This is a genomic window from Phyllobacterium sp. OV277 (assembly GCF_900104355.1).
In the GTDB taxonomy this organism is placed as follows: Bacteria; Pseudomonadota; Alphaproteobacteria; order Rhizobiales; family Rhizobiaceae; genus Phyllobacterium.
Genome location: NZ_FNIY01000002.1, coordinates 456,287 through 513,007 on the forward strand (window position 1 = coordinate 456,287; position 56,721 = coordinate 513,007).

The following is a 56,721-nucleotide window of genomic DNA, read 5'->3' on the forward strand; positions in this document are numbered from 1 at the left end:
CGCTCTATATCGTGCATGTTTCCTGCGAGCAGGCGCATGAAGCGATCCGCCGTGCGCGCCAGAAAGGCATGCGCGTTTATGGCGAGCCACTGGTGCAGCATCTGACGCTTGACGAAGGCGAATACAAGAACAAGGACTGGGACTATGCGGCGCGGCGCGTGATGTCGCCGCCCTTCCGCGACAAAAGCCATCAGGACGGTCTGTGGGCTGGCCTCGCCTCCGGCAGCCTACAGGTCGTGGCAACTGATCATTGCGCCTTCACAACAGAACAGAAGCGCTTTGGAGTTGGCGACTTCACCAAGATTCCGAACGGCACCGGCGGCCTTGAAGACCGCCTGCCTGTTCTGTGGACCAAAGGCGTTCGCACCGGCCGCCTGACGCCCAATGAGTTTGTGGCTGTAACATCCACAAACATTGCCCGCATTCTCAACATTTACCCGCGCAAGGGTGCAATCCTGCAAGGCTCGGACGCTGATATCGTCATTTGGGACCCTGAGGCATCAAAAGTCATTTCAGCCAAAACCCAGAAATCCGCCATCGACTACAATGTGTTCGAAGGTATCGAGGTAACCGGCCTGCCGCGCATCACCCTGTCACGCGGTCAGATTGCCTACAAAGATGGTGAAGTGCTGGCTCCCACGGGCAGCGGACGCTTTGTCGAACGCGAGGCCAATGCGCCAGCCAATCGCGCACTTTCCACTTGGAAGGAACTCACGGCACCGCGTAAGGTTGAGCGCGATCCGAAGAACATACCGGCGGGTGTCTGATGGGGTTGATATGAATGCAATGCCTCAAGTAACCCTCAAAAATGTGATCGATGTCAAAGACCTGTCGCTGGTCTTCCAGACCAATGACGGGCCTGTCAACGCACTGTCGAACATCAATCTTGCAGTGAATGGCGGCGAATTCGTTTCCTTCATCGGACCAAGCGGCTGTGGCAAGACCACCCTTCTGCGCGTCATTGCCGATCTGGAGCAGCCAACGTCCGGGGCGATCTCCGTCAATGGTATGACGCCTTCCGAAGCACGCCAGAAACGCGCCTATGGTTATGTATTTCAGGCTGCAGCGCTTTATCCATGGCGCACCATTGGCGGTAATGTTTCCCTGCCGCTGGAAGTGATGGGCATGTCGAAAGCCGAGCGGGCGGAGCGCATCGCCAAAAACCTTGAGCTGGTCAATCTCTCCGGTTTCGAAAAGAAGTTCCCATGGCAACTATCGGGCGGTATGCAGCAGCGCGCTTCTATCGCACGGGCGCTTTCGTTCGATCCTGATATGCTGCTGATGGATGAACCTTTCGGTGCACTCGACGAAATCGTCCGCGATCACCTCAACGAGCAGTTGTTGAAGCTCTGGGCGAAAACGCAGAAGACTGTGATTTTCGTTACACATTCCATTCCCGAAGCGGTGTTCCTCTCAACGAAAATCGTCGTAATGAGCCCGCGTCCGGGCCGAATTCACGAGATTATCGACTGTAATCTCGGCACTGAACGCACGCTCGATATTCGCGAGACACCGGCGTTTCTTGAGATTGCGCACCGGGTTCGCGAGGGCCTGCGCCATGGTCATTCCTATGATGGAGAATGACATGGGCAGTTGGCATTATCGTGGTGCGTGGTTCGACAAGCTCACCATGAGGGAGAGTTGTGATGAATGGGCGTCAAGGTCTGCAACGTTGGCGACTATCATTGCAGCCAACACGCGCCCTCATGGTGAGCTCGTCGAACCACGCATTATGGTAATGCCATGGTCTGGTGCATCATGATCAACCGGGGCAGATGATGACCACGATACGCGCTGCCAAATTGCGTGACATGTCTGACTGTGCGGCAATCGTCAATGCATGGATTGATACAACCGAATGGATGCCGCGGGTACATCCGGAAGAGGACGTCGCCGAATATTATCAGGACATTGTTTTTGCAAAGTACGAGGTCTTTGTCGCCGACGACGATGGTGCGATTGCCGGAATGGTAGCCCTCTCACCAGACAATATCGTCAACGCGCTCTATGTTCACCGGAACCATCGCGGCAATGGAATCGGCAAGGCGCTGCTGGACCACGCCAAACAGGAAGCAACCGGGCCGATAGAACTCTGGACCTTTGTGGAAAATCACGGCGCACAAGCTTTCTATCTCAGGGAAGGATTTAGCGAGGTTCGGCGCACCGATGGCGATAATGAGGAACATTTGCCGGATATTCTCTATCGATGGCAGCGCCCGGTTGGAGGGCCGCACCCATGAACTTTATCCGCAACAGCGTGATACCTGTCGGAACGGTGCTCATCGCCATTCTCGTGCTCTGGTATGGCTTCGCCGTCATTCTCAACGCGCCATTCGAGCGTGATCAGGCAGCGCGCGCCAATACCGAGATTTCAACCCGCCAGCTGATTGCCAATACCATGGCGCAGGAGCGCCCGGTCCTGCCTGCTCCGCATCAGGTCGCCGAGGAAATCCGCAAGACTGTGTTCGATATCAGTCCGACATCAAAGCGCAGCCTCGTCTACCACGTCGGCGTAACGTTCTCGTCGACCCTGCTGGGTTTTGGGCTTGGAACGCTGCTTGGCGTCCTGCTTGCCATTGCAATTGTGCATTCGCGCACGCTGGACAAGAGCCTGATGCCATGGATCATCACCTCGCAGACGGTGCCTATCCTTGCCATCGCGCCGATGATTATTGTGGTGCTGAATGCCGTCAATATCACCGGGCTTTTGCCCAAGGCGATGATCTCCACATACCTTTCGTTCTTTCCCGTGGCTGTCGGCATGGTCAAAGGCCTGCGTTCACCCGAGATTATGCATCTTGACCTGATGCGCACCTATAATGCCTCAAAGTCACAGGTGTTCTGGAAACTGCGCTGGCCCGCTTCCATGCCCTATCTCTTTACCTCGATGAAGATTGCTGTGGCCATCAGCCTTGTTGGCGCCATCGTCGGCGAACTGCCGACCGGAGCAGTCGCGGGGATCGGCGCGCGGCTGCTGGCAGGCTCCTATTACGGCCAGACGGTGCAGATCTGGGCCGCCTTGCTTGCGGCGGCACTGATGGCTGCCATTCTCGTCAGCCTGATTGGGCTGGTAGCCACGCTCGTCAACCGGCGCATGGGAGTACGCCCATGAGGATTTCCCGCTCGCCGCTGGCCATTTCAGCTTTCCTGCTTGCTATTGGCGGATTGCTAATATCGTCGGGTGGCGATGTTCAGGATACGCTTGCCTATTCGACACCGGTTATCCTGTTTGTCGCGGCGGCGGTGGCGCTTTTCACCAGCGTGTCGGCCTCATCGCTGATTGCGCTGCTTATACTCGTCCATATCGTTCCCTTCTGTCTTATCGGTCTGCTCCACTCTATGGGACCAGAAGGCCCTTCAATCGGCTATTGGTGCATGGTGGCGTCAGCCTGGCTGCTGGCATGGTTCAGCGTGCAGAATCTCGCCGGCCTGAAATTAGCCCGACCGGACGCGCAGCGCGTTGTCAATCTCGCCTTGCCTGTTCTCTTCGGCGCGTGGCTGCTGATCCTCTGGGAGATCATTGTCCGGGGTTTCGGCGTACCAAGCATCCTGTTGCCGCCGCCATCCATGATCGCCGGGCGCATCTCGAACTCTGTACCCACACTCTGGGCGGATTTCCAGCAGACTTATCTGAAAGCCGCCATCGCCGGTTATGCCATCGGATGCGGTAGCGGTTTCCTCGCGGCTATCCTCGTTGACCGGGTGCCATTCCTGCGCAAGGGCCTGCTGCCCATCGGCAATCTTGTCGCCGCTCTTCCTGTTGTTGGCATAGCACCCATCATGGTGATGTGGTTCGGGTCCTACTGGGAATCCAAGGCCGCAGTCGTCGTCATCATGACCTTTTTCCCGATGCTGGTGAACACGGTGGCAGGACTAGGCGCATCCGGCGCGATGGAACGCGACCTGATGCAGACCTATGGTTCAAGCTACGCACAGACCCTGTTCAAGCTGCGCCTGCCCGCCGCCATGCCATTCATCTTCAACGCGCTGAAGATCAATTCGACACTGGCATTGATTGGCGCCATCGTTGCGGAATTCTTTGGCTCTCCCATTGTCGGCATGGGCTTTCGCATCTCGGCAGAAGTCGGACGCATGAATGTCGATATGGTCTGGGCGGAAATTTTCGTGGCAGCGCTTGCGGGTTCCCTGTCTTACGGGCTTATTACCCTTATCGAGCGGGCCGTTACTTTCTGGCATCCTTCCTACAGAACTTAAAAACAAGAAAAGAGGAGAACTGAAACATGAAGAAAACGATTGCACTCTCAATGAGTCTGGCGACACTGCTGATGGCGGGCTCTGCGCTGGCAGCCGACAAGCTGACCTTACAGCTGAAATGGGTAACCCAAGGCCAGTTCGCTGGCTATTACGTCGCGAAGGACAAGGGTTTCTACAAGGAAGCTGATCTTGATGTCGAGATCAAGCCGGGTGGTCCTGATGTTGCCCCGCCGCAGGTGATCGCTGGTGGCGGCGCCGATGTGGTGGTTGACTGGATGCCCTCGGCGCTGGCAACCCGCGAGAAGGGCCTGCCCCTTGTCAATATCGCCCAGCCGTTCAAGCGTTCCGGCATGATGCTGACCTGCCGCAAGGAAACCGGCATCACCAAGCCTGAAGACTTCAAGGGCAAGACCCTCGGCGTCTGGTTCGGTGGCAATGAATATCCGTTCCTGTCGTGGATGAACCATCTCGGCCTCAAAACCGATGGCGGGCCAAATGGCGTGACTGTCCTCAAGCAGGGCTTCAACGTCGATCCGCTGATCCAGAAGCAGGCCGACTGCATCTCCACCATGACCTATAATGAATATTGGCAGGTAATCGATGCGGGCATTCCGGCTGATCAACTTGTCACCTTCAAATATGAGGACGAGAAGGTCGCCACACTGGAAGACGGACTTTACGTCTTACAGAAGAGCCTTGATGATCCGAAGATGGTCGAGAAGCTCGCCCGCTTCGTCAAAGCCTCGATGAAGGGTTGGGACTATGCCCGCCAGCATCCGGATGAAGCAGCTAATATCGTGCTTGAGAATGATGCGAGCGGTGCGCAGACCGAAAAGCACCAGAAGCGCATGGTGGCCGAGATCAACAAGCTGACGGAGGGCTCGACCGGCGTTCTCGATGTGGCGGCAGCCGAGCGCACTGTCGAGACATTGCTCGGTGGTGGTTCCGACCCTGTTATCACCAAGAAGCCGGAAGGCGCGTGGACAACAAAGGTCACCGACGCCGCAAAGTAAGGCAAAGGGCAGAAACGAAAAAGGCGGGGATTGCTCCCCGCCTTCTGTTTGTCCAAATGATCCGTTCTATTCGGCGGGCAATGGTGGTTGCGACACTACTTCCAGCAATTCCCGCTCCAGCCGCGCTTCCTCTTCTGCCTTGGGTTTGGAGAAACCGGCAAGCAGGAGATAGGCAACCGGCGTCAGGAACAGCGTTGAGGCCGTGGCAAGCCCCAGACCACCCACAATGACCCAGCCAAGGGCAATACGCGCCTCGGCCCCGGCGCCACTGGCAAGAACCAGAGGAACGCCGCCGAGAATGGCGCAGAGCATGGTCATGACAACCGGGCGCAGACGGATATTGGCTGCTTCCTCAATGGCCTGGCGCACATTCCGGCCCTGATCGCGCAGATGATTGGCAAATTCAACAATGAGAATGCCGTTCTTGGCCATAATACCGACAAGCAGCACCAGCCCGATCTGGCTATAAACGTTCATGCTGGTGCCGGTGAGGATCATGGCAAAGACTGCACAGGCGAGCCCGAGAGGAACCGTGGCCATGACGATAACGGCACTGATGAAACTTTCGAACTGGGCGGCCAGCACGAGCAGGATGATCAGGATAGCAAAACCGAAGGTGACGAACATGCTGGCGGAGTTTTCACCCAGTGTCGCAGCTTCAGCGAGAGGAATGATGCGGTAACCCGGCGGCAGCATCGGCGCGGCCACTTCCTGCACGACCTTGTAGGCATCACCCAGTGCGAAGTCGGGGCTGAGGGCCGCCGTGATGGCAACGGAGCGCATCTGCTGCTCACGCGTCAGCGCGGGCGGCACAGCCACCTCCGTCAGTTTGGCGATGGTCGACATCGGCACAAAACGCCCATCGCTGGTACGCATGAATACATTTTCGAGATCGGTCGGATCATTGATCGGATTGGTGGTGGAAACCAGCTTCACGTCGAAACTGCGATCCTCGATATAGACAGAACCAATCTTGTAACCATCCAGCACCGATTGCAGGGCCTCGGCGAGACCGGTGATATCAATGCCAAGGTCGGAAGCCCGTTCGCGATCAATGGAAACGGAAAGCTGCGGCTGTGTCGGCTCATTGGTCAGACGCGGTCGGTCAAAACGCCGGTCCTTTTCCAGTGCCGAGACGATCTTGGCTGCGGTCGAACCGAGGTCAGCATAGTTGGTGCCGACGATGGCAAACTGCAAGCCGTTACCCGCACCACGAATACCGAGCGAATTGGGCTGGGCGGCAAAGACCTGAATACCCGGAATGTTGCGCACGCGCTTGGAAACATCAGTCAGAATTTCCTGCTGGCTGCGGTGGCGCTCTTTCCATGTGGCAAGGCTGAGCACCATGAAGCCGCGATTGGTATTGCCGTTCTGTCCCGCGATGGAGAACGTATTCTGGATTTCGCCGGAATCACGCATCGGCTGGATCAAAGTCTCGATCTGGCGCATCTGATCGTTGAGATATTCGAGGCTGACGCCTTGGGGTGCCGTGATGCGCAGGAAAGCGGCGGCGCGGTCTTCGGTCGGCGTCAGTTCCTGCTTGAGCAGCGAAAACGCACCGAAGGCGGCACCGGCAAACAAAAGCGATGCCAGAACGACAAGCCACGGAGCGGCCAGACAGCCATGCAGCATGCGCCTGTAGGCTTCGAGGAAAAAACTGCCAACACGCCTGACAAGGCCCGGAGAATGATTGATATCCTCATGTTTCGCTTCACTTGCCGAGAGCAGGCGCGATGCCAGCATAGGACAAAGCGTAAGTGCAACAACGGCAGAAAGCAGCACGCAGATTGCCAGAACGAAACCAAACTCACGGAAGAGACCGCCCGTTTGACCCGGCAGGAAGGAGAGCGGTACAAACACGGCGGCAAGCGTCACGGTCGTTGCGATAACGGCGAAAAACACTTCCTGCGTTCCAAGCACAGCCGCCGCGCGCGGTCCCATACCCTGATTGCGGCGCCTGACGATGTTTTCGAGCACGACGATAGCATCATCAACCACGAGACCCGTCGCCAATACCAGCGCCAGCAGCGTTAGAATGTTGATGGAGAAGCCCGCCAGATACACGGCCGAGATGGTTCCGATGAGAGCCACCGGCATGGAGACGGCAGGAATCAGCGTCGCGCGGATGTCCCACAGGAAGAGATAGATGATCAGAATAATGATGAAGACAGAAGCGCCAAGCGCGATTTCCACTTCATGCACGGCGCCGTTGATGAACTCCGCATCATCACTGGTCACACGGATATCGACACCCTGCGGCAAAGTCTTTTGCAACTGGGCAACGGCTTCGCGAATGCCCTTGGATATATCGAGTGTATTGGACTGCGCCTGCCGGATAATGCCAAGACCAATGCCCGTCTTGCCGTTGGCGCGTAGTGTCGACGTACCAATATCAGGACCAAGCGTCACGGTCGCGATATCCCTGATCTTGGTGCGGTCCTTGATGATGATGTTTTCGAAATCCTCAGGCGTGACGATCGGGGCCGTGGCGCGGACAACAATGCTTTGCGCATTGCTGTTGATCTGGCCGGCTGGTGTATCAAAAGCCATGGTGTCGAGCGCAGTGCGGACGTTGGCGACGGTCAGACCGAGACTTGCGAGCTTGCCCTGATCAATATCAATGCGGAAAATCTTGCTGCGATTGCCATTGACCTGCACATCGGCAACGCCGGGAACCGAGGCGAGCACATCTTCGATCTGGTCTTCGACCAGCACCGTCATGTCCTCGACCGCCATAGTGTCCGATGTCACCGCAAGACGCATCACCGCATCGGCATTGGCATCGGCCTTGACGATCTGCGGCGGGTCCGCCTGCTCAGGCAACGTGTTGGTGATGCGGCTGATGGCATCGCGCATATCGGCGGCAGCAACGTTGAGATCAACACCATCATTGAACTCTACCGTCACACGACTGGTACCAAAGGATGAGCTTGAAGAAATGGATTTGACGCCTGATACACGCGACACGGCGCTCTCAATGGCCGCTGTCAGTTCACGATCAACGGTTTCGGCAGCCGCTGCCTCAAAGGTCGTCGTTACCGTTACAACAGGGCGATCAACATCCGGCAGTTCCCGGATATCAACACCGTAGAAGGCAGCAAGCCCGGCCACCACGATCAATACGTTCAGGACCAGCGCCAGTACCGGACGACGGATAAAAAGAGCGGTGAAATTGGAGTCGGATTGTCCGTGCGAATTACTCACGTCGCACCTCAGCCCTGTTCGCCGACAGAGGCCAGCGGTTTTGAGCCGGAATCCGTCTGACTGGCGGGCTGACCCTTGATCTGGACAGTACCGCCCTGACGGACCGCCTGCACGCCTTCGGCGACGATAAGGTCGCCTGGCTTGATCTCGGCATTCACAAGAACATAGGCTGTATTGCGCTGCATGATGCGCACGGAAACACGCTGCGCCTTATTATCCACGATCTTCCAGACATAGGCACCATCCGTGCCCCACTGGATCGCCAGCGGATCAACTGTCGGATAGGTTTCACCGGCAAAGCCCATGGTCACCTGAAAAGCCATGCCTTCGCGCAGCGCATCATTCGGATTGGTGATCTTGGCTTGTACCTGCAGGGTACGGCTATCAGGATCGACACGATTGTCGATGGAACTGATGGTTCCGTTGAACGTCTCACCCGGCCGGGCAACGGAGGTGGCCGTAACGGCAGCCCCAACCTTGACCGCAGGAGCAAAACGTTCCGGCACCCAGAAATCAACAAGCACATCGCTGCGATCGGCAATCGTGGCGATCTGCGTTGTTGTGGTGATGTAGTTACCGGCACTCACTGGCAGAATGCCGACGATGCCACCAATTGGCGCTTTGATGTCACGCCGGTCCAGCGCCAGTTCCGCTTCACGCACATCGAGCCCGGCATTATCGACGGCCAGACCAGCATCGGACACCTGCACGGCGGAGACCGTGTTGGTGGTGCTGAGGTTTTCGGCGCGCTTCAGCTTTGTCTGCGCGTCCTTCAACATGGTGCGTGCCTTGTCGGCGGCAATGGCTTCGGCCTCGGCGTCGAGCCGGGCAATCACATCCCCTGCCTCGACCTTGGTGCCTGATGTGACCAGAATTTCGTTCATGCGGCCAGCGGCAAATGGTGTGACGGAAACCGAGCTTTTTGCCTTGCCGGTGCCAATGGCCGACAGCTTGTCATTGATCTTGGCTTCGTCAGCGGCACGCACAACCACAATCGGCGCCACCTGTCCGCTCCGGCCCTGTCCACCTGACGTTGCGGGCTTGTCTGCGGTCAGAACCTTGTCAACGCCCGCTTTTTTGAAGAGATTGGATGCACCTGGAAAAAAGTATAGCCACCCAGCGCCAGCAATGGCGAGGACCACAACAACCAGTACAAGCTGTTTCCAGACTTTCATACATCACTCCAAAAAGACCGGTTCCGCATGAGGCAGAGCCAGCACCACCATATTTATGATTATATCCCAAAGCGCATCCCGGCGCGAAAGGTTGATTACAACGAAGAATAAAGCGCTTTGATGTCGCCGTTAATGACAAAAGTGTGAGGTTACAAAGATTTAATGCAAGGATCGCATATCATCTGACTGCGGAATTTAGCCGGATATGACCGGTTCCGCTTGATGACCGGTTTCTGCCGTGCAACATGGCGGGCGGAAATTCCGGAAGGAGAGCATTCAATGGCGACCAAGACCGACATTGCACGGCGCGTGTTCAACCACACATGGAAACTCGATCCCATTGTCCGCAGCCTGCTGGATACGGATTTCTACAAATTGCTGATGTTGCAGATGATCTGGGGCGTTTATCCGAAAGTCGATGCAACATTTACCCTGATCAACCGGACCACCCGTGTCCGGCTGGGAGATGAGATTGACGAGGAAGAGCTGCGCGAGCAGCTGGACCATGCGCGTACCATCCGTTTCTCCAAGAAGGAAATGATCTGGCTTGGCGGTAATACGTTCTATGGCAAGAAACAGATCTTTGAGCCCGATTTCCTTGAATGGCTGACAAATTTCCAACTGCCGGAATATGAGCTGACCAAGCGCGACGGTCAGTATGAACTGAATTTCTATGGCCCGTGGATGTACACGACCATGTGGGAAATCCCGGCGCTCACCATCATCAATGAGCTGCGCTCACGGGCGGCGATGAAGAAAATGGGCCGGTTTGAGCTTGATGTGCTCTATGCCCGTGCCAAGGCCAAGATGTGGACCAAGGTGGAGCGCCTGCGCTCCCTGCCCGACATCCGGATTTCCGATTTCGGCACACGGCGGCGCCATTCATTCCTGTGGCAGCGCTGGTGCGTCGAAGCGCTGAAGGAAGGGATCGGCGATGCCTTTACCGGCACCAGCAATGTGCTTTTGGCCATGGACAACGATCTGGAAGCACTTGGCACCAATGCGCATGAACTGCCGATGGTTCTGGCAGCCCTCAGCCGCAAGAAAGAGGAATTGCTGAAATCACCCTATAAGGTGCTGCAGGACTGGAACCGCTATTATGGCGGCAATCTGCTGATTGTGCTGCCCGATGCTTTTGGAACAGCAGCCTTCCTGCGCGATGCTCCAGACTGGGTTGCTGATTGGACCGGGTTCCGCCCTGACAGCGCTCCACCCATTGAGGGAGGCGAAAAAATCCTGTCCTGGTGGCGCTCAAAGGGTAAAGACCCACGCGGCAAGCTTCTGGTATTCTCTGACGGGCTCGATGTGGAGACGATCGAGGAGACCTATCATCACTTCAAGGGCAAGGTGCGCATGAGTTTTGGTTGGGGCACCAATTTGACCAATGATTTTGAGGACTGCGCCCCACGTTTCAATGATCAGCTCAATGCCATCTCGCTGGTCTGCAAGGTCAGCGAAGCCAATGGCCGCCCGGCGGTCAAGCTTTCCGACAATCCGAAAAAAGCTACCGGCGACAAGGCCGAGATCAAGCGCTATCTGGAATTGTTCGGGGCGGTGGATAGGGTTGAGCAGACGGTGAAGGTTTGAGCAGGGACGCTTGCATCAGCGTGGTTCGTGGTTCGACAAGCTCACCATGAGGGAGATGGTTGGATGCAACGATAATCACCAGCATTGCAGATCACAAGGATTGCAGAACTTGGTTCCCTTTCATCACCCCTCTCCCTCATGGTGAGCTTGTCGAACCACGAACCACGAACCACGAACCAAGCTAATGCAATCCCATTTCACCATTAAAAGAAAACCCCGCTGGCAAGCCAACGGGGTTTTTACTCAATCCATCAATCTGCATTTACTGCAGCATAACCGTGCGCAATTCATGCTCCTGTGCGCCAACAAGAATGTTGTCACGTTCATCGGAAAGCACGATCGGATCGCCGTTAGCAGCAAAAAGTGCCCAGAGTTCAACACCCGGCGTCATTGGTGGCAAAGCGGGGAAACTGGTGGCGAGATCGTCGGTCTTCACCTTGCGCATATAGGCGACCTGTCCGGCGCCAAGACGCGAAAATTCCAGTTCACTCAGGAAATTCTTCGAAACAGTGTTTTGCATATCAGCCTCCATATTCGGACAGTCCTTCCAAAGGCCCTGTCCCGTTAGAGCCACGATCAATCCTGTACCGCTATATTAATGCGTTTGACCAATCGTTCGGGTTCCGGACGGTCGAGATCGATCGACAGAAGCCCATTCTTCAAAGCAGCAGCGCTGACGCGCATTCCATCGGCAAGAACAAATATGCGCTGGAACTGGCGCGCTGCGATGCCACGATGCAAATATTCCCGTTCGCTTTCATCGGCTTGCCGCCCGCGAATGACCAACTGGTTGTCTTCGGTGGTCACTTCAAGATCATCATTGGAAAAGCCAGCGACTGCGAGGGTTATCCGAAGCTGTTCCCGGCCATTATCGGCCTGGATACGTTCGATATTGTAAGGCGGGTAGCCGTCACCGGATTTGGCGATACGCTCCAGCGTCTTTTCCATCGTGTCGAAACCAAGCAGCAAAGGGCTTGAAAACGGTGTCATTCGTGTCATCTGTGCAGTCCTCAGAAAAGCGACCTAAAAGAGAAACCCGGAGATGGCATTTCCCTTCTGTCCTTTGATATGGTTGATCCGGATGCAGACTTCAAGAGAATGAAAGCAAGAGATGACGCGGAAAATAATAATCGATACCGATCCGGGCCAGGATGATGCGCTGGCAATCCTTCTGGCGCTGGCAAGCCCGGAACTTGATGTTCTCGGCATTACCGCCGTTGCGGGCAATGTGCCGCTGAAACTCACGCAAACCAATGCCCGTAAAATCTGCGAACTGGCAGGACGCCCCGATGTAAAAGTCTTTGCCGGCGCAGACAGACCGCTGATGCGCGCGCTGGTCACCGCTGAAAATGTGCATGGGAAAACCGGCCTTGACGGCCCTGACCTGCCCGAACCGACCATGCCTCTGCAACAACAGCACGCGGTTGATTTCATCATCGAAACTTTGCTCAAGGAAGAAAGCGGCAGCGTGACCCTGTGCCCGCTCGGTCCCCTTACCAATATTGCGCAGGCGCTGATCCGTGCGCCCGAGATCGCCCCGCGTATCCGCGAGATCGTGCTGATGGGCGGCGGTTTCTTTGAGGGTGGCAACATCACCCCAACCGCTGAATTCAACATCTATGTGGACCCGCAGGCGGCACAGGTGGTGCTTGCGTCAGGTGTACCAGTTGTCATGCTGCCGCTCGACGTAACGCACAAGGCATTGACCACGGCCAAGCGTATTGACCGGTTTCGGGCCATGGGCACCAAATCAGGCACGGCCTGTGTTGCGCTACTGGAATTCTTCGAACGTTTTGATGAGGAAAAATATGGCAGCGATGGCGGCCCGTTGCATGACCCGAACGTGATTGCCTATCTCCTGAAACCGGAGCTTTACAAGGGAAGGCATTGCAACGTCACCGTTGAAACAGCTTCGGAGCTCACGCTCGGCATGACAGTCGCCGATTGGTGGGGTGTGACCAACAGGCCGAAAAACGCCTTTTACATACGAGATGTGAATGATGACGGTTTCTTCGATCTGCTGGTTGAACGCATAGCCCGTCTCCCCTGAACCAACAGGGTCCGGCGGCGCGTGCTTCCGGACCTATCTCCTTGTTTCATCACAAAAAGTTGAGTCCGTGTAAACCTTCGTTCAGCAATTGAGGCGCATAATCATTGCATGACAGAAGGCCCGAAACGAGGGGCTCAAGCGTATGGGATCGACATGCTGACACGGCGAACGTTCTTTTACGGATTTGCGGCGGCCCTTGCCGCACCACAGCTTGCATTGGCGCAATCCAAGAAGCGGCCCTTTGTTCTCAATCCTGAATATATGCCGCAGATCGTTGACTACCCGGGCTATGAAGAGATCGGGACAGTCGTGATCGACCCGCGCAACCGTTTTCTCTATCTGATCGAAGACGAATATTCAGCGGTGCGTTACGGCATCGGCGTTGGCCGCGCCGGGCGCGCCTTTTCAGGAACGGCCGAAGTCGGACGAAAAGCCAAATGGCCGCGCTGGCAGCCGACGGACAATATGATCAAACGACAGCCGGAAAAATATGCACGTTACGCTGATGGCGTGGCTGGTGGTGGAAGCAATCCGCTGGGGGCTCGCGCACTCTATCTTTATCGCAACGGCCGCGACACCTATTACCGCATCCATGGCACGACCGAGCCTTCGTCAATTGGCAAGGCCGTTTCGAACGGCTGTATCCGCATGATCAATGAACATGTGATGGATCTTTACGAACGGGTTCCCTTGGGAACTCCCGTTGTCGTGCTCTGATCAATCAGGCAGCGGATGTGCCTCGCTATTGCGTGTCGGGCACACGGCGCCAGCTATAGGTACCCGCTTTGGTGTGTGAGCCGCGGCCCGGCTGATAATAAACCGGCGTATCGTGCAAATTGTGATCCGCAAGCCGTGTCAATGTAACCGCATGGGTGACTTTCAGCGTATCGAAGCCGGTCCGTAGCATATAGGCGACCTGATCGATCAGCACATCGCCAACCGCACGCAACTCACCCTGAAACTGATGACGGTCCTTAAGCACTTCGGCCTTGGAATAGGAACGGCCATCGTTAAATGCGGGAAATTGCAGTGCAATCACCGGGATGGAACCGAGCAGCGGCAGGAGCGGATCAATGCTCTCCCCCGGTGCAATGGAAACACCGATACGCCGGTTGGTTGCGTTGCGCACGCCTTCATCGAGACCGAGCCAAACGGCCAGAGGCAGGATCACCGCCGGTGCGTCTCCAGCCTCTTCCAATGTCTCAACCGTGATGTAGGGGTCTTCGCGAAATCCTTCGCGGCCCCATAGCTGGCTCTCGGGCTTTTCGGAAATGTCAGTCATAGATTCGAATCCGTCAGGGAAATATTGCTCAACTGGTCGGTCAGGCCAGTCAGATGGATGCCGCATTCAGTTTTATCAGAGCCTGCCCAGCGGCCAGCACGATCATCCTCGCCATCCTTCACGGGGGAGGTGCAGGGCATGCAGCCAATAGACCGGTAGCCTTCTGCTATGAGCGGATGCGGCGGCAACTGGTTGGTAGTCATATAGGCCTTCAGATCAGCCGAAGTCCAGCGCGCCAGCGGATTGATGCGCACACGCGCACCAACAGATTCAAAGACCGGCAAAGCTGTGCGCGTCGAAGCCTGAAACTGCTTGCGGCCAGTCATCCAGGCGCGATACGGCGCAACGGCACGGGCCATCGGTTCGACCTTGCGGATATAGCAGCAGCGATCCTTGTTGGTCATGGACAGCGCGCCAAAGGGGTCTTCATCCTTCAGGCTCTGCTTCAGCGGGTGAATGTCCTGCACATCGGTCAGACCAAGATCATGCACCAATTGGTCCCGATAACGCAAAGTGGCCGGAAAATGCTTGCCCGTTTCAAGGAAGAGTACCGGTAAGGATGGATTCACCTGCGCAATCATGTGCAACAGCACCGATGACTCCGCACCGAACGAAGACACCACCGCGATCTCATCATGAAAAAGATGTTCGATGGCGAGTTCTATCACCGCTGAGGGTTCGAGATTGCCATAGCGTTCTTCAAGCGCACGCGCTTCATCCGCTACGGTGATCTCATTGGCTTCATGCAGCATTTGCAGCCTCGCTATAGAGCGCATCCTTGAAGGGAGCAGCACCCAGACGCCGGTAGGCAGCAAGGAAAGTTTCCTCCTTGTCCGTCCGCACTTCGAGGTAACGATCGACAATGGTCTCAATCGCATCGACGATTTCTTCCGAGGAGAAACCGCGCCCAGTAATGTCACCGATGGTGCAGACCTCATCGCCCGAACCGCCGAGCGAAATCTGGTAGAGTTCCTCGCCTTTCTTCTCGACGCCGAGAATGCCGATATGGCCAACGTGATGATGGCCGCAGGCATTGATGCAACCGGAAATTTTTAGCTTGAGTTCACCAATATCCGCCTGACGGGCCGGATCGGCAAAACGTTCCGATATGCGCTGGGCAACGGGGATCGACCGGGCCGTCGCCAGAGCGCAATAATCCAAACCGGGGCAGGCAATAATATCCGTGATCAGCCCTGCATTGGCCGTGGCAAGGCCATCGGTCAAAAGCAGATCATAGACAATGCGCAGATCGGCAATCGCCACATGCGGCAGGATAAGGTTCTGCTCATGGCTGACGCGGATTTCATCCTGCGAGAATTGTTCGGCAATATCGGCCACCAGATCCATCTGGGCATCAGTGGCATCACCCGGAATGCCGCCAATTGGCTTCAGGGAAATGGTCACGACACCATAATCCGGGTTCTTGTGCGGCGTCACGTTTTGGTCTACCCAGGCTGCAAAGGCATGGTCTGCCTTGCGAGCACCCGCCAGTGCAGACCAGCCTTCCGGACGCAGCGGCAGATGCGGCGGGCGGAAATAGCTGTCGATAGCATCGACATCCGTCTGCGGCAGCTTCAGATCACTGTTTTTGAGAGCCAGCCATTCGGTTTCAACCTGACGGGTCAGCTCTTCCGTGCCGGTTTCATGCACGAGGATCTTGATGCGCGCCTTGTACTTGTTGTCGCGGCGACCATTGAGATTGTAAACGCGCATGATCGCGGTGGTGTAGGTCAACAAATCTTCGACAGGCAGGAAGTCGCGAATCTTCTTAGCAACCATCGGCGTGCGGCCCTGACCACCGCCGACATAAACGGCAAAGCCAATCTCGCCCGCTTCGTTGCGCTTCAGATGCAGACCAATATCATGGACCTGAATGGCCGCGCGGTCGCGCTCGGCACCGGTGACGGCGATCTTGAACTTGCGCGGCAGATACGAAAACTCCGGATGCATTGACGACCACTGGCGCAGAATTTCCGCATAGGGACGCGGGTCCGCTACCTCGTCGGCAGCGGCACCGGCAAAGTGATCGGCTGTGACGTTGCGAATGCAATTACCTGAAGTCTGCAAGGCATGCATTTCAACTTCCGCAAGCTCATCCAGCACCTTTGGCATGTCTTTGAGCGCAGGCCAATTGTACTGGAGATTCTGGCGGGTGGTAAAATGGCCATAGCCGCGATCATAGGTGCGGGCGATATGGGCAAGCTTGCGCATCTGGCGCGCCGACAATGTGCCATAGGGAATGGCGACGCGCAGCATATAGGCATGCAATTGCAGATAGACGCCATTCATCAGCCGCAGCGGGCGGAACTGGTCCTCGGTCAGTTCGCCGGCAAGGCGGCGCTCTACCTGATCCTTGAACTGTTCAACGCGGGCTGAAACAAACGCGTGATCAAACTCATCGTAACGATACATTCTGCGGGCCTTCGATTACAGGTTAAGCGGCGTTAGCCGCAGGCTTATCAGCCTGTTTGCCAAGATCAAGACGGACGGTGGGGCCGAGCTGACGGATGCGCTCGCGCAGCCGCACCGGATAAAGATGTTCACCGCGCTCTTCCACATCGATAACATTGACGTCGATGACAAGGTTGGACTTGATCGCCGCCTTACCAGCTTCTTCAAGTGCTGCCGCCGCTTCCGCGTGACGTGCCACAAGGGCTCCATCAATCTGATCAAGCCAATCGCCATTGGCGCCAAGCCAAACGGCTTCGCCATCGGTCAGACGGTTTGCTGTGAGAACTTTTACACTCATGATCATCATCCTTCGCGGTTAAGCGGCATTGGTTTGAAGGTGGCGTTTGGCCACCGAAGAGTTTGAGTTTTGGACAGCCAGAGGCTCCGCCTTGTCGATTGCAGCACCGGCGACCGCATCACCGATGACCACCATCACGGGTCCATCAAGATCAAGACGCTGTTCCAGCGCCGGCAAATCATGCAGCGTACCGTGGAACATGCGGCGATCCGCACGACCGGCATTTTCGATGACAGCCACACCGGTATCGGCATGCAGTCCAGCGCTCATCAGCCGTTCAGCAACGGATGCAGCAACACTACGGCCCATATAGACGGCGATTGTTGCACCCGAAATGGCGAGGCGCGCCCAATCGGGCAGCACTTCACCAGCCATGTCATGCCCGGTGGTGAACACAAGGGAGGATGCGACACCACGCAGGGTCAGAGGCAATTGCATATCAGCGGCAGCAGCAAAAGCCGAAGTGATGCCGGGAACGATTTCGAACGGAATACCGGCGGAACGCAGCGCTGCCATTTCCTCACCGGCACGGCCATAAACCAGCGGATCACCGGATTTCAGGCGGACAACGCGCTTGCCTTCGCGGCCAAGGGAAACAAGGAGTTCATTGATCTCGCTCTGGCTCTTGGTATGGCAACCCTTGCGCTTGCCAACAGAAAGCCTGACCGCATCGCGGCGACCCATGGAGACAACTGCCTCGGGCACCAGCGCATCATAGACGATGACATCAGCTTCCATAAGAACACGGTGGGCGCGCAGGGTCAGCAAATCCTCAGCGCCGGGACCTGCACCAACAAGCCAGACATAACCTTTCGGCTCGTCCTGATTGTCGAGAAGCAAACCGGCGGCCTGACGGGCACCATCAACATCATTGTTATAGACTTTGCCTGCCACATCGCCGGAGAAGAACGAACGCCAGAACACGCGGCGCGCCAAGCCCTTCTTCACCAGCTTTTCCACCGCGGGGCGATAGGCATTGGCAAGGCGGGCCAGATCACCCAGACGCGGCGAGAAAGCTGCATCGATCCGGGCGCGAATAAGCTGGGTCAGGACTGGGCCTGTGCCTTCCGAACCAATGGCAATGGCGATGGGTGCGCGATTGACGATGGCCGGGGTGAAGAAATCGCAGAGTTCGGGACGGTCCACGACGTTAACAGGAACGCGCTGACGGCGGGCCTCCGCCGCAATTGCGCTATCCAGCTCTTCATCGCCAGTCGCCACAAAAACCAGCTTTGCTCCAGTAAGATGTTCGGGAGCAAAATTTTCCACGACGTGATCATAGCGCCCGGAGTGGATGAAATCGGCAAGCTCGCGTTCAGGATTGGCAGCAATAATGCGGATCGCGGCATTGGTCTGCACCAGAAGCCGGGCCTTGTTCAGCGCTTCCTCGCCATCGCCAATAACCACAACCACTTCATTCCGCACGCGGAAGAAGGCAGGAAAGACAGAAAGCTGGCTGGCATGAACAGACATGAGCAGATAATCCCAATGATTACCGGGATTATCGTTGATCCGACCACTCTTTATAAGGAACGAAAGTGCGCCGAATCGAACAGCGGAGCATGGAATTTCTGAAAATCCGGGAACAAGCGGATTTCCGTTCTACATTACACAGAAAAACGCACGTCCGGCTTTTGCACAATCTGCAAAACGGACATGCTGCAACCAAGGGTGTCAGCTCAAAACGCGCTGATCCAATACACGACTATTTTTATCGTGTTAGTGGGGAAATGCAAGCGTTTTTTCTACTCGCCGCTTAGGGGATCACCAAATGATCGGGATCAAGCGCAGCCATGAATCAATGCGCTAGACCATGAAAACAGCAGGAACATGCACCGGCCAGCGCCAAGGCAGGATGGCAACAAGATCAAACCGCAGCGAGAGTTTTGCATAATCGGGCTGGCGAGCAAGCCAAAGATCGGCTGTGGATTCGATGCGCCGCATGGTAGTGACGTTTACAGCGTCCATTGCTTGTTCGAGTGTTGTTCGCGCTTTCACTTCAACGATGAGAATGAGATTCCCACGCCGGGCAATAAGGTCGATTTCACCCAGCTTTGTCCGGTAGCGGCGCTCGACGATACGGAAGCCTTTCAGCATCAAAGCAAGGGCGGCGAAATATTCGGCTGAGTGGCCACGCCTATACGCTTTGTGCCGTTTGCCCGCTCCGTTCATTTCATTGCGAGCAGCCGTTGATAGAGTTCACCCTTGGGACGGCCCGTCATGCGCGAGGCCTCACCGGCTGCCTTTGAAGGCGACATTTCCAAGACGAGCGCACGCAGCAGTGCATCGATATCATCGTCAGAACGGGCAATATTCTGGTCGCCTTCCGGAGGCCCGACTACAAGGACCACCTCGCCGCGAATACGGTCCTCGCCGTCGAATTCCGCTGCAAGTTCGGCCAGCGGCAAGGTGACGATGGTTTCATAGGTTTTGGTGAGTTCGCGGCACAGCGATGCCTGCCGCTTTGGCCCGAACACCTCGACCATATCGGCCAGCGTTGTGGCGGCGCGATTGGGCGATTCAAAGAACACCAGTGCTGCATCCAGCGTCTTCAGGGATTCGAGCTTGGACCGGCGCTGACCCTGTTTTGATGACAGGAACCCGGCAAAATAGAAACTGTCCGTAAACAGCCCCGAGGCCGTCAACGCGGCCAAAACTGATGACGCGCCGGGAATGGGAACAACACGAATACCAGCCGCCTTGGCTTCCGGCACAAGTCGCCCGCCCGGATCAGAGACGAGCGGCGTTCCCGCGTCGGAAACGAGAGCAACACTTTTCCCTGCGAGCAAAGCCTCGATCAATTTGGGTCCAGCTTCAGCAGCATTGTGTTCGTGATAGGCATAGGGACGACGGGAAATACCATAGCGCTCCAGCAGCACACGGCTGACGCGTGTATCCTCGCAGGCGATCACATCCGCAGCCGCAAGAGTTTCAATGCCGCGCAGGGTCATGTCACCAAGATTGCCGATGGGTGTCGCGACAATATAAAGCGCGGGTTCGAGCGGGCGGGCGCGGAATGAACTGTTGCCGATCTGATAGTTTCGTTCGCTGGCTTCCCCGTCAGACACTTTATACCCCTACGCCGCCAGATCGGCGATAACCGCATTCAAAACGATAGCACCCTCGGGCGTCGTGCGGATGCGACTATTGCCGATATATTCGATAAGGCCCTGTTCGGCCAAGGAAATTACGCGTTTTTCCTTTACACTATGGCCGGTTAGCCGCTCGTAGCGGGCAAGATCGATACCCTCGACCAACCGCAGGCCCATCAGCAGGAATTCATCACCTTCCTGCTCGCCGGTCAGCAGCTCTTCTTCCACGATACCATGACCATCGGCCTCAACCTTGCTCATCCAGGTTTCCGGATGGCGCTCGGTGATCGTTACGGCGCGCTTGCCATTCTCGATGAAGCGGCCATGGGCACCGGGACCGACGCCGACATATTCGCCGTAACGCCAATAGACGAGGTTGTGCTGGGATTCGGCACCGGGTGCTGCGTGGTTGGATATCTCATAGGCGGGGAGACCACGCTGTGCGGTCACATCCTGCGTTTCCGCATAAAGCGCCGCCGCATGATCACCATCCGGCGTGATCAGTTTGCCGGCTTTCCATAGCTGGTAGAATGCCGTGCCTTCCTCAATCGTCAGCTGATAGAGCGACAGATGATCGGCGGCATAGGAAATGGCGCGGTTGAGTTCTTCCCGCCATGCCTCGATGGTCTGATCAGGCCGGGCATAGATGAGATCGAAGGACAGGCGCGGGAAAATATCGCGCGCAAGGCCGATTGCTACCAACGCCTCGTCAACATTGTGCATGCGGCCAAGCCGGCGCAGATCAGGATCATTCAGCGCCTGAACACCCAGCGAGACACGATTGACACCCGCCGCGCGATAGCCGCGAAACCGGTTGGCCTCGACGCTGGTCGGATTGGCTTCCAGCGTGATCTCGATATTATCGGGAACAGTCCAGTTCTTGGCGATCTCGTTGAGAACCGATCCCACTGTTTCCGGCTCCATCAGCGACGGCGTGCCGCCACCAAGGAAAATGCTGGAAATTGTGCGTGGACCGGTACGCTGGCGCATTGTCGCCATTTCACGGGCAAAGGCCGCCGTGAATCGCTGCTGATCCACTGGCTGGTGGCGTACATGCGAATTGAAGTCGCAATAGGGGCATTTGGCCATGCAGAAGGGCCAATGGACATAGACGCCAAAGCCCCCTTCATTTTCCTGGCCACGCACCGGATTTGTCATTACGCGCCCAGACAATCGCGGGCAAAATGCTGGAAGGCTCGGGCGCGGTGCGATAGCGCATCGGCTTCGCCGGGCTTCCAGCCATGTTTCTGCTCGGCAGTCATTTCGCCGAAAGTGGCATCATAGCCTTGTGGCTTGAACACCGGATCGAAACCGAAACCGGCTGTGCCGCGCGGCGGCCAGACAATCTCGCCCTCCACCTCGCCGCGATAGTAATTGGCTTCGCCATCAGGCCATGCAAGGCAGATGACCGAAACAAAGCGCCCGCCCCGATCCTGAGGGTTGGTGACGCCCTTTTCCTGCAAGGCGGATTCAACTTTCTGCATCCCATGGGCGAAATCGCGCTTACCATCTGGCAGCTCGGCCCAATTGGCGGTGTAGACGCCGGGGTCGCCGTTCAGCGCATCAACGCAAAGGCCAGAGTCATCGGAGAGAGCAACAAGGCCCGTCGCCTTGGCTGCCGCAAACGCTTTGATATAGGCGTTTTCCTCAAAGGTGGTACCGGTTTCATCCGGTTCCGGCAGGCCGAGATCACCCGCAGATACCACTTCGAAACCGAAGGGACCGAGCAGGTCGATCATTTCCTGAATCTTGCCCTTGTTATGACTGGCAACGAGCAGCTTGCCTTTTTCGAGTGTTCTCATTTCGGGTTCCATAAAGCCGGTTCGGCAAATTCTATCGAGTTTCCAGAAGGGTCGCGGAAATAAAGGGAGCGGGCGCCGTTTGGCCAGTCAAATTCACTTTCGATGGTAACGCCATTGGCCTCAAGATGGGATTTCCAGCTAGAAATTTCATCCCGCGTTGCGCGAAAACAGACATGACCCGGACCCTTGGCACCATGGGCGGGGATAGGCAGCCCGCCTTTGGGTCTTTCCAGCAGCTTGTTCGCATCAAACAGGATCAGAACACCCTCGCCACAACGAAAGAATACTGATTCATTGCCCGCGCGCAGAATGACTTCCAGTCCAAGCACGTCCGTATAAAACCGTGCAGCCAATTCGATATCGGTCACATAAAGTGCAGTTTCCAGAATACCCGATGGCTGCATGATGTTTTCCGTTTAGGCGACCGCCATTTTCTGCAGGGAAACCAGACGGGTAATGCCGTTGCGGGCAAGATCCATCAATGCCAGCAGTTCTTCCTGCGAGAATGGCTCGCCTTCCGCCGTTCCCTGCACTTCCACAATACCACCCTTGCCGGTCATGACGAAGTTGGCATCGGTCTGTGCCGTTGAATCCTCGGCATAATCGAGATCGATAACCGGCGTACCGTTGGAAATACCGCAGGAAATCGCCGCGACATGATCCTTCAGCACTTTTTCGACCTTGAGCATCTGGCGGGTTTCCATCCAGCGCAGGCATTCATGCAAGGCAACCCAACCGCCGGTGATAGCAGCGGTGCGCGTACCGCCATCCGCCTGAATGACATCACAATCGACGGTGATCTGCACTTCGCCCAACGCCTGCAGGTCCACTACAGCGCGCAACGAACGGGCGATCAGCCGCTGGATTTCCAAAGTACGACCACCCTGCTTGCCGGATGAGGCCTCGCGGCGCATGCGGTCGCCGGTGGAGCGTGGCAACATGCCATATTCCGCTGTTACCCAGCCCTTGCCGGTGTTGCGCATCCAGCCCGGGACCTTTTCCTCAAGGCTGGCGGTGCACAGAACGTGCGTATCGCCAAACTTGACCAGGCACGAGCCTTCAGCATGTTTGGAAACACCGCGCTCGAAGGAAATGGCGCGCATTTCGTCTGGGGCTCGTTTGGAAGGACGCATGGAATGACCTCTTGAAAATATGTTTGTCCGGCCTTTTAGAGCAATGGACGCTTAAATGGAACCATGCAGCAAAAGCTTTGATGATTGGACCGACAATGCCTATATTCCCTGACAGGAAACAAGGGCGTTACACAGAATGAACAGGGCAGTCACTCCCGAACCATTGCAATCGCTAGACCAGCGATCGCGAGATATCTTTCGGCGCATTGTCGAGAGCTATCTTGGCGATGGCGAACCGGTTGGGTCGCGCAATCTTTCGCGGATACTACCGGTTGCACTTTCGCCTGCGACAATCCGCAATGTGATGAGTGATCTGGAGCATCTCGGCCTTGTCTATGCGCCGCATATCTCGGCTGGACGTCTGCCGACGCAACTCGGCCTGCGATTCTTTGTCGATGCCTTCATGGAAGTCGGCGACCTTTCCTCGGACGAGCGCAATTCCATCGAGGCACAGGTTCGGGCGGGTGGTGATGCCCAATCAACCGAGAATGTTTTGACGCAAGCCAGCCAACTCCTTTCCGGCATGTCGCGCGGTGCGGGACTTGTTCTGGCAACGAAAGCGGAAGGCGCGCTCAAGCACATCGAATTCGTGCGGCTGGAGCCGACAAAGGCGCTGGCGGTGCTGGTTACACAGAGCGGCGATATCGAAAACCGGGTGATTGATTTGCCGCCCGGCGTCACGCCCTCCCAATTGATTGAGGCGTCGAATTTCCTCAATGCCCATATTCAAGGCCGCACCATCACCGAAGCGCGCGCCGAAATCGCACGCCTGAAGGACGAGACCCAGCAGGCGCTCGATGCACTATCACAGCATCTGGTCGAAGAAGGGCTGGCAGTCTGGGGTGGAGCAGGCGGCGGACAACCGCCACGGCTGATTGTGCGCGGACGCGGCAATCTGCTCGATTCGATCAATGCTGAGGCTGACCTTGACCGCCTGCGTCATCTCTTTGATGACCTTGAAACCAAGGAAGGCACGATACAACTGCTTGATCTGGCAGAAGCGGGCTCGGGAGTGCGTATTTTCATCGGCTCGGAGAACAAGCTGTTCTCGCTTTCGGGTTCATCGCTGGTTATCGCCCCCTATCGCGACTCGGAACAGCGGGTTATCGGCGCGCTCGGCGTTATCGGTCCAACGCGGCTTAACTATGCGCGGATTGTTCCCATGGTGGATTATACGGCACAACTGGTCTCAAGACTGTTGCGTTAGCTCCGGTTGTACCATTCTGCTGCGTGAACTTGCCCTACTAACTTGCCCTACTCAGGGCATTTGCACTTGATTTTCATGGCCTAAACCTCGATATCCAGCGCACATTGGATTTATGAACGGACAGGATAGATGACTGAAGAAAAGAAACATCATGACGCACCCGATCTCGATCAGCGCGATCTGAAGAATCCGCGCGACCGTGATGCGCTGAAGCGTGCCGCCGATGATTTTCTGAAATCACGCAAGGCGGAAGAATACGCCATGGCGCAGGAAGAGGAAGACGAGGCGCAAGCCATCAGCAGCGCCGAACTGGACGCATTGCGCGCCGAAAACGGCGATCTGAGGGACCAGTTGCTGCGGCTAGCCGCTGACATGGAAAACCTGCGCAAGCGTACAGCACGCGACGTGCATGACGCACGTTCCTATTCGGTTGCAAACTTTGCCCGCGACATGCTGTCGGTTTCCGACAATCTGAAGCGCACGCTCGAAGCCATTCCTGCCGACGCACTTGCCAATGGCGATGCGGGTTTCAAAACCCTCGCCGAGGGCGTGGAACTCACTGAGCGTTCGATGATGTCGGCGCTGGAACGCCATGGCGTAAAGAAGATCGAACCACAGGGCCAGCGTTTCGACCCGAATTTCCATCAGGCCATGTATGAGATCCCCAACACCGACGTGCCGCACAACACAGTGCTGCAGGTGGCGCAAAGCGGGTTTGTCATTGGCGACCGCATGTTGCGTCCGGCACTGGTCGGCGTTTCCAAGGGCGGCCCCAAGCAAGCTACGGGCGAAGGTCAGGCGGAGCCGGGCCCTATCAATCCACAGGCTGAAAAAGACGCATAATCAAAGCGCCTTCATGTGAAAAAGGGCCAGATACGGGTAACGGTGTCTGGCCTTTTTCATTTCGCTATTTACCGTCCGGATTGGCCGTGTTCTACCTCTGGTAAAAGGGGGAGCGGTCGATGACATTGATCCAGATATTCAATTATGCGGGCGTTTTTGTCTTTGCTGCTACGGGCGGTCTTGCCGCCTCACGCCGCCAGCTTGATATCATCGCCTTTGTGTTTCTGGCTGCGGTAACAGGCATTGGCGGTGGAACCTTGCGCGATCTCATTCTCGGGGTTCCGGTCTTTTGGGTGAGAGAGCCCGGCTATATCCTCGTCTGCGCCGCAGCCGCTGTCCTTGTCTATTTCTCCGCCAATCTGCTGGAATCGCGCTACCGGCTTTTGCTCTGGCTTGATGCGCTCGGACTTGCCGCCTACAGCGTCATGGGTGCAGCCAAGGGGTTGGCACTTGGATTTGATCCGGCGATTGCCGTTGTCACCGGTATTCTAACGGCCACATTTGGCGGCGTACTGCGCGATATTGTATCGGGGGAACCGTCTGTGCTGATGCGGCGCGAGATTTACGTAACGGCAGCGCTTGCCGGTTCGGCCGCCTATACGATCCTGCTTGGACTTTCGGCAGGGCCGGAGGTTTCGGCGCTGCTCGCCGCCCTCACCGCTTTCACGGTGCGTGGCGGCGCGCTGTATTTTGGCTGGACGCTACCCAACTATCATAAACCGGGCCGCACGCCTGAAGAACTCAAGCGTGACGGCATTGTGCGGTCAGAGTAATCCGGCCTGCTGCGCGGCAATCTTCAGGTTTTGTGCGGGACGCGGGCCAATCTGCTGGATGACAAGACCGGCTGTCAGCGAACCCAGTTTCGCGCAATCGGTCAATGACCGGCCATTGGTATAGCCGAACAGAAAACCCGACGCGTAGAGATCGCCAGCGCCTGTCGTATCAACCAGTTCGGCAATCTCGATAGCAGGAACCGCGACAGTTTCATCCTTCGAAACAACAACCGAGCCCTTTTCGGAACGCGTGATGGCGGCCAGTTTGCAATCCTTGCGGATCGCATTGAGACCCTTTTCGAAGTCGTCGGTCTGATACAATGATTTGAGTTCCGCCTCGTTGGCGAAGACGATATCAACCGTGCCGGAACGCATCAGATCGAGGAATTCCTCGCGATAACGATCGACACAGAACGGATCTGATAGCGTCATCGATACTTCACGCTTGTGCTCATGGGCAATTTTTGCCGAGAGGCGGATGGCTTCCTTGGCCCGGGGCGGGTCCCAGAGATAACCTTCGAAATAGGTCACCTTGGCTTCGGATACTTTTGAACTTTCCACATCTTCCGGTCCAAGCTCGACGCAGGCACCAAGATACGTGTTCATCGAACGCTCTCCATCGGGCGTTACGAAAATCATGGAGCGGGCCGTGGGCGGCGGTGCTTTCAGAACACGCGTATCGAAGGCGACGCCCTGGGCACGGATGTCATGGGTAAAGATATGGCCGAGCGGGTCATCGGCCACCTTGCCGAAATAGGCAGCGCGGCCACCAAGGCTGGCAACGCCCGCCGCTGTATTGCCCGCGCTTCCGCCTGACGCTTCGATCGCCGGGCCCATGCGTTCATACAGAAATTCCGCACGGTCGGCATCGATCAGATTCATCGCATTTTTGATGATACCGTTCTTGACGATAAAATCATCATCCGTGCGGGCTATGATATCGACAATGGCATTGCCGATGCAAAGCACGTCATAACTCGACATGAAAACTCCAGGATTGATTCAATTGCAGTTCTTGGCCTCTCACGGTCCGATTCTGACATTTGCATGGTTCGCGTGATGTCAAATTCGTTCCATTCATTTGCCAAGTCCTAGCGGGAACGATAGGCGTTGACTACCCCCAATAAGTGTCACCGCCTTGTCTGTGCCGAAGTCGTTCCCTATGTCGGAAGTTCCCGAGTGGCCAAAAAGGATGATGGCACAATGATCTTTGAAAGCGCACGCGCCGCCGCAAGCCATCTGTTTCGGCCGGAATTTCGATCCGTGCTGTGGAAATCACTCGGGATGACCATTCTGCTGCTCATCGGAGCGTGGTTTGGACTGCGGGAATTGTTTGAAGTGCTGGCTCTGCCGTTTTTCGATCAGTGGATGCCAGATCTGCCATCCTGGGCCGGTTGGTTTGGTTTTATTGCAGCAATTCTTGCCAGTATTGTCCTTGCACTGGGGCTGGCACTGCTGATTGCTCCGGTTTCAGCCATCGTTGCCGGGCTGTTTCTCGACGACGTGGCGGAAGTTGTGGAAAAGTCAGATTATCCGCTCGATCCAAGAGGCCGCCCGCTGCCGGTGCTGCGCTCCTTCGTGCTTTCGCTGAAATTTATGGGCGTCGTTATCATCGGGAATATCATCGCTCTGCTGATGCTGCTGATCCCCGGCGTCAACATCATCGCGTTCTTCGTGGTCAACGGTTATCTGCTCGGTCGCGAATTCTTCGAATTTGCCGCCATGCGGTTTCGCCCGGAAATGGAAGCCAAGGCGCTGCGGTCAAAACATTCAATAACGGTGTTTCTGGCTGGTCTTGTGATTGCAGCCTTTATGGCTATCCCCATCCTCAACCTGCTGACGCCGCTGTTTGCAGCCGCCATGATGGTGCATCTGCACAAGGCGGTCGCGCAGTCGGAACCCCCTGCCGCATTGCGCTAGAAGACTTGCGGCGGCAGAGGCACCAGCGGCGCTGGCATTTCCGATGTTTTCTCGGCTGATTTGCAGATATCGGCGATGACACAGGCGGTGCATTCCGGTTTACGGGCTTTGCAGACGTAGCGGCCATGCAGAATCAGCCAATGATGGGCGTGATAAAGATATTCCGCCGGGATGATTTTCATCAGCTTGGCTTCTACCTGATCCGGCGTCTTGCCGGGAGCGAGGCCAAGCCGGTTGCCGATGCGGAATATATGCGTGTCGACAGCCATCGTTGCCTGTCCGAACGCCATGCTGAGCACGACATTGGCCGTCTTGCGGCCCACACCGGGAAGCTTGACCAGTTCGTCGCGATCATCCGGCACCTGACTGCCATAATCGCGGATCAGAGCTTCCGAGAGGGCAATGACATTCTTCGCCTTGTTGCGCCAAAGGCCAATGGTACGGATATATTCTCCGACACTTTCCACGCCAAGATCGCGCATTTTCTCCGGCGTGTCGGCCACTTTGAACAGGGCGCGTGTTGCCTTGTTGACACCGATATCGGTTGCCTGAGCGGAAAGCGCAACCGCGACAAGCAGTGTGAAGGCGTTGACATGTTCCAACTCGCCCTTGGGTTCTGGGCGCTGGATGGAGAACCGGCGAAAAATCTCATGAATCTCATCAGCCGTATAGCGCGTACCCGCGACAAGACGTGGCTTCTTTGCCGTTTTTCCGGCAATTGCACTCACGTCAATCTGATCAACTTTGCTCTTGGGATTTTCCATGACCCTTCTATACTCAAGCGTCATGAGCCAAACAATGAACCCAATTGACGCTGCCGTGCGCAATGAAGAGGAAATCTTCCGCGCCCTTCTTGTGCCGCACCGCTCGCTTGGACAAAAAGGGTTTCTCATTGTCATGGCTGCTATTGGCGGCTCCAGTTTTCTGACCGGACTGTTCTTCCTTTCGCTCGGCGCATGGCCTGTTTTCGGCTTCTTCGGGCTTGATGTGCTTTTGGTCTACCTTGCCTTCCGCATGAATTATTCGGCAGCGAAAGCCCATGAAGAGGTCAGCGTTTCGCGCATAACATTGCAGATCAAACAGGTAGCGCCGTCAGGACGCACGAAACTACACGAGTTCAACCCCTTCTGGACGCGGTTCAGCGTGGCCCGTCATGAGGAAATTGGCATTACGTCCATGCGCGTCGAGGGACAGGGAAAGGCCGTTACAATCGGCTCATTTCTCAATCCCGATGACCGCGAAAGCTTTGCATCGGCCTTTACGCGTGCTTTGGCCACAGCCAAGGGCCGATAGTTTTCACAAGGTGCAAGAATCGGGTGGCAGATCAGGCACCTGCATGGTCATATGACACTCAACAGAGCCCTTTATGTCCATCCTATTTGCATGAAGTGCTTCAGATGAATTGAAAGCCTTGAACCGGCCTTGGCGATGTAACGCACCCGGCACAGGCCTGAATGAGGTAAAGATCATGAAACCCCATGCCATACTTCAAAATGACATCACGCCGACAGGCAATGACTATGCCATCGTCAGCCATATCATCGAGCGAATCAGCGAGGATTATCGCGATCAACCATCGCTTGAAACACTGGCCAAGGATGCGGGTCTATCGCCGACAGCATTGCAGAAGCTTTTCACCCGCTGGGCAGGTCTGTCACCGAAAGGCTTTTTGCAGGCAGTGACCATCGATCATGCACGGCGCCTGCTTGACGAAGGAATGCCTTTGCTTGAAACGGCCTATGAAACAGGCCTTTCCGGTCCGAGCCGCCTGCATGACTTGTTTGTCACCCATGAAGGCATGTCCCCCGGCGATTACAAGACGCGCGGCGCGGGGCTCATCGTCCGCTATGGTTTCCATATCTCGCCATTCGGCCGCGCACTGGTCATGGTGACAGATCGCGGCCTCGCCGGTCTGGCCTTTGCCGATCAGGGCCAGGAGCGTGAAGCTTTAGGCGATATGACATCGCGCTGGCCCAATGCCACCTATGTGGAGGATCTCAACGCAACATCACCCTATGCGGCGCGGGTATTTGATCCGGCTGAATGGCGCTCCGACCGGCCGCTGAAGGTTGTCATGATCGGAACGGACTTCCAGCTTCGCGTCTGGGAAGCCCTGTTGAAGGTCCCTATGGGCAGGGCTTGTGCCTATTCGGATATTGCTCAGGACATCGGTTCGCCCAAGGCTTCCCGCGCTGTTGGTGCTGCGGTTGGTGCCAATCCGCTCTCCTTTGTGGTTCCGTGTCATCGCGCCGTTGGAAAATCGGGCGCTTTGACCGGCTACCACTGGGGCCTGACCCGCAAACGCGCCATTCTGGGCTGGGAAGCCGGACAGATGGGCGACCCTGACCAGCTCGATATGGCGCGCTCCGGCTGATCGCCACATCCTCCCGCAGACAAAAAAGCCCGGCAGAAATGCCGGGCTTTTCATTTTTCCAAGAAACTTTCGAGCAGGCCTTGACCTTCCAGTTACTGGAAAGATTACCTTTGCATCACTATCTCATTACCCATGTCGAAAGTTCTATCATGAAACATGACCATTCCGCCCATCACAATCATGCCCATGACACCCACGGGCATAGCTGTTGCAGCACGCATAAGGATGAGACGGATGTCGTCCGTGATCCCGTGTGCGGCATGCTGGTGGACCCTGCTGCGGGCAAGCCCACGGCTGAGCACGCGGGCCGCGTGTTTCATTTCTGCTCGGCCGGTTGCCATAGCAAATTCGTTGCTCACCCCGAATCTTATCTGACTGCGGTTGATCCAGTCTGCGGCATGACTGTCGACCGGGCGACGGCCAGACATTTTCTGCGGCACGACAATGAAAAATATTATCTCTGCTCGGCAAGCTGCATGGCAAAGTTTGAAAAGGCACCTGAAGATTATCTCGGTGACCGGCCAGCGCCAAAGCCTGTGCCCGCAGGCACGCAATATACCTGCCCGATGCATCCGGAAATCATCAAAGATGGTCCCGGCGCGTGCCCGCTTTGCGGCATGGCTCTGGAGCCGATGGGTATACCGACAGGCGATGAAGGCCCCAACCCTGAACTCGTGGATTTCACCCGCCGGTTCTGGATCAGCGCGCTGTGTTCTGTACCACTGCTGTTGATCACGATGGGCCCGATGCTTGGCTTGCCGTTCCGTGAATGGATTGGCGAAAGCCGCGCAGGGTGGCTGGAATTTGTATTGGCAACCCCGGTTGTTCTGTGGGCAGCCATACCATTCTTTGAAAGGGCATGGGCTTCCTTCGTCAATCGCAGCCCGAATATGTGGACGCTGATCGCAATCGGTGTCGGCGCGGCCTATGCTTTCAGTGTCGTAGCGACACTGTTTCCCGACATTTTTCCGCATGCATTCCGCATGCATGGCGGCGCTGTGCCGGTTTATTTCGAAGCCGCTGCCGTTATCGTTACACTGGTATTCCTCGGGCAAATTCTCGAGCTGAAAGCGCGTGAACGTACAGGCTCGGCGATCCGCGCATTGCTTGATCTTGCACCAAAAACAGCGCGCCGCGTGGCTGCTGATGGCACGGAAAACGATATTCCGCTGGATGAGGTGGTGGCCGGAGACCGGTTGCGGGTGCGTCCAGGCGAAAGCGTTCCCGTGGATGGCATCGTCTTGGAAGGCCGTTCTTCCATAGACGAATCCATGCTCACGGGCGAACCGCTCCCCATCGAAAAGACCGAGAACGATATGGTGACGGGCGGCACGCTTAATCGCAACGGCACGCTGCTGATCAAGGCGGAAAAGGTGGGCGCCGATACGGTCCTGTCGCAGATCGTCGGCATGGTTGCGACCGCCCAGCGCTCACGCGCGCCCATTCAGGGACTGGCGGACCGGGTGGCCAGCTATTTTGTACCGGCGGTGGTCCTCGTTGCCATTGTTTCGTTTATTGCATGGGCATGGTTCGGGCCTGAACCCGGCATGATCTATGGCCTTGTGGCTGCTGTTTCGGTGCTGATCATCGCCTGCCCCTGTGCGCTGGGTCTTGCGACCCCCATGTCGATCATGACCGCCACGGGACGAGGTGCGCAGGCCGGTGTTTTAATCAAGGATGCGGAAGCGCTGGAGCGCTTTGCCAGCGTCGATACGCTGATCGTGGACAAAACAGGCACTCTGACCGAAGGCAAACCGAAACTCACCGATATCGTTTCGGCTGGTTCACTGCCTGACGACCAATTGCTCGTCCTTGCGGCGACACTCGAAACGGGTTCGGAACATCCGCTTGCCGAAGCCATTGTCGAGGGTGCGAAGACACGCAATCTCGCTTTGCTCAAGGCGGAGCAATTTGAGGCGATCACGGGCAAGGGCGTTTCCGGTACCGTTGAGAAATGGACTGTCGCCTTGGGCAACAGAGCGATGATGCAGGATATCGGTGCTGATATCGCTTCCTTGAGCGGCAAGGCGGATACATTGCGCGCAGGCGGCAAGAGCGTGCTTTTCATTGCCGTCGATGGCAAGGCTGCCGGTATCATTGCCGTGGCTGATCCCATCAAGTCCACAACGGCGGAAGCCATCCGCCTTCTGCATAAGGCTGGCCTCAGGATCATCATGGCCACCGGTGACAACCGTATAACAGCACAGTCGGTTGCTTCACAGCTCGGCATTGACGAGGTGCGCGCGGACATGCTGCCCGAAAGCAAGAAACAGCTGGTCGATGAGTTGCGGGCAAAGGGTGCAAAGATTGCCATGGCCGGTGACGGCGTCAACGATGCGCCTGCGCTTGCGGCAGCCGATGTCGGCATTGCCATGGGCACCGGTGCGGATGTAGCCATGGAAAGCGCCGGTATCACCCTGGTGAAGGGCGATCTTAACGGCATTGTTCGCGCTCGTTATCTGGCTGACGCAACGATCCGCAACATCAAGCAGAACCTGTTCTTCGCCTTCGTCTATAATGTGCTTGGTGTGCCGGTTGCAGCCGGTGTTCTCTACCCCGTCTTCGGGGCAATGCTTTCGCCCATGCTGGCAGCAGCGGCAATGAGCCTTTCTTCCGTATCGGTTATTGCCAATGCATTGCGGCTGCGGACGCTGAAACTGTGAGGTTCCCATGAATATCGGCAACGCATCGGAAAAATCAGGTCTGCCGCCCAAGACCATTCGCTATTATGAGGATATCGGGCTGCTCAAGCCCGATAGATCAAACAATGGCTATCGGGACTATTCGATGTCGGATGTGCACAAGCTGCGTTTTCTGCAACGCTCACGCGGCCTTGGATTTTCCGTGGAAGAATGCCGTCAGCTTCTGGCGCTTTACGAAGACAAGGAGCGCGCGAGTTCCGATGTCAAAACCATAGCGAAAACGAAACTCAAGGAGATCGACCGCAAGATCACCGAACTGCGCGAGCTGCAACATACGCTGCAACATCTGGTCGCCCATTGCCATGGCGACCAGCGGCCGGACTGTCCCATTCTGGAGAGTATTTCCGGTACCGGTGAGGCTTAAGCGATAGTGGAAACCACGTCCGCCGAGATGCGCAACTCGCGCAAGGGACGCACAACAGCTGTCGTTTCACTGTAGATCGGGTGTGCCTTATAGGCCGCCAAGGCTTCGGCGCTTTCGAATTCGCCATAGACAACGATGTCAATCTCGCCGGAGATTGGATCGGTTTTGGTGTTCTTCATGACCTCAAAAACGATGGAATGCGGAATTTCTCCAAGCCGTTTCAAACGGGTGTGGATTGTGTCGACATCTTCGGGATTGCGGGCACTGAAGAATACAATATGGCGGATCACGGTCGTTATTCCTGCTTGATCGAACTGGCGCGGACTTTTAATGCACCTGATCATAGCGTCAATAGATGTGCTGTCGCAGTTTGACCGGCAACCTTGCCAGCGGACGTAATTTCTGCGCTGGTAGCTGCAAACACGCGGCATCCTGCCCTTGGCATTTTCGGTGAGGTTGGGGTAAACGTTCTGGCGTTTAACATTTCATCCGACGATCTGAAAACACCAATCCGAGGCGTATATGGCCGACTACGGTCAACAGACACGACCCGATCCTGATAAGCTGCTTGAGCTTGCCACGCGTGAAACGCGCGGCAAGTTGACCGTTTTTCTGGGGGCTGCTCCCGGCGTGGGCAAAACCTATGCGATGCTCTTGCGCGCGCGCCGCCTGAAAGAGGATGGCGTTGATATCGTCATCGGCCTTGCTGAAACGCATGGCCGCACTGAAACAGCTGAGCTTCTTGACGGGTTGGAAGTATTACCACGCAAGCAGATCGGTTATCGCGGCCGCTCGCTGGAAGAGTTCGATCTGGATGCGGCACTGGTACGTAAGCCAAAAGTGCTGGTGCTTGACGAGTTGGCTCACACCAATGCACCGGGCAGCCGCCACCCCAAGCGCCATCAGGACATTGAAGAATTGATCTGGCAGGGGATCGATGTCTGGACGGCAATGAATGTCCAGCATCTGGAAAGTCTGTCTGATCTGGTAACCAAGATTACCGGCGTGATTGTGCGCGAGACCGTGCCTGACGTCGTGCTAAAGCGTGCCGATGAGGTGCTGCTCGTCGACCTGCCGCCAGCGGAACTCATTGCCCGCCTGAAAGAGGGCAAGGTGTACCTGCCCGGCAATGCCGAGCGCGCTGCCGTGGGCTTTTTCAAGCCAGCCAATCTGACAGCATTGCGCGAGCTTGCGCTGCGCCGCACTGCCGACCGTGTTGATGACCAGATGATCGATCTGTTGCGGCAGAACGCCATTGAAGGCCCATGGGCTACCGGAGAGCGGCTGCTGGTCTGTGTCGGTCCTGACAGCCTGTCCGACAAGGTTGTGCGCACTGCAAGTCGTCTCGCTTCCGGTCTCAATGCACGCTGGCTGGTGGTTTCGCTGACCAAGACCAGCGACGCCGGCATGGATATTGGTGCAAACCAGCGCCTCGATGAGTTGCTTGATCTGGCGGAAAGACTGGGTGCGGAAACACGGCGTGTGATCGCCGGGGATTTTGTTGATGAAATCTTCCGTATTGCGCGGCGTGAAAACGTCACACAAGTCGTACTGGGCCGCCCCAAGGGCAAGCGCTTTGCCAATCCGTTCCGCCGGTCGCTTCCCGATGAAATCGTGAAACGCTTCACCGATGTGGGCGTGCATATTGTAACCGGCGACGAACAGGACAAACCCTACGTCCCGCCTGCGCCGCAAAAACGCTCAAGACGCGAGCTTGCGGAATCCATCGCCATTCCTGTCGTGGCAACCGCTGCAACGACACTTCTGGGGCTTGGCGCCAGTGAAATTGTGCATCCGCAAAACCTTTCCATGCTCTATCTGGTGGCGGTCATCCTTTCAGCCATGTCGAGCGGACGTTTCGCCGCCATCATTGCGGCTGGCCTGTCATTCGTCCTCTACAACTACTTCTTTATTGACCCGATCCACAATCTCAGCATCGCCAAGCCGCATCAGCTGTTTTCGCTGATCATCTTCCTTGGTGTGGCGCTGATGATCGGCGATCTCGCCGGACGTTTGCGTGATCAGGTGGCCCGGTCGCGTAATCAGGCCAAGAATACGCAGGCGCTCTACGAATTTTCCCGCAAGCTTTCCGGCACCGCCCGGCTTGACGACGTGCTTGTGGCCGCCGCCATGCACCTGCATTCAACGTTTGGCACAGGCGTTGTTATCCTGCTGCCGGAAGAGGGTGATCTCTCGCTGCAAACGGCGTGGCCGCCGGACCTGACACTTGATAATACGGATATGACTGCCGTCCGCTGGGCATTCGAAAAGAATGAACGGTCCGGGCATGACACGGGCACGCTGCCGCAAATCCATTGGCAGTTCCTGCCCATCCTCACATCGCACGGTGTCGCGGGTGTTCTTGGCCTTTCCATGCTGGAGCATCCGGCATCGCTGACCGAAAACGAGGATCGCATGTTGACCGCGATTCTGGATCAGACGGCAATTGCCATTGATCGTGCATTGCTGGTTCGGGAAAACGCCAAGACGGCGGCGCTGCAGGAGAGCGAACAACTGCATGCTGCGCTGTTCTCTTCCCTTTCGCACGATCTGAAAACCCCGCTGGCTTCGATCACAGGCGCGGTCACGACGCTGCGCGAGCTTGGCGGCCGCATCAAACCGGAAGGCCGTGATGATCTTCTGCTTTCCATCGAAGAAGAAGCGGGGCGTTTGACACGCTTTGTTTCCAACCTCTTTGACATGACGCGCATCGAGGCTGGTACGCTCAAGGTCAAGAGCAGCCCCGTCGACGCAGCCGATGTCATCGTTTCCTCGGTGGAGCGCATGAAGAAGCTCAAACCCGGTGTTGCGATTGACATCAGCATTGCTCCTGACCTTGCAACGGCGAGTGGCGATTCTTCCCTGCTCGGGCAGGTGCTGTTCAATCTGCTCGACAATGCCGCCAAATATGGTGGCGAGGGCGCGATTTCGGTTTATGCAAAGCAAGATGCAACAGGTGTGGTGATCAATGTCACTGATCAGGGAAAAGGCATTCCGGCAAAGGATATTGATCGCATCTTCGAGAAGTTCTACCGGCGCGTAAAAGGCGATGGAAGAGCTGCAGGCACCGGGCTTGGCCTCTCCATTTGCCGAGGCTTTGTCGAGGCCATGGGTGGTACAATCAAAGCCGAAAGTCCTGCTATCCGTAAGCGTGGCACGCGGTTTATTATCCGGCTTCCTATTTTTGACGAGACCAAGAACGAGGATACGGCTGCATGAACGAGAACCGCATTCTTGTGGTCGATGATGAACCGCAAATTCAGCGTTTTCTGCATCCCGCACTGACGGCATCCGGTTACGATGTCATCACTGCCACGACAGGTGCAGAGGCAGAGCGCATGATTGCGACAAGCGCGCCCGATCTCGTCATTCTCGATCTTGGTCTTCCTGACAAGGACGGCAAGGAAGTCATCAAAACTGTACGGGCCTTTTCCGAAGTACCGATTATCGTTCTATCGGCGCGGGACCGCGAAGTGGAGAAGATTGCAGCGCTTGACCTCGGTGCCAATGATTACGTCGAAAAGCCCTTCGGCATTGGTGAATTGCTGGCGCGGGTGCGAACTGCCCTGCGTCAGAAAGTGGCCGGGACCAGCGTTCCCTCGCGCTTTGAGTGGAATGGCCTTGCTGTTGATATGGCGAAGCGGGTGGTCACGCTCAAGGGCGAGGAACTTCATCTGACCCGCAAGGAGTACCAGCTTCTTGTGCATCTTGTCCTGCACCCCGGTCTTGTTGTGACGCATCGCCAGCTTCTGGCGTCCGTGTGGGGCGCTGCGCATGTCGAAGACGTGCATTATCTCCGGGTTTTCGTCGGCCAGCTCAGGGCCAAGATTGAGGAAGATCCGAACCATCCGCAGTTTATCAGGACAGAGGCTGGCGTCGGCTACAGGTTCATCGCCGAGTAAGGCGTTTCACTGCTTCTCCAACTTCCTGTCGACAATTGCTGGCAGCTTTGACAAGCTTCCGTCAATCCATCAACAACAGATTCGGGAAACGCCTCCATGACCTCATTCAGCGCGACGGTTCTATGGAGCCGTGCTTCAGATGCCATTTTTACTGACAACAAGTATAGCCGCGCCCATGTCTGGCAATTTGACGGCGGGGCGGAAGTGCCCGCTTCATCATCGCCGCATATTGTGCGCCTGCCCTATTCGGCGGCGGAGAATGTCGATCCTGAAGAAGCCTTTGTTGCCTCCCTCTCCAGTTGCCACATGTTGTTCTTCCTGTCAGGTGCCGCAAAGGGCGGTTTCGTTGTCGATGAATATCGCGACGAAGCGTCAGGGGAACTTGGCAAGAATGAAAATGGCAAGCTCTTTGTCAGCAAGGTCGTGCTGAAACCACATGTGACCTATGCTGGTTCTGCACCGGATCGAGCCACGGAAGAGCATTTGCATCACGAAGCGCATGAGCAATGCTTTATCGCCAACTCCGTGCGAACCGATATCAGCATCGATCTGGGTTAAGGGAGGAAATATTATGTCAGAACTGAAAATCGGTGATGCCGTCAACACGGCCTGCCCATGGTCGGGCGATCCCATCAAGGAAGATAGTCTCACCCTCTACAAGGGTGCCGTAGTGGGTTTTGCAATACCGGCTGCCGCGATAAATTCGAGAAGGCGGTCAACCATTTTGAAGAAGCGCTTGTTCATAACAGGCACGAAAGCATTTAAATCAGCAGGCCCGGCAAATTCCGTTGACAAATTCAGGCGGCAGATATACTTAAGTGTATGCTTAACCAACAGACACCACTTGATCTCATGTTCCAGGCGCTGGCAGACCCATCCCGGCGCTTCATGGTCGAACGGCTGAGCCGTGGCCCGGCCTCCGTCAGTGAACTGGCCAAACCGTTGACCATGTCCCTGCCCGCCGTCGTGCAGCATTTGCAGGTGCTTGAGAACAGTGGCCTGATCCGTACGGAAAAGGTCGGCCGTGTGCGTACCTGCCATATTGAATGGACAGCCATGCGAACGGCAGAACAGTGGATGGACGAGCGGCGCAAATCTTGGGAGCGCCGGCTTGACCGGCTGGGCGATTTTCTCGCCAGCGATGACAATCAATAATCGGGAGCAGAAGTATGACCAACCGATCGGTAAAACACGATACATTTGTTATCGAGCGCAGCTATGCGGCGGCCCCGACGCGGGTGTTTTTTGCCCTTAGCGATAAGACAGCCAAGAGCAAATGGTTTGCCGGGCCGGATGAGAGTGCCGCGAGATTCGAGATGGATTTTCGGATTGGTGGTCATGAGATCAATCGCGGCGGACCAAAGGGCGGTCCTGTTTATACCTATGATGCGGTCTATCAGGACATCGTGCCTGACCAGCGCATCATCTATACCTATGATATGTATATCGACGACAAGCGCATTTCTGTCTCGGTTGCAACAATGGAACTGAAACCCGAGGGAACCGGCACAAAGCTTGTCCTTACCGAACAGGGTGCCTTTCTTGATGGGCTCGACGAGCCAGATATGCGCAGACGCGGAACGGAAGAGCTGCTCGATGCTCTTGGTGCCTCGCTGAAGGGCGCGCCAGTCAACGCCTGACGGCTGCCCTCAAAGCGGATCACCGGAGCCGGTGACAATTGTCTCCACCGGCTCTTCTTTTATCCGTCCCTGACGCTTCAGCTGCTGTTCGCGGAAGAAGATGAACAGACCCGATGCGACGATGAATCCTGATCCTATCAGCATGGGCAGCCGCGGTACATCGCCAAAGACCAGCCAGCCGAACACGATAGCCCAGAACAAAAGCGTATATTGCAGCGGCGCAACCGTGGCCGCATCAGCCATCTTGAGCGCGCGATTAACCAGCATATGGGCCAGCATAGCCACAACGCCGAGAATAGCCAACAAAACCAGATCACGCGGGCTGACCGGTTTCCAGTCGAAATAGAGCGATGCAGCGCCAGCAAGACCGGCGCCGACGATCTGCCAGAATACCAGCGTCGTGTCGGGCGTTCCTCGCAGCGACCGTCCCAGCAACAGCATCAGCGCAAAGGTCATGCTGCCCAAAATCGAGATAATGGCTTGCGGCGTCAGCGCCTGTGAAGAGGGTTCCAGTGCGATGACAACGCCGATAAAGCCAACGACAATCGCGCTCCACCGCCGCCAGCCGACCGGCTCTTTCAGCACAAGGGGTGAAATCGCCGCAACGTAAATCGGAGCCGCCAGCCAATACGTCATCACATCCGCCAGCGGCAGATAGACCACCGCAAAATAGAACGCAAAAATCTCGGCCGTTGACGCCGCAACACGCGCAAATTGCAGGAATGGCTTGTCGACCTGCATGATTTTCTTCGGCCCTGAGAACCAGAGGAAGGGCGCAAGAACGATCAACGCGGCAACGCTACGGACAAACACAACCTGCCCGACGGAATAAGTCGATACCAGCCATTTGCCCATCACATCATTCAGGGCAAACATCAGCATGCCGAGCAGCATCAAAAGCACGCCGGTGCGCGCCAGAGATGGTTCGGACGTTGCAGAAAAGGCACCGGAGCGGGCGGACATGGGAGTTTCCTCGATACTGGTCTTTTTCAGACTGCTTTGATCGATTTTATCAAGCTAATCCAGTCGAAAACAGCAATCGCGGCGCAAGGCTGCAAAATAGTTCTCCATTATGGCATCCAGGTCGCGCTTTGCCCGAAAGCTGCCCCTCTGGAATAAACCCGGATTCGGGAATATAAATCTGCGAGACTGATATTTTAGCTCAACGAAAGAATACGCTCATGCCCCGGGTTTCGCAGCTGTTCTTCAAGACCGCAACTGTCTTCTTTCTGATCGGTATTCTCCTAGGGCTTCAAATGGGCATATCGGGCGACCATGCGGCGTTCCCTGCTCACGCGCACCTCAACCTGCTTGGCTGGGTCACCAGCGCCATATTCGGCATTTATTACGCGCTCAATCCCGCCAAGGCCCAGGGTCGATTGCCGATGATCCAGTTCGCCGTCTTTACGATAGGCGTCATCATCATGATTCCGGCGCTGTATTTCCTCAATCTTGGCCATACGGCAATGGAGCCACTTGTTGGTATCGGCTCGTTTATCGTTCTTGCTGGCGTCGTTTTGTTCGCAGCCGTGGTTTTTTCCAACAAGGCTTAATCTGCTTCGCATTCTTTTACTGACTCATTCTTGAACCGAAGACATCCCCAATTGTTCGTGCGTAGGGAGCGATGTTTGGGTCTTTCACTGGCACGACCGTTAGAATTTGCAGCCCGTTTGCAATTGCATAACCGATTTCAAGAAGCGCAGCTGACCCTATATACCCATCAATATTGCAAACAGTGAGGAAGGAAGAAATACGAATCTTGGCGAAAATCGAATCTTGAAGAGTTCGCGGGTCATGTATGGGATCGGCATCAAGGAGCACAAACTCTTCGCCAACGTTGATCGCACCTGAGCCCACCGGAGAAAGAACCCTGATTCCAGCGGATTCCAGCCGCTGCTTTAAATCGTATAGCGCGCGAAGATGCTTGCGATATGAGCCGGAAATAACAGTCGTAAGTTCGGAAGACATGACCTTTCCTTCGTCAAATGCATAAGAGGACCACAAGGCCCAGATAAATGGTTAGCGAAAAGGTTTCTAAAAAACCCCTGAATAAAGGGGAATGAGCAATATCTCCGACAATCGGATCAGACCCTTTCGGTGTCAATGCCAGAAAACTAAAATTTAGTACTGAAGGATTTGGTGGAGCCAAGCGGGATCGAACCGCTGACCTCTTGCATGCCATGCAAGCGCTCTCCCAGCTGAGCTATGGCCCCATTCCATTAGCCGGTTTCGGCTAAGCCGGATAAATCCGGCTGGACAGTCGAACGGTCGGGAACCGTTCCGAGGCGGGTACATAAAGCCCGCCGCAGAGAAGATCAAGGTCTATTCGCCGGATATTTCCGTTATTTTCCGGAAGAGCGAAAGACCTTGATGAAAATCAATTTTCGTCGTCTTCGCCGATACCGCCGCCGAGGATGTCGGTAACGTCATCATCTTCATCTTCCTCGTCTTCGGCAAGGAACGTATCGTCATCATCGGCATCATCGACATCAACGTCGACGTCATCGCCCAGATCCGGCACATCAGCATCGGTATCGCCGTCAGCTTCTTCAAGTGAAACGAATTCCGGCTTTTCCAGAACAACGTCCACTTCTTCGGTCTCGGCCTCTTCCTCTTCTTCACGAACAGATGGAGCGGTCGAATCAAAATAGCTCAGCGGATAGCTCTTGCCTGTATAAGGCGAGACAATCGGATCGCGGTTCAGATCGTAGAATTTCTGACCCGTTTCAGGGTCAACTCGCTTGGTACCAAGTTTTGCATTTACCACGTTATGCCTCGTCTTCTGGCTGCGCCTGCATTCGGTATGCCATCGTCCAACCGTTTATGCCAGCGCTCATCAAATGGATTTCTGGTCCCATAAACGCAATTCAGCGCATTTGTCAAAGCCAAAAACGATGAGTGATTGCCATTGAGCCAATCAATGCATTTGCGAGATGACCGAACCGGCAAGCTGTGTTACGAACGCCAGCGCCTGTAGGCAACACCTGAAACATCCATTTTCCTTGTGATCGATCCTGCTCATGTCCCATTCCGCATTACCCAAGCCCGCCACAGCCCGCCGCTCCAAAGCCCTTACCGGCGATATCCGGATTCCGGGCGATAAATCGATATCGCATCGTTCCTTCATGTTTGGCGGCCTTGCCTCCGGTGAAACCCGTATCACGGGACTGCTTGAAGGCGAGGATGTGATCAACACTGGCCGCGCCATGCAGGCTATGGGCGCAACGATCGTCAAAGAAGGCGAGGTCTGGATCATCAAGGGCACCGGCAATGGCTGCCTCTTGCAACCCGAAGCGCCGCTTGATTTCGGCAATGCCGGAACCGGCGCACGTCTCACCATGGGCCTTGTCGGCACCTACGCGATGGAAACCACATTCATCGGTGACGCATCCCTGTCGAAAAGGCCGATGGGCCGCGTGCTCAACCCGTTGCGGGAAATGGGCGTTCAGGTGACCGCATCGGAAGGCGACCGTATGCCGCTGACATTGCGCGGTCCGAAAGTTGCCGCTCCCATCACTTACCGCGTTCCCATGGCGTCGGCGCAGGTCAAATCCGCTGTGCTGCTGGCAGGTCTCAACACGCCTGGAATCACAACGGTCATCGAACCTGTGATGACGCGCGACCACACGGAAAAGATGCTACAGGGCTTTGGCGCTAACCTTACCGTCGAAACCGACAGGGACAATGTGCGCCATATCCGCATTGAGGGTCAGGGCAAACTTACAGGTCAGACCATTGATGTGCCCGGCGATCCATCGTCAACAGCGTTCCCGCTCGTGGCAGCATTGCTTGTTCCCGGCTCCGATATCACCATCCGCAATGTGCTGATGAATCCCACCCGCACCGGACTTATCCTGACCCTGCAGGAAATGGGTGCCAGCATTGAAATCCTCAATGCACGTCTTGCTGGCGGCGAGGATGTTGCCGATCTTCGGGTACGTGCCTCTGAGCTTAAGGGTATTGCCGTGCCTGCTGATCGCGCGCCCTCGATGATCGATGAATATCCCGTGCTCGCCGTGGCTGCGTCTTTCGCCACGGGAGAGACCGTGATGAACGGGCTCGAGGAATTGCGGGTCAAGGAATCGGACCGCCTGTCAGCGGTTGCCAACGGCCTCAAGGTCAACGGCGTCGATTGCACGGAAGGGCCTGAAACCCTGAGCGTTCGCGGGCGCCCTGACGGTAAGGGCATCGGCGGCGGTACGGTTGAAACGCATCTTGATCATCGCATTGCCATGAGCTTCCTTGTCATGGGCCTCGTCGCGGAAAAGCCCGTCACCGTCGATGATTCAACCATGATTGCCACCAGCTTTCCGGAATTCATGGGTATGATGACCGGCATGGGTGCCGAGATTTCAGAGCAGGGAACGCCAGCCTGATACGCATATGAGCGCATTTTTTTCCGCATTGACGGTATACTTTCTCTATTTGATGTCGAGCGTACCGTTCATCGTCTGGGCGGGGCGAAGCGCCTATGCGGGCACAATTTCCAGTGGATCATCGCGGCCATGGCCCGGCATTTTGAGCACGATCATGCGGGTCGTTCTTCCTTTGCTGCTGATCTTCCTCTATGCGTGGAACGTCTCCGACGGTTCACGGTCAGGCTTGCCCGAGGTCGAAACTGCAGGAACAAGCGATTGGACGCCCTATCAGTTTTTGCTTCTGCCGCCCGCGTTCGGTTCAATCGCCGGTTATGGTATAGGCTTCCTCATGGGCGCAAAGGCCGGAAAAAGAGTGTTATGATCGAACCTGCTGTCCATATGCAGAGTGTATCGAAAACGGTCTTGCCGCAGGCAGGGGGCGTCTGATGTATTTTATCCTGACGTCTCTGGTCATTGTCGGTGTTTCCTACGCTATTGAGCGATTTGCGCTGAAAGTCCGCTTCGGACTGTTCGCTCTCCTGTTCTGGCTGTTCATTTTCCAGTTTGCGTTGATCTTCGCCATTGATGCATTGCTGCAGAATTTATCGGCCTATCTGCCGGACTGGCTTTCCTCGATGGTGACAACGGTGGGTGGCTTTGCCTTTGTGTCGATCGGCATTACGCCCCTGATAACGCTGGTCCTTGCTGCTGCCTATTCGCTGTTCGCACTGGGCAATTGGCTGTTTGACCGCGATGAAAAGGATGATGTCGATGTACCATCCCGGTTCACCATTGCCATTGATGGTCCGGCTGCATCTGGCAAGGGAACACTGGCGCGACGGATCGCCGACTATTACGGTTATCACCATCTCGACACGGGTCTGACCTACCGGGCTGTTGCCAAGGCATTGCTCGACCAGAACATGGCGCTTGATGACGAGTTCCTCGCCGAAAAGGCAGCGCGCACTGTTGACCTGTCCAAACTTGACCGGACGGCGCTATCGACACACGACGTCGGTGAAGCCGCATCGAAGGTCGCAGTCATGCCCGCTGTGCGCCGGGCACTTGTCGCGTCACAACAGGCTTTTGCCCAGCGCTCACCCGGCACTGTGCTTGACGGGCGCGATATCGGCACCGTTGTTTGCCCGGACGCGCCGGTCAAACTCTATATTACCGCCTCACCGGAAGCACGGGCCAAGCGCCGCTTTGAAGAGATCAGATCAACCGGCGGGGGTGCCGAGTATGAGGAAATTCTGGCCGATCTCACCCGCCGTGATGCGCGCGATATGGGCCGCACGGACTCGCCGCTCAAGCCCGCTTCCGACGCGCACTTGCTTGATACGACAGAAATGGATATAGAGACCGCGTTTCTTGCTGCCAAAAAGCTGATTGATCAGGCTTTGGTGGGAAACAAGCATTAAACAAGCATTTGCTACCGATCCACGCACCGGATTGCCCTTGTAAGGGCGGGTTGGCACGCAAATGAACCGTAACACGAACCACCGGTGCTGTGTCCGATGACTATTTCCGGACATATCAGGAGTATTTATGTCTCAAGCCAATCCAACGCGCGAAGATTTCGAAGCTCTTCTCGCCGAGTCCTTTGCCACCAATGACCTTGCTGAAGGTTATGTCGTCAAGGGCCGCATCGTCGCCATCGAAAAAGACATGGCGATCATTGACGCCGGCCTCAAGGTTGAAGGCCGCGTACCGCTCAAGGAATTCGGCGCGAAAGCCAAAGACGGCTCGCTAAAGCCGGGCGATATCGTTGAAGTTTACGTCGAGCGTATCGAAAACGCCCTCGGCGAAGCCGTTCTGTCGCGTGAAAAAGCACGCCGCGAAGAGAGCTGGGTCCGTCTTGAAGAGAAGTTCAACCGCGGCGAACGCGTCGATGGTGTTATCTTCAATCAGGTCAAGGGTGGCTTCACCGTTGATCTCGACGGCGCCGTAGCCTTCCTGCCGCGCTCGCAGGTTGACATCCGTCCGATCCGCGACGTTACTCCGCTGATGCACAACCCGCAGCCCTTCGAAATCCTCAAGATGGACAAGCGTCGCGGCAACATCGTTGTTTCGCGTCGTACCGTTCTTGAAGAGAGCCGTGCAGAACAGCGCTCTGAAATCGTCCAGAACCTTGAAGAAGGTCAGGTCGTTGAAGGCGTCGTCAAGAACATCACCGATTACGGTGCGTTCGTTGATCTGGGCGGCATCGATGGTCTGCTGCACGTCACTGACATGGCATGGCGCCGCGTCAACCATCCTTCGGAAATCCTGAACATCGGCCAGACGGTCAAGGTTCAGATCATCCGTATCAACCAGGAAACACATCGTATTTCGCTCGGCATGAAGCAGCTCGAAAGCGATCCTTGGGATGGTATCGGTGCGAAGTATCCGATCGGCAAAAAGATCACCGGTACGGTTACGAACATCACCGACTACGGTGCATTCGTCGAAATCGAGCCAGGCATCGAAGGCCTTATCCACGTTTCCGAAATGTCCTGGACAAAGAAGAACGTGCATCCGGGCAAGCTGCTCTCGACCACGCAGGAAGTCGAAGTCGTTGTTCTCGAAGTGGATCCGGTCAAGCGCCGCATCTCCCTCGGTCTCAAGCAGACACTCGACAACCCATGGACAACCTTCGCAGACAAGTTCCCTGTCGGCACGATCGTCGAAGGCGAAGTCAAGAACAAGACCGAATTCGGCCTGTTCATTGGCCTCGACGGCGATGTGGACGGCATGGTTCACCTCTCCGACCTCGACTGGAACCGTCCAGGCGAACAGGTCATTGAAGAGTACAACAAGGGTGACGTGGTCAAGGCGCAGGTTCTCGATGTTGACGTCGAGAAGGAACGCATCTCGCTCGGCATCAAGCAGCTCACAGGCGACAAGGTCGGTGAAGCAGCAACATCAGGTGAACTGCGCAAGAACGCTGTTGTAACTGTCGAAGTGACCGGCATTACCGATGGCGGCCTCGAAGTTCGTCTGGTTGACCACGATCTCGACTCGTTCATCCGTCGTGCGGATCTTTCCCGCGATCGTGACGAACAGCGTCCAGAGCGTTTCACGGTTGGCCAGAAGGTTGACGCCCGCGTCATCGCCTTCGACAAGAAGACCCGCAAGCTGCAGGTCTCCATCAAGGCGCTTGAAATCGCTGAAGAGAAGGAAGCAGTCGCACAGTACGGCTCGTCCGACTCCGGCGCTTCGCTCGGCGACATCCTCGGTGCCGCTCTGAAGAAGCAGGAAAAGAACTAAGCTTTTCCCAGCGTTTCAGACTGAAACAGAAACCCGCCGGTCTCGTGACCGGCGGGTTTTTCTTTGTGCGTTGTTAAATCGTATCGAACTGGATGAGGATGAATACGATCTGGCAGATGAGCGCGAGACCAAGGAGTATCAGCTGCGTTCTCTGCTCGCGCACAAAAATGGCAGCTCCACAGACAATGATGAGAAACAGATTGCGGAATGGATACTCCGGTCCGAGTGAATGAAAATGCTCCCGCCCTTTCATGGCTGTGTCGGCAAAATCAACCACAAAAATCGCCATCAATATGCCGAAGAACCACGCACGCCGTGACATGAAGTAGTTCTCGTAACCGGAATAGCCTTCCATGCTATCGGGGAACAGCAAGCCGCAGGCCAGAAAGTGCAGGCTGGCGTAGAAAATAACAAAAAGATAAGCCTCAAATTTCCACACTAATGTCTGGTGCAGATAAAATTCAAACCACCAGAAATGCACAACCGTCAAAAATGCGAAGAATACCCAGCCAAGATGAACCGCGTAGATATTTTTGCGCAGGGGATGCTGGATGATACGGGCGACACCGGTCAACAGACGCGAGATACTCAGCCCCAGAATAATTCCTATGATCACGCGTACATGGGTAAATACTTCCGGGCTCGGTATATTGCTATCCATTACATATTCCTCATCCTGATCCAATCAAATTGGCATGAGGTTTATGCTAGCCAAGTCTTATACCGATGCAAATCTTCATCTGTTTTATTCAGTTGAAAATTGTACTTTCATGGTCTGTGGGGTTGCTGTCCCTTTCGACAAATAGGGAAGGACGTCCGCAAGCGGCAAGCGATGGGAAACGAGCTTTGCCATCATTCCATCGTCGCGTTGCAGGATAGCCAGTGCTTCGGGAATATTGCGGTTCAGCGAATGGGAGCCAACCAGACTGATCTGGCGGCGGAAAATCTCGAATGGTGCAATTTGAATGCGCGCATCCGGGGCGCTGACTCCGAAGACCAATGCAGTCCCGCCATCAGCGGTATAAGCGATCATATCCTCCACCACCCGCGCGATACCCGTAGCGTCGGCAACAAAATCGAACGCCTTTGCTCGGCTTTGAAGATCGGACGAGCCGGAGCGCAGAGGCGTCAGGCCAAGGGACTGGGCGAATGTCAGGCGGCTTTCGTTGATATCCGCAACGCTGACATCTTCAACGCCCTGCGCCTTCAATGATAGGGCCATGAGAAGCCCGATCGGTCCAGCGCCAAACACAAGGGCATTTTCGGCACTTGAAGCCCGTGCATTGCCAAGACCGTTGAGAACACAGGCCAGAGGCTCCGCCAGTGCAGCAATATGGAAAGGCAGATTACCCGTGGCATGGAGATGACCGGTTTTAACGGTGCTATATTCAGCAAACCCACCATTGCGTGATACGCCATAGGCTTCCAGTGTCTCGCATAGATTGGTCAGTCCCTTACGGCAGGAACGGCATTTACCACAGGGTATGTTCGGGTCAACGGCAACCCGGTCGCCGGGTCGCCAGTCTGTGACGTCCTCGGCAACAGCTTCGACAATACCCGCATATTCATGTCCCGGCACCAGCGGAAAGGCACCGTTGCCATAACGTCCATAAAGAACATCGATATCGGTATGGCAGAGACCGGATGCCATGACACGCACAAGGGCGTGCCCCGGCTCAAGCTCCGGTTCCCTGAGATCGGCCAGTCCGGCGGCGCCCAAGCCCGTGAAATGAATGGCTTTCATGGCAAATCCACTCTGTCCTGTTGAAATTTCAGATGCTGGCGAATGGTCCGCGCATTTACTGCGCGGACCTTCATTATGGGGCTATTTGATGTAACCGGCGCGGGTCATGATCTGTTCGACCTGCCGCTGTCCCGCATCCAGCGCCTGATCGACGGTCTGCGTTCCGGCAAGCGCCGACGATATGAGTTGTCCGATCGTTGTCCCGAAAGCCTGAAACTCGGGGATGGCAACAAACTGCACACCCGTGTAAGGCACGGGATCCTTTGTCGGTTTTGTTGGGTCGGCGGCCATGATGGACTTCAGAACGGTAACCGCAAAAGGCGCCGCCTTCTGATACTCCGGATTGTCGTAGGTGGATTTGCGCGTTCCTGGCGGAACGGCAACCCAGCCTTCACTGGCAGCAACCCGTTTGACATATTCTTTCGATGTCGCCCATTTGACGAAGGACTTTGCCGCATCCACCTTTTTGGAGGTGGCCGGAATAGCCAGTGTCCATGCCCATGACCAGCCCGCACCATTGGGGGTGACCTGAACCGGCGCACGCGTGAACGCTACCTTATCGGCTACCTTGCTTTGCTTGGGATCATAAATGCGGCCCGCAGCGGAGGTCGCATCAATCCACATGGCGCAATGGCCGGTGGCAAAGAGCGCCTGATTTTCATTAAAGCCATTGGATGTGGCACCGGGCGGGCCATAATGCTGCATCAGATCGACATAGGTCGCCACCGCCTGTTTCCAAGGTGCCGAATTGATCTGGGGCTTCCAGTCCATATCGAACCAGCGACCGCCATAGGTGTTGATCATGGTTCCAAGGAACGCCATGTTCTCACCCCAACCAGCCTTGCCGCGCAGACAGATGCCATATTGTTCTTTCGATTTGTCGGTCAGTTTGGCCGCAAATTCCTTGATCTGGTCATAGGTGGGCTGATCCGGCATGGTCAGGCCTGCCGCATCGAAAAGATCCTTGCGATAAAGGGTAAAGGAACTCTCGGTGTAAAACGGAACCGCATAGAGCTTGCCGTCTACGGTCAGGCCTTTTTTGATCGGATCGAGCAGATCGGCGTAATCATAATCATCGCCAAGATCATCCATCGCCGTGAGCCAACCCGATTTGCCCCAGATTGGCTCTTCATATCCGCCAATGGTCAGGATATCGAACTGGCCGCTCTTGGTGGCGATATCTGTGGTGACGCGCTGACGCAGCACGTTTTCTTCCAGAACCACCCAGTTAAGCTTGTTGCCGGTCGCTTTCTCCCATTCGGGCGACAGTTTCTGCATCACGATCATATCGGCATTGTTGACAGTCGCGATGGTCAATTCTTCTGCAAACGCAGTGCTGGCAAGAACGCCGGTGACGGCGGTCATGAGCAGCAGATGCGCTGGCCTCTTCAAGGTAACGCTCATTCTTTTCCTCCTCCAAGGTTAAGCCTACGAACTTTACGCACGTAAACTTAAAATAAGTCATACAAAAATATTTACGGACATGTATACAAAAATCTGATGGAATAATTCCGAAGCTCCGTATGGGATCAATCTACAGCGCTTCAGTGACTAGGAACATCCCACATCACCATGCGTTATAAATGCGAAGTTTGACATGATCCAGAGTTGGTACGGTTTAATTGAAAACTTGACGCATGTGATTAGCCTTGTAAATTTTTGATTGGCATGATTTGCAGCCGATGGCACGAATACAATCGAAAGACCGATGAGATTGTCTCAGGACATTTTCTTCAAAAGCACGACGATGTCTCCTAGAACAAGCGAATCGGTCGTGAAAAGGGAATGCGCGGTGAAAAAGACGATCAAGACCATGGAAGACTTTTCCGCGTTTGTGGGCCTGTCCCGTCCGACCGTGTCGAAATATTTCAACGACCCCAACTCGGTGCGCAAGAAAACCCGCGAAATCATTGAGGCTGCCGTCAAGCAATCTGGCTTCCGGCCGAACATTTTTGCGGTCAACCTCAATCGCCGCCGCACCAATATCCTCGGCATCATTATTCCCAATTCCACTGATCCGTTCTATACGGCCCTCACCCGGCGCATTGAGGGAATTGCCGAACAGGCGGGTTACCTCGCCTTTGTGCTCAGCTCCGATGGCAAGCCGGAACTTGAAGAGCGCGCCATCGAAACATTCAAATCGATGAACGTCGCCGGGTCCATCATCGCGCCCCTCGGCGTGCAGTCCCATCAGGAGAAATTGCTGAAGCTCGGCGAGTCCATCCCCATGATCTATGTGGACTCCCCGCTCGATACAGTTTCGCCCTTTGTCGGCACGAATAACCGGCAAAGTTTTCAACTCATCGTCGACTATCTGACGCGATCCGGCGATGCGCCGTGCTATTTCGGTATGCCGCCCGTCAACAGCAACGCTTTTGAGCGACGCGAAGCCTATAGTGAAGCCATGGAGCGCCTCAGGCTTGAACCTCGGATCATCGAAGTGGAGCAGACAGCCAATTGGGATTTTGAAAAGTCTGCCTTCGACGCAACAATCCAGATCTTGCGCAATGGCGGTTTTCCAACAAAGACCGTTCTTTGCGCCAATGACCGTGTTGCATTCGGCGTAATTGCTGCGGCTTTCCAGATCGGCGTCAAGGTTGGGCGCGGCGATGATTGCGACCTGCGGGTGGCAGGTCACGATGATCAGCCATTATCGCGCTATATGTGCCCGCCACTGACAACGGTGGCGCAGAACTACAACGAGATCGGCAGGCTAGCGGCGGCGCTGCTGTTTCACAAACTCGGCGAGCATCAGGATGCGAAGTTCGAACTGCCCGCCAATGAGCGGATATTGCTGAACGCCGAGATCATGCTGCGCATGTCCGCCTGATCCAAAACTTGTCGCGCGTAAAGATTTATTTGTTGACACGGAAATAATACGGCTTATCTGTCTTTGTCGAGCGTATTGACGATTCATGCGCGAGACAACAGGCAGATACCGATATGACGCTTGATATGCCCCTTTCTTCCCTGGCCCCGGAAAGCCTTGGCCCGACCATCACCATTGGCGAAATTCTCGTCGAGATCATGGCCACCACAATAGGCAATGGCTTTCTCGAGGCACAGCCACTGATCGGGCCTTTCCCCAGTGGTGCGCCGGCTATCTTTATCGATCAGGTGGCCAAATTGGGGGCTGAGGCAGGTATCATTGCGACCGTTGGCAAGGATGATTTCGGCCGGTTGAATATTGAACGTTTGCGCAAGGATGGTGCCGACGTCTCGGCCATTACCATCAGCCCCGATTATCCGACGGGGAGCGCTTTTGTGCGCTATGCAAATGATGGAACACGGGATTTTGTTTATAATATCGCCCGCAGTGCTGCCGGTGAAATCAAGCTAACGGACGCCGCCAAAGCTCTGATTGCGCGTGCCGGTCATCTGCATGTCATGGGATCTGCCCTGTCGATCCCGGCCGTATGGCCCATCGTCGAATACGCCCTGCACGACATCAAGCAGCGTGGCGGAACGCTCTCGCTTGATCCCAATATGCGCAAGGAACTGGCCGCGGGCAAAGAAACGGGCAGTCAGTTCGCCGCTCTTCTACAGGCAACAGACCTGCTTCTGCCATCAGGAGATGAACTCTTCGTTGCCTGCCCAGCCGCCTCCGAAAACGAAGCTATCGATGCGCTTCTTTCGTCAGGTATTTCCGAGATTGTCCTGAAGCGGGGACAGGACGGTTCCACGCTCTATACAAAGGCTGGTCCTGTTCATCGTCCGGCTTTCCTTGTCGATGAAATCGATCCGACCGGCGCTGGCGATTGCTTTGGCGCCACCTACCTTACATGCCGTCGTCTTGGCCACTCAGCCGAACACGCGCTCGACTATGCCAATGCGGCCGGAGCCCGCAATGTTACCCATCGCGGCCCCATGGAAGGCACATCGACTTTCCATGAACTTGACCAGTTCATGGCTTCGACACCAAGGAAATAAACATGTTCAAGTCCCTCTCCCAATTGGCCAGCGCACACCGGAACGGCGAGAATGCGGGAATCACATCCGTCTGCTCCGCTCATCCACTTGTCATCAGGGCTGCCCTGCGGCGAGGCAAGCAGCATGGGCAGATCGTGCTCATCGAGGCGACGTGCAATCAGGTCAACCAGTTTGGTGGCTATACCGGGATGACACCCGTGGATTTTGTCGTCTTCGTCGAAGCGATGGCGCGGGAAGAAGGCTTTGACCGGAACAGCCTCATTTTTGGCGGCGACCATCTTGGACCCAATCCATGGCGCAAGCTCCCAGCCGAAGAGGCAATGGCGAAAGCCGTGACGATGGTCATCGACTATGTGCAGGCTGGTTTCACCAAAATTCATCTGGATGCCAGCATGGGTTGCGCGGGAGAGCCTGCAGCGCTTGATGATGAAATAACCGCCCAACGCGCGGCGCGGCTTGCCAAAGCAGCTGAACAGGCGGCCCAGAACAGTGGCTTTGCCCTGCCGAATTATATTATCGGCACGGAAGTGCCTGTTCCCGGCGGCGCGGATCATGAATTGACTGAAGTCACGCCGACCAGCCCGGAGGCAGCGCGGCACACAATTGCCGTCCACCGGGCGCGGTTTGCCAGCGAAGGGCTGCAGGATGCCTTTGACCGCGTTATTGGAATTGTCGTTCAGCCCGGCGTTGAATTCGGCAATGAGAATGTTGTCGAGTACAGGCCGGATCGGGCGATAATGCTGACGAAGCTGCTGGATAGCGAGCCGCAATTCATCTTCGAAGCCCATTCCACTGACTATCAGACGGTACAATCACTTTCGGCACTTGTACGCGACGGATTTCCGATCCTCAAAGTCGGCCCCGGACTGACCTTCGCATTGCGCGAAGCGCTGTACGGGCTTGATCTCATCGCGTCGGAGCTTGATCCATCCTATGGCGAACGCCCGCTCGCTCGCGCCATGGAACGCCTGATGCTCCAAAAGCCTGACCATTGGGCATCGCACTATCATGGGGCGAAGGGTGCGCTGCATGTTCAGCGCCATTACAGCTATAGCGACCGCATTCGCTATTACTGGACGGAACCCGAGGCGGTAGCAGCGGTTAACACCCTGATGGCCGCTCTAAGTGGCCGAGACATCCCGGAAACACTGCTGCGGCAATTCCTGCCTGCTCTCACTGTAAAACCGGCAGACCGCAACAATCCTGAGGCGATCCTCATTACCGCTATTGACCGCGTTCTTGCGGATTATTCCGCCGCCTGCGGCTGGTAATCAGCCACAATTGATCCATAACGCTTCGGGCCATTATTCTTTCCTGCCGTGCCCGGAGCCATCCATGAAGAATTGCCTGATCCGTTGGATTGCCGGTTTTTTGATTTTCAGTCTGGCGATGATATCCCAGTCACAAGCTCAGGCCGCATCAAATTACATCGCTGGATCGATCAAACCCAATCATGTGGAGCAATCTGATCTCGACCGGCAACTTGTGGTCTTCTACCAACAATGGAAGAAGCTGTATGTTGTGCAGGCATGCGGCGACGGGCGCTTCTTCATCAAGGTTAATGCGGATGGAAAACGCGTTGGCGGCGATACGGCTCCCGGCACCATCACGGTATCGGAAGCCCATGGTTACGGCATGATGCTGATGGTGTTGATGGCAGAGCGTGATCCACAGGCCCATGCAATCTTTGATGGCATGGTGCGCTACTTCAAGGATTTTCCGGCAACATCCAATCCCGGTCTCATGGCTTGGAATCAGGTCACAGGCTGCAAGAATGCTGGCGGCCGGTTTCGCGGCCAGATTAGCGCAACCGATGGTGATCTCGATATCGCCTATGCGCTTCTGCTCGCCGATTCCACGTGGGGAAGCAAGGGAAGCTTCAACTACCGGAAGGAAGCGGACCGCACGCTCGACGCTATCTTGAGCCATGACGTTCACGGACAGGGCGGTCATCTGATGATCGGCGACTGGCCAATTGCCGATGGCGAGCCAGAGATCGCAATGACCACGCGCTCTTCCGATTTCATGCAGTCGCATCTAAAAGCCTTTGCTGACGCGACGGGCGACAAACGATGGCTGGAGATAAGGGACCGGACCTATGATATCATTGATGATGTCCGCAAACGGTACGCTTCCAAAACCGGTTTGATGCCCGATTTCATCTTTCATCTTGATACAAAGCCAACACCTGCCACAGCCGGTTTTCTTGGTGACGAGCGGGACGGTCTCTACTCCTGGAACGCCGCGCGCTATCCCTGGCGCGTGGCGATGGATTACCTGTTGTACGCGGAGCCCCGCGCGCGCACGGCCCTGCAACCGCTCAATCAATGGGCCCGCATGGCGACAAAAGATAACCCCCGACATCTTGCTGACAGCTATCGACTCGATGGTCGAACGTTGCCGGATCACAGCAAAAATTCCATGGCCTTTGTTTCTGCATTCGGTATTTCAGCGATGATCGACGCCGGTAATCAAATGTGGCTGAATGCAATTTGGGATGACATGGTGGAACGGAAGATTTCCGATGAAGATTACTATGGCAATACGCTGAAGCTTCTTTCCATGGTCGTCCTGTCGGGCAACTGGAAAAAGCCGTGAGACGAAGCGCGGCAACGCGCCGCGAGAGTTGATATCGATCAACTCTTTGCCTTCGGAGCAAAAGGCTTTAAACAGCAGAGGAATATAGGACGATTTCCATAGGAGAGCCTGATGACAATCACGAAGCCAAAACTTGTCACGATTTTCGGAGGCTCAGGTTTTGTCGGTCGTCACATCGTGCGGGCGCTGACCAAGCGCGGTTATCGCGTTCGTGTCGCCGTTCGCCGTCCTGACCTTGCCTTCCACCTCCAGCCGTTGGGCGGCGTCGGCCAGATACAGGCGGTTCAGGCTAATCTGCGTTATCGTTGGTCCATCGACCGCGCCGTTGCAGGTTCCGACCACGTCATCAATCTTGTCGGCATTGCCTATGAGAGCGGCGCCCAGCGCTTTAGCACTGTGCATGAGTTCGGCTCCCGTGCCGTGGCAGAAGCTGCGCGTGCCGCGGGCGTTCCGCTGACACATATGTCAGCCCTCGGCGCTGATGCGCACTCCTCTTCGCTTTATGCCAGCACAAAGGGTCGTGCAGAGGCTGCCGTCCATGAAACATTGCCCGATGCGGTAATCATCCGCCCGTCCGTCGTGTTCGGTCCGGAAGATGATTTCTTCAACCGGTTTGCCGCCATGGCGCGTATCTCGCCATTCCTGCCGCTGATTGGCGGTGGTAAGACCAAGTTCCAGCCTGCCTATGTCGGTGATCTGGCGGAGGTCTTCGCCCGCTCGGTCGATGGCTCGCTGAAATCAGGACAGATCTATGAGCTTGGCGGTGCGGAAGTGCTGACATTCCGCCAGTGTCTTGAAGAGACCCTGCGCGTCATCGGCCGCAAGCGTATCTTTATTCCAATCCCATGGTGGGTCGCCAAAATTCAGGGGACCGTTCTCGGCATGTTGCCAAAGCCGCTTCTGACAAAGGATCAGGTGGTGCTGCTGCAAAAAGACTCCATCGTCTCCGAAGCGGCAAAAACCGAGAACCGCACGCTTGAAGGGCTCGGCATCCAGCCGCAAACAATCGAGACGATCCTGCCGTCCTATCTCTGGCGCTTCCGTGTGCAGGGCCAGTATTCGAGCCAGAAACCCGCCTGATTTCAGTATCTGTTCTCTGAAATGAAAACCCCGGCACTGCCGGGGTTTTTTATTGTTACTTCATCAGGATGAGAGCGATGAGACCAATCGTACCAACAATCACCCGCCAGTAGGCAAACAGTGCAAAGCCATGGCGCGAGACGTAATCGAGAAGATAACGCACAACGAATACGCCCGAGATAAAGGCGGCAATGAAGCCGATAGCGATGAGAGATGCGTCATTGAACGTCAGCACATCGCGATTTTTGTAAAGATCATAGGCAAAGGCGCCCGCCATGGTCGGCATGGCCAGGAAGAATGAAAATTCGGCGGCTGAGCGCTTGTCCGTGCCAAGCAGGAGCGCACCAACAATGGTGGAGCCGGAACGGGATGTTCCGGGGATCATGGCCAGGCACTGGATAAAACCGATCTTCAGGCACAGGGACAGCGGATAATCCATCACATTGGTGTAACGGGGTTTCAGATCCAGCCGGTCGACCCACAGCAGGATAATACCGCCGATGATCAGCATGACGCAGATCAGCATGGGCGATTCAAACAGCACTGTTTTGATGAAGCCATGCGCAAAGATACCGATCACGACAGCGGGCAGAAATGCGAGCAGTATACCGGCAACGAAGCGCCGCGTGCGTGCGTCACTGGGGAAATCCTTGGCAATTTTCAGAAGACGACCGAAATAGACGGTGAGGATGGCAAGGATCGCTCCAAGCTGGATAAGGACCTCAAAAGTCTTGC

The 56,721-nt window shown here is 55.9% G+C and carries 58 protein-coding genes, 1 tRNA gene and 1 pseudogene (2 of these 60 only partly in view); 34 read left to right on the plus strand and 26 right to left on the minus strand.

The window, feature by feature from the left end; genetic code table 11:
* The 6 genes from hydA to BLU05_RS08175 all read left to right on the plus strand — a co-directional run.
* Positions 1 to 767: the 3' portion of a dihydropyrimidinase gene (gene hydA / locus BLU05_RS08150; RefSeq protein WP_091879143.1), read on the plus strand. The gene continues 688 nt to the left of window position 1, outside the view; the window shows 767 of its 1,455 coding nt (coding positions 689–1,455); the start codon falls outside the window, past its left edge; the stop codon is at positions 765 to 767.
* Positions 768 to 786: 19 nt separating this feature from the next.
* On the plus strand, positions 787 to 1,584 hold the full coding sequence (locus tag BLU05_RS08155) for an ABC transporter ATP-binding protein (protein ID WP_091880164.1): 798 nt from the start codon (positions 787 to 789) through the stop codon (positions 1,582 to 1,584).
* A gap of 194 nt (positions 1,585 to 1,778) precedes the next feature.
* A complete protein-coding gene (locus BLU05_RS08160) occupies positions 1,779 to 2,240 on the plus strand; it encodes a GNAT family N-acetyltransferase (RefSeq protein WP_091880166.1) in 462 nt (153 codons plus the stop codon).
* The gene (locus BLU05_RS08165) at positions 2,237 to 3,112 is read left to right on the plus strand and encodes an ABC transporter permease (protein ID WP_091879145.1); all 876 of its coding nucleotides are present in this window, start codon (positions 2,237 to 2,239) and stop codon (positions 3,110 to 3,112) included. Before BLU05_RS08160 ends, BLU05_RS08165 begins: the two co-directional genes overlap by 4 nt.
* The gene (locus BLU05_RS08170) at positions 3,109 to 4,215 is read left to right on the plus strand and encodes an ABC transporter permease (protein ID WP_244518236.1); all 1,107 of its coding nucleotides are present in this window, start codon (positions 3,109 to 3,111) and stop codon (positions 4,213 to 4,215) included. Before BLU05_RS08165 ends, BLU05_RS08170 begins: the two co-directional genes overlap by 4 nt.
* Before the next feature lie 26 nt (positions 4,216 to 4,241).
* Positions 4,242 to 5,228, plus strand: a complete 987-nt coding sequence (locus BLU05_RS08175; RefSeq protein WP_091879146.1) for an ABC transporter substrate-binding protein — start codon at positions 4,242 to 4,244, stop codon at positions 5,226 to 5,228.
* A gap of 66 nt (positions 5,229 to 5,294) precedes the next feature.
* Here the strand turns inward: BLU05_RS08175 and BLU05_RS08180 are convergent, their stop codons facing one another.
* On the minus strand, positions 5,295 to 8,432 hold the full coding sequence (locus BLU05_RS08180) for an efflux RND transporter permease subunit (protein WP_091879148.1): 3,138 nt from the start codon (positions 8,430 to 8,432) through the stop codon (positions 5,295 to 5,297).
* An 8-nt stretch (positions 8,433 to 8,440) separates the two neighbouring features.
* A complete protein-coding gene (locus tag BLU05_RS08185) occupies positions 8,441 to 9,607 on the minus strand; it encodes an efflux RND transporter periplasmic adaptor subunit (RefSeq protein ID WP_091879149.1) in 1,167 nt (388 codons plus the stop codon).
* A gap of 279 nt (positions 9,608 to 9,886) precedes the next feature.
* Here BLU05_RS08185 and pncB point away from each other — a divergent pair, with 279 nt between their 5' ends.
* Positions 9,887 to 11,194 carry a nicotinate phosphoribosyltransferase gene (gene pncB, locus BLU05_RS08190; RefSeq protein WP_091879151.1) on the plus strand — a complete coding sequence of 436 codons (1,308 nt, stop codon included), beginning with the start codon at positions 9,887 to 9,889 and terminating at the stop codon, positions 11,192 to 11,194.
* Between the two features lie 262 nt (positions 11,195 to 11,456).
* Here the strand turns inward: pncB and BLU05_RS08195 are convergent, their stop codons facing one another.
* Both BLU05_RS08195 and BLU05_RS08200 read right to left on the minus strand, forming a co-directional pair.
* Complete coding sequence (locus BLU05_RS08195) at positions 11,457 to 11,714, minus strand: BQ00720 family protein (protein ID WP_091880169.1); 258 nt, start codon at positions 11,712 to 11,714, stop codon at positions 11,457 to 11,459.
* 56 nt (positions 11,715 to 11,770) lie between these two features.
* Complete coding sequence (locus BLU05_RS08200; RefSeq protein ID WP_091879152.1) at positions 11,771 to 12,193, minus strand: Hsp20 family protein; 423 nt, start codon at positions 12,191 to 12,193, stop codon at positions 11,771 to 11,773.
* Positions 12,194 to 12,305: 112 nt separating this feature from the next.
* Here BLU05_RS08200 and BLU05_RS08205 point away from each other — a divergent pair, with 112 nt between their 5' ends.
* A complete protein-coding gene (locus BLU05_RS08205; RefSeq protein WP_091879154.1) occupies positions 12,306 to 13,244 on the plus strand; it encodes a nucleoside hydrolase in 939 nt (312 codons plus the stop codon).
* A 153-nt stretch (positions 13,245 to 13,397) separates the two neighbouring features.
* Positions 13,398 to 13,961, plus strand: coding sequence for a L,D-transpeptidase (locus BLU05_RS08210; protein ID WP_091879156.1), 564 nt, complete (start codon positions 13,398 to 13,400; stop codon positions 13,959 to 13,961).
* Positions 13,962 to 13,986: 25 nt separating this feature from the next.
* On the opposite strand, the gene BLU05_RS08215 is transcribed toward BLU05_RS08210, so the two are convergent.
* The 11 genes from BLU05_RS08215 to rph form a co-directional block, all read right to left on the minus strand.
* A complete protein-coding gene (locus tag BLU05_RS08215) occupies positions 13,987 to 14,517 on the minus strand; it encodes a DUF934 domain-containing protein (RefSeq protein WP_091880170.1) in 531 nt (176 codons plus the stop codon).
* Between the two features lie 5 nt (positions 14,518 to 14,522).
* Positions 14,523 to 15,278, minus strand: coding sequence for a phosphoadenylyl-sulfate reductase (locus tag BLU05_RS08220; protein WP_091879157.1), 756 nt, complete (start codon positions 15,276 to 15,278; stop codon positions 14,523 to 14,525).
* Positions 15,268 to 16,938, minus strand: coding sequence for a nitrite/sulfite reductase (locus tag BLU05_RS08225; RefSeq protein WP_091879159.1), 1,671 nt, complete (start codon positions 16,936 to 16,938; stop codon positions 15,268 to 15,270). Before BLU05_RS08225 ends, BLU05_RS08220 begins: the two co-directional genes overlap by 11 nt.
* Before the next feature lie 22 nt (positions 16,939 to 16,960).
* Complete coding sequence (locus BLU05_RS08230; RefSeq protein ID WP_091880172.1) at positions 16,961 to 17,275, minus strand: DUF2849 domain-containing protein; 315 nt, start codon at positions 17,273 to 17,275, stop codon at positions 16,961 to 16,963.
* A gap of 18 nt (positions 17,276 to 17,293) precedes the next feature.
* Entirely contained in the window at positions 17,294 to 18,748 is a 1,455-nt protein-coding gene (gene cysG, locus BLU05_RS08235; RefSeq protein ID WP_091879160.1) for a siroheme synthase CysG, read from the minus strand.
* Between the two features lie 333 nt (positions 18,749 to 19,081).
* Positions 19,082 to 19,447: a YraN family protein gene (locus BLU05_RS08240; RefSeq protein WP_091879162.1), complete on the minus strand. Its 366-nt coding sequence runs from the start codon at positions 19,445 to 19,447 to the stop codon at positions 19,082 to 19,084.
* Positions 19,444 to 20,343: a 16S rRNA (cytidine(1402)-2'-O)-methyltransferase gene (gene rsmI, locus BLU05_RS08245; protein WP_091879163.1), complete on the minus strand. Its 900-nt coding sequence runs from the start codon at positions 20,341 to 20,343 to the stop codon at positions 19,444 to 19,446. Before rsmI ends, BLU05_RS08240 begins: the two co-directional genes overlap by 4 nt.
* A gap of 9 nt (positions 20,344 to 20,352) precedes the next feature.
* On the minus strand, positions 20,353 to 21,525 hold the full coding sequence (hemW, locus tag BLU05_RS08250; protein WP_175540549.1) for a radical SAM family heme chaperone HemW: 1,173 nt from the start codon (positions 21,523 to 21,525) through the stop codon (positions 20,353 to 20,355).
* Complete coding sequence (rdgB, locus tag BLU05_RS08255) at positions 21,525 to 22,169, minus strand: RdgB/HAM1 family non-canonical purine NTP pyrophosphatase (protein ID WP_091880175.1); 645 nt, start codon at positions 22,167 to 22,169, stop codon at positions 21,525 to 21,527. The genes hemW and rdgB overlap by 1 nt, the downstream gene beginning before the upstream one ends.
* On the minus strand, positions 22,166 to 22,573 hold the full coding sequence (locus tag BLU05_RS08260; protein WP_091879165.1) for a VOC family protein: 408 nt from the start codon (positions 22,571 to 22,573) through the stop codon (positions 22,166 to 22,168). Before BLU05_RS08260 ends, rdgB begins: the two co-directional genes overlap by 4 nt.
* Before the next feature lie 12 nt (positions 22,574 to 22,585).
* Positions 22,586 to 23,302 carry a ribonuclease PH gene (gene rph / locus BLU05_RS08265; protein WP_091879166.1) on the minus strand — a complete coding sequence of 239 codons (717 nt, stop codon included), beginning with the start codon at positions 23,300 to 23,302 and terminating at the stop codon, positions 22,586 to 22,588.
* A 136-nt stretch (positions 23,303 to 23,438) separates the two neighbouring features.
* Here rph and hrcA point away from each other — a divergent pair, with 136 nt between their 5' ends.
* From hrcA to BLU05_RS08280, 3 genes are all read left to right on the plus strand, one after another.
* The gene (gene hrcA / locus BLU05_RS08270) at positions 23,439 to 24,509 is read left to right on the plus strand and encodes a heat-inducible transcriptional repressor HrcA (protein WP_091879168.1); all 1,071 of its coding nucleotides are present in this window, start codon (positions 23,439 to 23,441) and stop codon (positions 24,507 to 24,509) included.
* Between the two features lie 129 nt (positions 24,510 to 24,638).
* The gene (gene grpE, locus BLU05_RS08275) at positions 24,639 to 25,352 is read left to right on the plus strand and encodes a nucleotide exchange factor GrpE (RefSeq protein ID WP_091879169.1); all 714 of its coding nucleotides are present in this window, start codon (positions 24,639 to 24,641) and stop codon (positions 25,350 to 25,352) included.
* Between the two features lie 119 nt (positions 25,353 to 25,471).
* Positions 25,472 to 26,125, plus strand: a complete 654-nt coding sequence (locus BLU05_RS08280) for a trimeric intracellular cation channel family protein (RefSeq protein WP_091879171.1) — start codon at positions 25,472 to 25,474, stop codon at positions 26,123 to 26,125.
* On the opposite strand, the gene BLU05_RS08285 is transcribed toward BLU05_RS08280, so the two are convergent.
* Positions 26,117 to 27,109, minus strand: coding sequence for an adenosine kinase (locus BLU05_RS08285; RefSeq protein ID WP_091879172.1), 993 nt, complete (start codon positions 27,107 to 27,109; stop codon positions 26,117 to 26,119). The genes BLU05_RS08280 and BLU05_RS08285 overlap by 9 nt on opposite strands.
* A gap of 219 nt (positions 27,110 to 27,328) precedes the next feature.
* Here BLU05_RS08285 and BLU05_RS08290 point away from each other — a divergent pair, with 219 nt between their 5' ends.
* Positions 27,329 to 28,045, plus strand: a complete 717-nt coding sequence (locus tag BLU05_RS08290) for a sulfate transporter family protein (protein WP_091880176.1) — start codon at positions 27,329 to 27,331, stop codon at positions 28,043 to 28,045.
* Here the strand turns inward: BLU05_RS08290 and nth are convergent.
* Positions 28,042 to 28,809, minus strand: a complete 768-nt coding sequence (nth, locus tag BLU05_RS08295; RefSeq protein ID WP_091879174.1) for an endonuclease III — start codon at positions 28,807 to 28,809, stop codon at positions 28,042 to 28,044. The genes BLU05_RS08290 and nth overlap by 4 nt on opposite strands.
* 34 nt (positions 28,810 to 28,843) lie before the next feature.
* Between nth and BLU05_RS08300 the strand changes: the two genes are divergently transcribed.
* From BLU05_RS08300 to cueR, 4 genes are all read left to right on the plus strand, one after another.
* Complete coding sequence (locus BLU05_RS08300; protein WP_091879176.1) at positions 28,844 to 29,338, plus strand: DUF2244 domain-containing protein; 495 nt, start codon at positions 28,844 to 28,846, stop codon at positions 29,336 to 29,338.
* A gap of 175 nt (positions 29,339 to 29,513) precedes the next feature.
* Positions 29,514 to 30,419 (plus strand): methylated-DNA--[protein]-cysteine S-methyltransferase, encoded by a 906-nt coding sequence (locus tag BLU05_RS08305; protein WP_091879177.1) that lies wholly within the window; start codon positions 29,514 to 29,516, stop codon positions 30,417 to 30,419.
* 149 nt (positions 30,420 to 30,568) lie between these two features.
* Complete coding sequence (locus tag BLU05_RS08310) at positions 30,569 to 33,082, plus strand: heavy metal translocating P-type ATPase (RefSeq protein ID WP_091880178.1); 2,514 nt, start codon at positions 30,569 to 30,571, stop codon at positions 33,080 to 33,082.
* 7 nt (positions 33,083 to 33,089) lie between these two features.
* Positions 33,090 to 33,485: a Cu(I)-responsive transcriptional regulator gene (cueR, locus tag BLU05_RS08315; RefSeq protein ID WP_091879179.1), complete on the plus strand. Its 396-nt coding sequence runs from the start codon at positions 33,090 to 33,092 to the stop codon at positions 33,483 to 33,485.
* On the opposite strand, the gene BLU05_RS08320 is transcribed toward cueR, so the two are convergent.
* Entirely contained in the window at positions 33,482 to 33,775 is a 294-nt protein-coding gene (locus BLU05_RS08320; RefSeq protein WP_091879180.1) for a Dabb family protein, read from the minus strand. The genes cueR and BLU05_RS08320 overlap by 4 nt on opposite strands.
* 93 nt (positions 33,776 to 33,868) lie before the next feature.
* Here BLU05_RS08320 and BLU05_RS25920 point away from each other — a divergent pair, with 93 nt between their 5' ends.
* The 7 genes and pseudogenes from BLU05_RS25920 (at position 33,869) to BLU05_RS08350 (ending at position 39,027) form a co-directional block, all read left to right on the plus strand.
* Positions 33,869 to 34,045, plus strand: a complete 177-nt coding sequence (locus BLU05_RS25920; RefSeq protein ID WP_139210419.1) for a potassium-transporting ATPase subunit C — start codon at positions 33,869 to 33,871, stop codon at positions 34,043 to 34,045.
* Complete coding sequence (locus BLU05_RS08325) at positions 34,008 to 36,704, plus strand: sensor histidine kinase (RefSeq protein ID WP_091879182.1); 2,697 nt, start codon at positions 34,008 to 34,010, stop codon at positions 36,702 to 36,704. The genes BLU05_RS25920 and BLU05_RS08325 overlap by 38 nt, the downstream gene beginning before the upstream one ends.
* Entirely contained in the window at positions 36,701 to 37,387 is a 687-nt protein-coding gene (locus BLU05_RS08330) for a response regulator (protein WP_091879183.1), read from the plus strand. The genes BLU05_RS08325 and BLU05_RS08330 overlap by 4 nt, the downstream gene beginning before the upstream one ends.
* 96 nt (positions 37,388 to 37,483) lie before the next feature.
* Entirely contained in the window at positions 37,484 to 37,945 is a 462-nt protein-coding gene (locus tag BLU05_RS08335) for an OsmC family protein (protein ID WP_091879185.1), read from the plus strand.
* 13 nt (positions 37,946 to 37,958) lie between these two features.
* Positions 37,959 to 38,152, plus strand: a pseudogene (locus BLU05_RS26405) (glutathione S-transferase).
* Positions 38,153 to 38,209: 57 nt separating this feature from the next.
* Positions 38,210 to 38,542 carry an ArsR/SmtB family transcription factor gene (locus tag BLU05_RS08345; RefSeq protein ID WP_091879186.1) on the plus strand — a complete coding sequence of 111 codons (333 nt, stop codon included), beginning with the start codon at positions 38,210 to 38,212 and terminating at the stop codon, positions 38,540 to 38,542.
* Between the two features lie 14 nt (positions 38,543 to 38,556).
* Entirely contained in the window at positions 38,557 to 39,027 is a 471-nt protein-coding gene (locus BLU05_RS08350) for an SRPBCC family protein (protein WP_091879188.1), read from the plus strand.
* A gap of 9 nt (positions 39,028 to 39,036) precedes the next feature.
* Here the strand turns inward: BLU05_RS08350 and BLU05_RS08355 are convergent, their stop codons facing one another.
* Entirely contained in the window at positions 39,037 to 39,990 is a 954-nt protein-coding gene (locus BLU05_RS08355) for a DMT family transporter (protein WP_091879189.1), read from the minus strand.
* A 218-nt stretch (positions 39,991 to 40,208) separates the two neighbouring features.
* Between BLU05_RS08355 and BLU05_RS08360 the strand changes: the two genes are divergently transcribed.
* The gene (locus tag BLU05_RS08360; protein ID WP_091879191.1) at positions 40,209 to 40,580 is read left to right on the plus strand and encodes a heme-copper oxidase family protein; all 372 of its coding nucleotides are present in this window, start codon (positions 40,209 to 40,211) and stop codon (positions 40,578 to 40,580) included.
* A gap of 16 nt (positions 40,581 to 40,596) precedes the next feature.
* On the opposite strand, the gene BLU05_RS08365 is transcribed toward BLU05_RS08360, so the two are convergent.
* From BLU05_RS08365 to BLU05_RS08375, 3 genes are all read right to left on the minus strand, one after another.
* The gene (locus tag BLU05_RS08365) at positions 40,597 to 40,995 is read right to left on the minus strand and encodes a hypothetical protein (protein WP_091879192.1); all 399 of its coding nucleotides are present in this window, start codon (positions 40,993 to 40,995) and stop codon (positions 40,597 to 40,599) included.
* A 169-nt stretch (positions 40,996 to 41,164) separates the two neighbouring features.
* Positions 41,165 to 41,240: transfer RNA gene (locus tag BLU05_RS08370), tRNA-Ala, on the minus strand.
* Positions 41,241 to 41,404: 164 nt separating this feature from the next.
* Positions 41,405 to 41,794: a TIGR02300 family protein gene (locus BLU05_RS08375; protein WP_091879193.1), complete on the minus strand. Its 390-nt coding sequence runs from the start codon at positions 41,792 to 41,794 to the stop codon at positions 41,405 to 41,407.
* A gap of 253 nt (positions 41,795 to 42,047) precedes the next feature.
* Between BLU05_RS08375 and aroA the strand changes: the two genes are divergently transcribed.
* From aroA to rpsA, 4 genes are all read left to right on the plus strand, one after another.
* The gene (gene aroA / locus BLU05_RS08380) at positions 42,048 to 43,403 is read left to right on the plus strand and encodes a 3-phosphoshikimate 1-carboxyvinyltransferase (RefSeq protein WP_091879195.1); all 1,356 of its coding nucleotides are present in this window, start codon (positions 42,048 to 42,050) and stop codon (positions 43,401 to 43,403) included.
* Between the two features lie 7 nt (positions 43,404 to 43,410).
* Complete coding sequence (locus BLU05_RS08385) at positions 43,411 to 43,767, plus strand: hypothetical protein (RefSeq protein ID WP_091879197.1); 357 nt, start codon at positions 43,411 to 43,413, stop codon at positions 43,765 to 43,767.
* Between the two features lie 358 nt (positions 43,768 to 44,125).
* On the plus strand, positions 44,126 to 44,806 hold the full coding sequence (gene cmk, locus BLU05_RS08390) for a (d)CMP kinase (RefSeq protein ID WP_244518298.1): 681 nt from the start codon (positions 44,126 to 44,128) through the stop codon (positions 44,804 to 44,806).
* A 127-nt stretch (positions 44,807 to 44,933) separates the two neighbouring features.
* On the plus strand, positions 44,934 to 46,634 hold the full coding sequence (rpsA, locus tag BLU05_RS08395; RefSeq protein WP_091879198.1) for a 30S ribosomal protein S1: 1,701 nt from the start codon (positions 44,934 to 44,936) through the stop codon (positions 46,632 to 46,634).
* Positions 46,635 to 46,707: 73 nt separating this feature from the next.
* On the opposite strand, the gene BLU05_RS08400 is transcribed toward rpsA, so the two are convergent.
* From BLU05_RS08400 to BLU05_RS08410, 3 genes are all read right to left on the minus strand, one after another.
* Positions 46,708 to 47,295: a hypothetical protein gene (locus BLU05_RS08400; RefSeq protein ID WP_091879200.1), complete on the minus strand. Its 588-nt coding sequence runs from the start codon at positions 47,293 to 47,295 to the stop codon at positions 46,708 to 46,710.
* Positions 47,296 to 47,379: 84 nt separating this feature from the next.
* Positions 47,380 to 48,378, minus strand: a complete 999-nt coding sequence (locus tag BLU05_RS08405) for a zinc-dependent alcohol dehydrogenase family protein (protein ID WP_091879201.1) — start codon at positions 48,376 to 48,378, stop codon at positions 47,380 to 47,382.
* Positions 48,379 to 48,459: 81 nt separating this feature from the next.
* Positions 48,460 to 49,743, minus strand: coding sequence for an ABC transporter substrate-binding protein (locus tag BLU05_RS08410; RefSeq protein ID WP_091880181.1), 1,284 nt, complete (start codon positions 49,741 to 49,743; stop codon positions 48,460 to 48,462).
* A 382-nt stretch (positions 49,744 to 50,125) separates the two neighbouring features.
* Here BLU05_RS08410 and BLU05_RS08415 point away from each other — a divergent pair, with 382 nt between their 5' ends.
* The 5 genes from BLU05_RS08415 to BLU05_RS08435 all read left to right on the plus strand — a co-directional run bounded on the left by BLU05_RS08415 (position 50,126) and on the right by BLU05_RS08435 (position 55,986).
* Positions 50,126 to 51,208, plus strand: coding sequence for a LacI family DNA-binding transcriptional regulator (locus tag BLU05_RS08415; RefSeq protein WP_348271757.1), 1,083 nt, complete (start codon positions 50,126 to 50,128; stop codon positions 51,206 to 51,208).
* 125 nt (positions 51,209 to 51,333) lie between these two features.
* On the plus strand, positions 51,334 to 52,308 hold the full coding sequence (locus BLU05_RS08420) for a tagatose kinase (RefSeq protein WP_244518238.1): 975 nt from the start codon (positions 51,334 to 51,336) through the stop codon (positions 52,306 to 52,308).
* A gap of 2 nt (positions 52,309 to 52,310) precedes the next feature.
* Positions 52,311 to 53,579 carry a D-tagatose-bisphosphate aldolase, class II, non-catalytic subunit gene (locus tag BLU05_RS08425; protein ID WP_091879206.1) on the plus strand — a complete coding sequence of 423 codons (1,269 nt, stop codon included), beginning with the start codon at positions 52,311 to 52,313 and terminating at the stop codon, positions 53,577 to 53,579.
* A 64-nt stretch (positions 53,580 to 53,643) separates the two neighbouring features.
* The gene (locus BLU05_RS08430) at positions 53,644 to 54,906 is read left to right on the plus strand and encodes a glycosyl hydrolase family 8 (RefSeq protein ID WP_091879208.1); all 1,263 of its coding nucleotides are present in this window, start codon (positions 53,644 to 53,646) and stop codon (positions 54,904 to 54,906) included.
* Positions 54,907 to 55,017: 111 nt separating this feature from the next.
* On the plus strand, positions 55,018 to 55,986 hold the full coding sequence (locus BLU05_RS08435) for a complex I NDUFA9 subunit family protein (protein WP_091879209.1): 969 nt from the start codon (positions 55,018 to 55,020) through the stop codon (positions 55,984 to 55,986).
* A gap of 55 nt (positions 55,987 to 56,041) precedes the next feature.
* Here BLU05_RS08435 and BLU05_RS08440 read toward each other — a convergent pair whose 3' ends face one another.
* On the minus strand, positions 56,042 to 56,721 hold the 3' portion of the coding sequence (locus tag BLU05_RS08440; RefSeq protein ID WP_091879211.1) for an undecaprenyl-diphosphate phosphatase. Its footprint extends 127 nt past the window's final position; 680 of the gene's 807 nt are visible here — the last part of the coding sequence; its start codon lies off the right edge, out of view — the gene reads right to left on this strand; its stop codon occupies positions 56,042 to 56,044.

Coding starts and splice junctions, on each gene's coding strand:
- BLU05_RS08155 (WP_091880164.1), top strand. CDS start 787: ATGCCTCAAGTAACCCTCAAAAATGTGATCGATGTCAAAGACCTGTCG.
- BLU05_RS08160 (WP_091880166.1), top strand. CDS start 1,779: ATGACCACGATACGCGCTGCCAAATTGCGTGACATGTCTGACTGTGCG.
- BLU05_RS08165 (WP_091879145.1), top strand. CDS start 2,237: ATGAACTTTATCCGCAACAGCGTGATACCTGTCGGAACGGTGCTCATC.
- BLU05_RS08170 (WP_244518236.1), top strand. CDS start 3,109: ATGAGGATTTCCCGCTCGCCGCTGGCCATTTCAGCTTTCCTGCTTGCT.
- BLU05_RS08175 (WP_091879146.1), top strand. CDS start 4,242: ATGAAGAAAACGATTGCACTCTCAATGAGTCTGGCGACACTGCTGATG.
- BLU05_RS08185 (WP_091879149.1), bottom strand. CDS start 9,607: ATGAAAGTCTGGAAACAGCTTGTACTGGTTGTTGTGGTCCTCGCCATT.
- pncB (WP_091879151.1), top strand. CDS start 9,887: ATGGCGACCAAGACCGACATTGCACGGCGCGTGTTCAACCACACATGG.
- BLU05_RS08195 (WP_091880169.1), bottom strand. CDS start 11,714: ATGCAAAACACTGTTTCGAAGAATTTCCTGAGTGAACTGGAATTTTCG.
- BLU05_RS08200 (WP_091879152.1), bottom strand. CDS start 12,193: ATGACACGAATGACACCGTTTTCAAGCCCTTTGCTGCTTGGTTTCGAC.
- BLU05_RS08205 (WP_091879154.1), top strand. CDS start 12,306: ATGACGCGGAAAATAATAATCGATACCGATCCGGGCCAGGATGATGCG.
- BLU05_RS08210 (WP_091879156.1), top strand. CDS start 13,398: ATGCTGACACGGCGAACGTTCTTTTACGGATTTGCGGCGGCCCTTGCC.
- BLU05_RS08220 (WP_091879157.1), bottom strand. CDS start 15,278: ATGCTGCATGAAGCCAATGAGATCACCGTAGCGGATGAAGCGCGTGCG.
- BLU05_RS08225 (WP_091879159.1), bottom strand. CDS start 16,938: ATGTATCGTTACGATGAGTTTGATCACGCGTTTGTTTCAGCCCGCGTT.
- BLU05_RS08230 (WP_091880172.1), bottom strand. CDS start 17,275: ATGAGTGTAAAAGTTCTCACAGCAAACCGTCTGACCGATGGCGAAGCC.
- cysG (WP_091879160.1), bottom strand. CDS start 18,748: ATGTCTGTTCATGCCAGCCAGCTTTCTGTCTTTCCTGCCTTCTTCCGC.
- BLU05_RS08240 (WP_091879162.1), bottom strand. CDS start 19,447: ATGAACGGAGCGGGCAAACGGCACAAAGCGTATAGGCGTGGCCACTCA.
- hemW (WP_175540549.1), bottom strand. CDS start 21,525: ATGACAAATCCGGTGCGTGGCCAGGAAAATGAAGGGGGCTTTGGCGTC.
- rdgB (WP_091880175.1), bottom strand. CDS start 22,169: ATGAGAACACTCGAAAAAGGCAAGCTGCTCGTTGCCAGTCATAACAAG.
- BLU05_RS08260 (WP_091879165.1), bottom strand. CDS start 22,573: ATGCAGCCATCGGGTATTCTGGAAACTGCACTTTATGTGACCGATATC.
- rph (WP_091879166.1), bottom strand. CDS start 23,302: ATGCGTCCTTCCAAACGAGCCCCAGACGAAATGCGCGCCATTTCCTTC.
- hrcA (WP_091879168.1), top strand. CDS start 23,439: ATGAACAGGGCAGTCACTCCCGAACCATTGCAATCGCTAGACCAGCGA.
- grpE (WP_091879169.1), top strand. CDS start 24,639: ATGACTGAAGAAAAGAAACATCATGACGCACCCGATCTCGATCAGCGC.
- BLU05_RS08280 (WP_091879171.1), top strand. CDS start 25,472: ATGACATTGATCCAGATATTCAATTATGCGGGCGTTTTTGTCTTTGCT.
- BLU05_RS08285 (WP_091879172.1), bottom strand. CDS start 27,109: ATGTCGAGTTATGACGTGCTTTGCATCGGCAATGCCATTGTCGATATC.
- BLU05_RS08290 (WP_091880176.1), top strand. CDS start 27,329: ATGATCTTTGAAAGCGCACGCGCCGCCGCAAGCCATCTGTTTCGGCCG.
- nth (WP_091879174.1), bottom strand. CDS start 28,809: ATGGAAAATCCCAAGAGCAAAGTTGATCAGATTGACGTGAGTGCAATT.
- BLU05_RS08300 (WP_091879176.1), top strand. CDS start 28,844: ATGAACCCAATTGACGCTGCCGTGCGCAATGAAGAGGAAATCTTCCGC.
- BLU05_RS08305 (WP_091879177.1), top strand. CDS start 29,514: ATGAAACCCCATGCCATACTTCAAAATGACATCACGCCGACAGGCAAT.
- BLU05_RS08310 (WP_091880178.1), top strand. CDS start 30,569: ATGAAACATGACCATTCCGCCCATCACAATCATGCCCATGACACCCAC.
- cueR (WP_091879179.1), top strand. CDS start 33,090: ATGAATATCGGCAACGCATCGGAAAAATCAGGTCTGCCGCCCAAGACC.
- BLU05_RS08325 (WP_091879182.1), top strand. CDS start 34,008: ATGGCCGACTACGGTCAACAGACACGACCCGATCCTGATAAGCTGCTT.
- BLU05_RS08330 (WP_091879183.1), top strand. CDS start 36,701: ATGAACGAGAACCGCATTCTTGTGGTCGATGATGAACCGCAAATTCAG.
- BLU05_RS08335 (WP_091879185.1), top strand. CDS start 37,484: ATGACCTCATTCAGCGCGACGGTTCTATGGAGCCGTGCTTCAGATGCC.
- BLU05_RS08345 (WP_091879186.1), top strand. CDS start 38,210: ATGCTTAACCAACAGACACCACTTGATCTCATGTTCCAGGCGCTGGCA.
- BLU05_RS08350 (WP_091879188.1), top strand. CDS start 38,557: ATGACCAACCGATCGGTAAAACACGATACATTTGTTATCGAGCGCAGC.
- BLU05_RS08355 (WP_091879189.1), bottom strand. CDS start 39,990: ATGTCCGCCCGCTCCGGTGCCTTTTCTGCAACGTCCGAACCATCTCTG.
- BLU05_RS08360 (WP_091879191.1), top strand. CDS start 40,209: ATGCCCCGGGTTTCGCAGCTGTTCTTCAAGACCGCAACTGTCTTCTTT.
- BLU05_RS08365 (WP_091879192.1), bottom strand. CDS start 40,995: ATGTCTTCCGAACTTACGACTGTTATTTCCGGCTCATATCGCAAGCAT.
- aroA (WP_091879195.1), top strand. CDS start 42,048: ATGTCCCATTCCGCATTACCCAAGCCCGCCACAGCCCGCCGCTCCAAA.
- BLU05_RS08385 (WP_091879197.1), top strand. CDS start 43,411: ATGAGCGCATTTTTTTCCGCATTGACGGTATACTTTCTCTATTTGATG.
- rpsA (WP_091879198.1), top strand. CDS start 44,934: ATGTCTCAAGCCAATCCAACGCGCGAAGATTTCGAAGCTCTTCTCGCC.
- BLU05_RS08400 (WP_091879200.1), bottom strand. CDS start 47,295: ATGGATAGCAATATACCGAGCCCGGAAGTATTTACCCATGTACGCGTG.
- BLU05_RS08405 (WP_091879201.1), bottom strand. CDS start 48,378: ATGAAAGCCATTCATTTCACGGGCTTGGGCGCCGCCGGACTGGCCGAT.
- BLU05_RS08410 (WP_091880181.1), bottom strand. CDS start 49,743: ATGACCGCCGTCACCGGCGTTCTTGCCAGCACTGCGTTTGCAGAAGAA.
- BLU05_RS08415 (WP_348271757.1), top strand. CDS start 50,126: ATGTCTCCTAGAACAAGCGAATCGGTCGTGAAAAGGGAATGCGCGGTG.
- BLU05_RS08420 (WP_244518238.1), top strand. CDS start 51,334: ATGCCCCTTTCTTCCCTGGCCCCGGAAAGCCTTGGCCCGACCATCACC.
- BLU05_RS08425 (WP_091879206.1), top strand. CDS start 52,311: ATGTTCAAGTCCCTCTCCCAATTGGCCAGCGCACACCGGAACGGCGAG.
- BLU05_RS08430 (WP_091879208.1), top strand. CDS start 53,644: ATGAAGAATTGCCTGATCCGTTGGATTGCCGGTTTTTTGATTTTCAGT.
- BLU05_RS08435 (WP_091879209.1), top strand. CDS start 55,018: ATGACAATCACGAAGCCAAAACTTGTCACGATTTTCGGAGGCTCAGGT.